Annotated in this window: 46 protein-coding genes and 1 tRNA gene (1 of these 47 cut by a window edge); 22 read left to right on the plus strand and 25 right to left on the minus strand. The window is 63.6% G+C overall.

Going from position 1 to position 57,232, the window contains the following annotated elements; genetic code table 11:
* Positions 1 to 83 precede the first annotated feature (83 nt).
* The 12 genes from ACUXVH_RS28595 to ACUXVH_RS28650 form a co-directional block, all read right to left on the minus strand.
* Entirely contained in the window at positions 84 to 359 is a 276-nt protein-coding gene (locus tag ACUXVH_RS28595; RefSeq protein ID WP_011061856.1) for a peptidylprolyl isomerase, read from the minus strand.
* Between the two features lie 51 nt (positions 360 to 410).
* Positions 411 to 2,951, minus strand: coding sequence for a PAS domain-containing hybrid sensor histidine kinase/response regulator (locus ACUXVH_RS28600; RefSeq protein WP_011061855.1), 2,541 nt, complete (start codon positions 2,949 to 2,951; stop codon positions 411 to 413).
* Between the two features lie 299 nt (positions 2,952 to 3,250).
* On the minus strand, positions 3,251 to 5,206 hold the full coding sequence (locus ACUXVH_RS28605; RefSeq protein WP_445496522.1) for an acetoacetate--CoA ligase: 1,956 nt from the start codon (positions 5,204 to 5,206) through the stop codon (positions 3,251 to 3,253).
* A gap of 127 nt (positions 5,207 to 5,333) precedes the next feature.
* A complete protein-coding gene (gene hbdH / locus ACUXVH_RS28610) occupies positions 5,334 to 6,107 on the minus strand; it encodes a 3-hydroxybutyrate dehydrogenase (protein WP_015636019.1) in 774 nt (257 codons plus the stop codon).
* 7 nt (positions 6,108 to 6,114) lie between these two features.
* Positions 6,115 to 7,506 (minus strand): GntP family permease, encoded by a 1,392-nt coding sequence (locus ACUXVH_RS28615; RefSeq protein WP_011061852.1) that lies wholly within the window; start codon positions 7,504 to 7,506, stop codon positions 6,115 to 6,117.
* A 284-nt stretch (positions 7,507 to 7,790) separates the two neighbouring features.
* Entirely contained in the window at positions 7,791 to 9,209 is a 1,419-nt protein-coding gene (locus ACUXVH_RS28620; RefSeq protein ID WP_065364301.1) for a sigma-54 interaction domain-containing protein, read from the minus strand.
* Between the two features lie 184 nt (positions 9,210 to 9,393).
* Positions 9,394 to 10,968 (minus strand): ABC transporter ATP-binding protein, encoded by a 1,575-nt coding sequence (locus ACUXVH_RS28625; protein WP_065364300.1) that lies wholly within the window; start codon positions 10,966 to 10,968, stop codon positions 9,394 to 9,396.
* Positions 10,969 to 10,982: 14 nt separating this feature from the next.
* On the minus strand, positions 10,983 to 12,005 hold the full coding sequence (locus tag ACUXVH_RS28630; protein ID WP_041118786.1) for an ABC transporter permease: 1,023 nt from the start codon (positions 12,003 to 12,005) through the stop codon (positions 10,983 to 10,985).
* Positions 12,005 to 13,069: a microcin C ABC transporter permease YejB gene (locus ACUXVH_RS28635; RefSeq protein ID WP_011061848.1), complete on the minus strand. Its 1,065-nt coding sequence runs from the start codon at positions 13,067 to 13,069 to the stop codon at positions 12,005 to 12,007. The genes ACUXVH_RS28630 and ACUXVH_RS28635 overlap by 1 nt, the downstream gene beginning before the upstream one ends.
* Positions 13,069 to 14,931 carry an extracellular solute-binding protein gene (locus ACUXVH_RS28640; RefSeq protein ID WP_065364299.1) on the minus strand — a complete coding sequence of 621 codons (1,863 nt, stop codon included), beginning with the start codon at positions 14,929 to 14,931 and terminating at the stop codon, positions 13,069 to 13,071. Before ACUXVH_RS28640 ends, ACUXVH_RS28635 begins: the two co-directional genes overlap by 1 nt.
* A 152-nt stretch (positions 14,932 to 15,083) precedes the next feature.
* Entirely contained in the window at positions 15,084 to 15,365 is a 282-nt protein-coding gene (locus tag ACUXVH_RS28645) for a peptidylprolyl isomerase (RefSeq protein ID WP_007924449.1), read from the minus strand.
* 214 nt (positions 15,366 to 15,579) lie between these two features.
* Entirely contained in the window at positions 15,580 to 16,671 is a 1,092-nt protein-coding gene (locus tag ACUXVH_RS28650; protein ID WP_065364298.1) for a 3-deoxy-7-phosphoheptulonate synthase, read from the minus strand.
* Between the two features lie 639 nt (positions 16,672 to 17,310).
* Here ACUXVH_RS28650 and ACUXVH_RS28655 point away from each other — a divergent pair.
* The gene (locus ACUXVH_RS28655) at positions 17,311 to 18,066 is read left to right on the plus strand and encodes a carbon-nitrogen hydrolase family protein (RefSeq protein ID WP_065364297.1); all 756 of its coding nucleotides are present in this window, start codon (positions 17,311 to 17,313) and stop codon (positions 18,064 to 18,066) included.
* Positions 18,066 to 18,527: a GNAT family N-acetyltransferase gene (locus ACUXVH_RS28660; protein ID WP_011061844.1), complete on the plus strand. Its 462-nt coding sequence runs from the start codon at positions 18,066 to 18,068 to the stop codon at positions 18,525 to 18,527. The genes ACUXVH_RS28655 and ACUXVH_RS28660 overlap by 1 nt, the downstream gene beginning before the upstream one ends.
* 22 nt (positions 18,528 to 18,549) lie before the next feature.
* Here ACUXVH_RS28660 and ACUXVH_RS28665 read toward each other — a convergent pair whose 3' ends face one another.
* Positions 18,550 to 18,780 carry a DNA-binding protein gene (locus ACUXVH_RS28665; RefSeq protein ID WP_011061843.1) on the minus strand — a complete coding sequence of 77 codons (231 nt, stop codon included), beginning with the start codon at positions 18,778 to 18,780 and terminating at the stop codon, positions 18,550 to 18,552.
* A gap of 82 nt (positions 18,781 to 18,862) precedes the next feature.
* Here ACUXVH_RS28665 and ACUXVH_RS28670 point away from each other — a divergent pair, with 82 nt between their 5' ends.
* The 5 genes from ACUXVH_RS28670 (at position 18,863) to ACUXVH_RS28690 (ending at position 22,573) form a co-directional block, all read left to right on the plus strand.
* Entirely contained in the window at positions 18,863 to 19,225 is a 363-nt protein-coding gene (locus ACUXVH_RS28670; RefSeq protein WP_011061842.1) for a helix-turn-helix domain-containing protein, read from the plus strand.
* A gap of 147 nt (positions 19,226 to 19,372) precedes the next feature.
* Complete coding sequence (gene gacA, locus ACUXVH_RS28675; protein ID WP_011061841.1) at positions 19,373 to 20,014, plus strand: response regulator transcription factor GacA; 642 nt, start codon at positions 19,373 to 19,375, stop codon at positions 20,012 to 20,014.
* A 1-nt stretch (position 20,015) separates the two neighbouring features.
* Positions 20,016 to 21,839 (plus strand): excinuclease ABC subunit UvrC, encoded by a 1,824-nt coding sequence (uvrC, locus tag ACUXVH_RS28680; protein ID WP_065364296.1) that lies wholly within the window; start codon positions 20,016 to 20,018, stop codon positions 21,837 to 21,839.
* A 32-nt stretch (positions 21,840 to 21,871) separates the two neighbouring features.
* Positions 21,872 to 22,432 carry a CDP-diacylglycerol--glycerol-3-phosphate 3-phosphatidyltransferase gene (gene pgsA, locus ACUXVH_RS28685; protein ID WP_011061839.1) on the plus strand — a complete coding sequence of 187 codons (561 nt, stop codon included), beginning with the start codon at positions 21,872 to 21,874 and terminating at the stop codon, positions 22,430 to 22,432.
* Positions 22,433 to 22,497: 65 nt separating this feature from the next.
* Positions 22,498 to 22,573: transfer RNA gene (locus tag ACUXVH_RS28690), tRNA-Gly, on the plus strand.
* Between the two features lie 209 nt (positions 22,574 to 22,782).
* Here ACUXVH_RS28690 and ACUXVH_RS28695 read toward each other — a convergent pair.
* Positions 22,783 to 23,688: a LysR substrate-binding domain-containing protein gene (locus ACUXVH_RS28695; protein WP_065364295.1), complete on the minus strand. Its 906-nt coding sequence runs from the start codon at positions 23,686 to 23,688 to the stop codon at positions 22,783 to 22,785.
* A 160-nt stretch (positions 23,689 to 23,848) separates the two neighbouring features.
* Between ACUXVH_RS28695 and ydiJ the strand changes: the two genes are divergently transcribed.
* Positions 23,849 to 26,917, plus strand: coding sequence for a D-2-hydroxyglutarate dehydrogenase YdiJ (gene ydiJ, locus ACUXVH_RS28700; RefSeq protein ID WP_065364294.1), 3,069 nt, complete (start codon positions 23,849 to 23,851; stop codon positions 26,915 to 26,917).
* Positions 26,918 to 27,020: 103 nt separating this feature from the next.
* Here the strand turns inward: ydiJ and ACUXVH_RS28705 are convergent, their stop codons facing one another.
* The 4 genes from ACUXVH_RS28705 to ACUXVH_RS28720 form a co-directional block, all read right to left on the minus strand.
* Entirely contained in the window at positions 27,021 to 28,631 is a 1,611-nt protein-coding gene (locus ACUXVH_RS28705; protein WP_065364293.1) for an amidohydrolase family protein, read from the minus strand.
* Between the two features lie 98 nt (positions 28,632 to 28,729).
* Entirely contained in the window at positions 28,730 to 29,959 is a 1,230-nt protein-coding gene (locus tag ACUXVH_RS28710) for an MFS transporter (protein WP_011061835.1), read from the minus strand.
* 47 nt (positions 29,960 to 30,006) lie between these two features.
* A complete protein-coding gene (locus ACUXVH_RS28715) occupies positions 30,007 to 30,816 on the minus strand; it encodes an amidohydrolase family protein (protein WP_255313410.1) in 810 nt (269 codons plus the stop codon).
* Between the two features lie 348 nt (positions 30,817 to 31,164).
* Positions 31,165 to 31,806, minus strand: coding sequence for a TetR/AcrR family transcriptional regulator (locus ACUXVH_RS28720; protein ID WP_011061833.1), 642 nt, complete (start codon positions 31,804 to 31,806; stop codon positions 31,165 to 31,167).
* Between the two features lie 126 nt (positions 31,807 to 31,932).
* Between ACUXVH_RS28720 and ACUXVH_RS28725 the strand changes: the two genes are divergently transcribed.
* The 13 genes from ACUXVH_RS28725 (at position 31,933) to ACUXVH_RS28785 (ending at position 45,368) form a co-directional block, all read left to right on the plus strand.
* Positions 31,933 to 33,969 (plus strand): NADH:flavin oxidoreductase, encoded by a 2,037-nt coding sequence (locus ACUXVH_RS28725; RefSeq protein WP_011061832.1) that lies wholly within the window; start codon positions 31,933 to 31,935, stop codon positions 33,967 to 33,969.
* Positions 33,970 to 34,102: 133 nt separating this feature from the next.
* A complete protein-coding gene (locus ACUXVH_RS28730) occupies positions 34,103 to 35,410 on the plus strand; it encodes a M24 family metallopeptidase (protein ID WP_011061831.1) in 1,308 nt (435 codons plus the stop codon).
* 57 nt (positions 35,411 to 35,467) lie between these two features.
* On the plus strand, positions 35,468 to 36,277 hold the full coding sequence (locus tag ACUXVH_RS28735; protein WP_011061830.1) for an amino acid ABC transporter ATP-binding protein: 810 nt from the start codon (positions 35,468 to 35,470) through the stop codon (positions 36,275 to 36,277).
* Positions 36,277 to 36,918, plus strand: a complete 642-nt coding sequence (locus ACUXVH_RS28740) for an amino acid ABC transporter permease (protein ID WP_065364292.1) — start codon at positions 36,277 to 36,279, stop codon at positions 36,916 to 36,918. The genes ACUXVH_RS28735 and ACUXVH_RS28740 overlap by 1 nt, the downstream gene beginning before the upstream one ends.
* Positions 36,915 to 37,577 carry an amino acid ABC transporter permease gene (locus tag ACUXVH_RS28745; protein ID WP_065364291.1) on the plus strand — a complete coding sequence of 221 codons (663 nt, stop codon included), beginning with the start codon at positions 36,915 to 36,917 and terminating at the stop codon, positions 37,575 to 37,577. The genes ACUXVH_RS28740 and ACUXVH_RS28745 overlap by 4 nt, the downstream gene beginning before the upstream one ends.
* Before the next feature lie 60 nt (positions 37,578 to 37,637).
* Positions 37,638 to 38,489 (plus strand): substrate-binding periplasmic protein, encoded by an 852-nt coding sequence (locus ACUXVH_RS28750; protein WP_065364290.1) that lies wholly within the window; start codon positions 37,638 to 37,640, stop codon positions 38,487 to 38,489.
* A 58-nt stretch (positions 38,490 to 38,547) separates the two neighbouring features.
* Positions 38,548 to 39,552 (plus strand): Ldh family oxidoreductase, encoded by a 1,005-nt coding sequence (locus ACUXVH_RS28755; protein ID WP_065364289.1) that lies wholly within the window; start codon positions 38,548 to 38,550, stop codon positions 39,550 to 39,552.
* Positions 39,553 to 39,784: 232 nt separating this feature from the next.
* Positions 39,785 to 40,846, plus strand: a complete 1,062-nt coding sequence (locus ACUXVH_RS28760) for a glycosyltransferase (protein ID WP_065364288.1) — start codon at positions 39,785 to 39,787, stop codon at positions 40,844 to 40,846.
* A gap of 53 nt (positions 40,847 to 40,899) precedes the next feature.
* On the plus strand, positions 40,900 to 41,922 hold the full coding sequence (locus tag ACUXVH_RS28765) for a hypothetical protein (RefSeq protein ID WP_065364287.1): 1,023 nt from the start codon (positions 40,900 to 40,902) through the stop codon (positions 41,920 to 41,922).
* Positions 41,919 to 42,653, plus strand: a complete 735-nt coding sequence (locus ACUXVH_RS28770) for a diiron oxygenase (protein WP_065364286.1) — start codon at positions 41,919 to 41,921, stop codon at positions 42,651 to 42,653. The genes ACUXVH_RS28765 and ACUXVH_RS28770 overlap by 4 nt, the downstream gene beginning before the upstream one ends.
* A complete protein-coding gene (locus tag ACUXVH_RS28775) occupies positions 42,650 to 43,741 on the plus strand; it encodes a hypothetical protein (RefSeq protein ID WP_065364285.1) in 1,092 nt (363 codons plus the stop codon). The genes ACUXVH_RS28770 and ACUXVH_RS28775 overlap by 4 nt, the downstream gene beginning before the upstream one ends.
* A gap of 51 nt (positions 43,742 to 43,792) precedes the next feature.
* The gene (locus tag ACUXVH_RS28780; protein WP_065364284.1) at positions 43,793 to 44,416 is read left to right on the plus strand and encodes a phosphatase PAP2 family protein; all 624 of its coding nucleotides are present in this window, start codon (positions 43,793 to 43,795) and stop codon (positions 44,414 to 44,416) included.
* The gene (locus ACUXVH_RS28785) at positions 44,403 to 45,368 is read left to right on the plus strand and encodes a fatty acid desaturase family protein (RefSeq protein ID WP_445496538.1); all 966 of its coding nucleotides are present in this window, start codon (positions 44,403 to 44,405) and stop codon (positions 45,366 to 45,368) included. The genes ACUXVH_RS28780 and ACUXVH_RS28785 overlap by 14 nt, the downstream gene beginning before the upstream one ends.
* A 55-nt stretch (positions 45,369 to 45,423) precedes the next feature.
* Here ACUXVH_RS28785 and ACUXVH_RS28790 read toward each other — a convergent pair whose 3' ends face one another.
* The 3 genes from ACUXVH_RS28790 to ACUXVH_RS28800 form a co-directional block, all read right to left on the minus strand.
* On the minus strand, positions 45,424 to 47,163 hold the full coding sequence (locus tag ACUXVH_RS28790; protein ID WP_065364282.1) for a dipeptidase: 1,740 nt from the start codon (positions 47,161 to 47,163) through the stop codon (positions 45,424 to 45,426).
* A gap of 200 nt (positions 47,164 to 47,363) precedes the next feature.
* A complete protein-coding gene (locus ACUXVH_RS28795) occupies positions 47,364 to 48,608 on the minus strand; it encodes a saccharopine dehydrogenase family protein (protein WP_065364281.1) in 1,245 nt (414 codons plus the stop codon).
* Positions 48,609 to 48,638: 30 nt separating this feature from the next.
* The gene (locus ACUXVH_RS28800; RefSeq protein WP_011061817.1) at positions 48,639 to 49,736 is read right to left on the minus strand and encodes a carboxynorspermidine decarboxylase; all 1,098 of its coding nucleotides are present in this window, start codon (positions 49,734 to 49,736) and stop codon (positions 48,639 to 48,641) included.
* Positions 49,737 to 49,978: 242 nt separating this feature from the next.
* On the opposite strand from ACUXVH_RS28800, the gene ACUXVH_RS28805 reads away from it, so the two are divergent.
* A complete protein-coding gene (locus ACUXVH_RS28805; protein ID WP_065364280.1) occupies positions 49,979 to 51,907 on the plus strand; it encodes a hybrid sensor histidine kinase/response regulator in 1,929 nt (642 codons plus the stop codon).
* Between the two features lie 29 nt (positions 51,908 to 51,936).
* On the opposite strand, the gene ACUXVH_RS28810 is transcribed toward ACUXVH_RS28805, so the two are convergent.
* The 4 genes from ACUXVH_RS28810 to ACUXVH_RS28825 form a co-directional block, all read right to left on the minus strand.
* On the minus strand, positions 51,937 to 53,376 hold the full coding sequence (locus ACUXVH_RS28810) for an amidase (RefSeq protein ID WP_065364279.1): 1,440 nt from the start codon (positions 53,374 to 53,376) through the stop codon (positions 51,937 to 51,939).
* 88 nt (positions 53,377 to 53,464) lie between these two features.
* The gene (locus tag ACUXVH_RS28815) at positions 53,465 to 54,637 is read right to left on the minus strand and encodes an amidohydrolase (RefSeq protein ID WP_065364731.1); all 1,173 of its coding nucleotides are present in this window, start codon (positions 54,635 to 54,637) and stop codon (positions 53,465 to 53,467) included.
* A gap of 50 nt (positions 54,638 to 54,687) precedes the next feature.
* The gene (locus tag ACUXVH_RS28820; RefSeq protein WP_255313411.1) at positions 54,688 to 55,992 is read right to left on the minus strand and encodes an MFS transporter; all 1,305 of its coding nucleotides are present in this window, start codon (positions 55,990 to 55,992) and stop codon (positions 54,688 to 54,690) included.
* A gap of 110 nt (positions 55,993 to 56,102) precedes the next feature.
* A protein-coding gene (locus tag ACUXVH_RS28825; protein WP_065364277.1) for a DUF1329 domain-containing protein crosses the window boundary here: on the minus strand, positions 56,103 to 57,232 show its 3' portion. The gene runs 232 nt beyond the window's last position; only the last 1,130 of its 1,362 coding nucleotides appear in the window; its start codon lies off the right edge, out of view; it ends in the stop codon at positions 56,103 to 56,105.

Here is a 57,232-nt window from a genome sequence, read left to right on the forward strand (position 1 = left end):
GCTTGCCGGCGAAGAGGCCATTGAACCGTGCGTTGACCTTGCGGGCGCCTTCGCTGGCAAGCCAGCTCCTGCAGGGCCCGGGGTCAGTCGCGGAAGAAGACTTGCACCAGGTGATAGCCGAACTTGCTCTTGATCGGGCCATGCACGGTGCGCAGGGGCTTCTTGAAAATGACCTGGTCGATGGCACCGACCATCTGCCCCGGGCGCACTTCCCCCAGGTCGCCGCCGCGCTTGCCGGATGGGCAGGTGGAGTATTTCTTCGCCAGTACGTCGAAGGCTTCACCCTTGGCGATGCGCTGCTTGAGCTGTTCAGCCTCTTCGGCGGTTTTCACCAGGATGTGGCGGGCTTGGGCTTTCATGGGCGGGTGACCTTGTAGCGGGAAATCGGCGGCCGCGGATTATGCCTGAATTCAGGACGCGCGGCCGATCATCTGACGAATCTTCTGGGCCATTTCCTCAATGGAAAACGGCTTGGCCATCAGGTCCATGCCCGGCTCCAGGAAGCCCTGGCGCTCGGCCGCCTTTTCCGCGTAGCCGGTCATGAACAGCACCTTGAGCCCGGGCCGCTGCTGGCGGGCGATCTCCGCCAGTTGCCGGCCGTTCATGCCCGGCAGGCCGACATCGGTCACCAGCAGATCGACGCGCATCGGCGATTCCAGCAAGGGCAGGGCGCTGCGCGCATCTTCGGCCTCGAAGGCGCGGTAGCCCAGTTCGGCGAGGACATTGAGCACCAGCATGCGCACTGCCGGGTCGTCTTCCACCACCACCACGGTTTCCCCGGCGATGGCCTGGGGCGCCTGGTTGAGGGTGGCGGGTTCGGCGCTGTCCAGTGGTGCGGCGAACAGCCTTGGCAGGTACAGGCGCACGCAGGTGCCCTGGTCCGGTTCGCTGCTGATGGTCACGTGGCCGCCGGACTGCTGGGCGAAGCCGTAGATCATCGACAGCCCCAGGCCCGTGCCCTGGCCGATGGGCTTGGTGGTGAAGAACGGATCGAAGGCCTTGGCCAGGATCCGCGGGCTCATGCCGGCGCCGTTGTCGCTGACGCCGAGCATCACGTAGTCGCCGGCCTTGACCGGTTCCAGGGTGCTGATGTCGCTGCCGTCGAGGTAGCTGTTGGCGGTTTCGATCAGCAGCCTGCCGCCGTCGGGCATGGCGTCGCGGGCGTTGATCACCAGGTTGAGCAGGGCATTTTCCAACTGGCTGGCGTCGGTGTTCACCGGCCACACACCGTCCGCCAATTGCATCTGCAGCTCGATGTGCTCGCCCTTGGTGTGGTTGAACAGCTCTTGCAGCGAGCGCACCAGCTGGTTGGGGTCCAGGGGCTGGCGGTCCAGGGACTGGCGCCGGGAGAACGCCAGCAGGCGGTGGGTCAGGGACGCCGCGCGTTTGGCCGAGGACATGGCCGCTTCGGTGAAGCGGCCGATCTCGGCGCCGCGGCCGTTGTCGATATAGCGCTGCATCAGGTCCAGGCTGCCGATGATGCCGGTGAGCATGTTGTTGAAGTCGTGGGCGATGCCGCCGGTGAGCTGGCCCACGGCTTCCATCTTCTGCGCGTGGCGCAGGGCATCTTCGGCGCGTTCGCGCTCGAACATTTCGTTCTGCAGGCGCTGGTTGGCAGTGGCCAGGGCCTCGGTCCGCTGGTTGACCCGTTCCTCCAGGGTTTCGTTGAGATTGCGCAGGGCTTCTTCGGTCTGCCGGCGCTCGGTTTCGTCGATGACAAAGATGTAGAAACCATTGATCGCGCCGTCGGCGCCGTAACGCGGCAGGTACTTCATCAGGGCATGGCGCGGCCGGCCGTCGCGGTGCGGCGAGTTGGCCTCGAAGCTGCACGGCTTGCCGGCCAGTGCGGCCTTGATGTTCTCGGCGCGAGTGGCGTAGATCTCGTCGCCCACGACTTCGCGGATGCTCTTGCCGTACAGTTCCTGCGGGGTCAGGCCGTACCAGTCCAGGTAGGCGCTGTTGTTCAGGCGAAAGCGTTCCTCGTGGTCGACATAGCCGATCAGCACGGGCATGGCATTGATGATCAGTTGCAGCTCGGTCTGGCTCTGGCGCAGCGCCTGTTCCATCTGCTTGCGTTCGGTGAGGTCCAGGGCCGCGCCGAGAAAACGCGTCGGCCGGCCATGGTGGTCCTTGTAGCAGCGGCCTCGGGCGAACACCCAGCGCAGCTGGCCGTCGGCCAGTTGCAGGCGGTACTCCTCGGCGTACTCGGTGCCGTGGGTGATGCAGTGCTTGATGCCCCGGGCCACCATGCCGCGGTCCTCCGGGTGCACGCCCTTGAGGTATTCGCTGATGGGCAGTTGCCGGGACTGCTGCGGATCGACGCTGTGCAACTGGGCGAAATGCGCGTCGGCGATGAAGCGGTCTTCGCCGATGTCCCAATCCCAGGTGCCCACCGCGTCGGTGGCCGCCAGGGCCAGTTGCAGGCGCTCTTCGGTCTCGTGCTGGGCGCGCAGGCTATCGTCGGAGCGCTGCTGCAGTTCCAGGGCGATGCGCCGGCGCTCGTTGGTCTCGATGGCGGTGACCAGGATTCCGGCGACGTCGCCGCGTTCGTTGCGGATCGGGCTGTAGGTCAGGTCCAGCCACAGGTCGTATTCGCTGCCGTTGGTGCGTTGCAGGCTGAAGCGCTGTTCGCTGAAGGTGCGCACCTGGCCGTTGAGCACGGCGCGGTAGATCGGGTCGGTGAAGTCCATCAGTTCCGGCCAGGTCAGGTGCGCCGGGTGGCCGAAGGCACTGGGGTGCTTGTTGCCCGCCAGCAGGGCGAAGCCGTCGTTGTAGATCTGCGTCAGCTCGGCGCCCCACAGCAGCAGCATCGGCATCGGCGAATGGATCACGATGTCCACGGCGGTGCGCAGGCTCTGGGGCCAGTGGCCGGATTCTCCGAGGGGAGTGGCCGACCAGTCCAGGCGGGCAATCAGGTTGGCGGCTTCGCTGCCGGAGTGGGGGCCATTCATGTCGAAGGTGTCCTGGGTGGTGCGGTATTACGCGGCGACGCCACAGGCTCGCGCACTCGAAAAGTCGCATGGACATGCGGTGCATATTCAAACGGATGGATTGTAGGCGTTTTCGGCGCGCACATTTTCACCCGCTTTTGCGGCGGATGACCAGTCTAGAGGGGCTGAACGGTTATCAGAGTGATGCGTTGGGGATGCGGTAGCCCGTAGGAGCCGGCTTGCCAGCGAAGTGGCCATTGCCGAGCGCGCCGACCTGGACGACGCCTTCGCCGGCAAGCCGGCTCCTGCAAAGGGCGGGGTCAGTGGCGCAACTCCTCGCGGTCGCGAAACTGTTCCAGGGCCTCGGGGTTGGCCAGGGCGTCGGTGTTCTTCACCGGCAGGCCGTGCACCACGTTGCGCACCGCCAGTTCGACGATCTTGCCGCTGATGGTGCGGGGAATGTCCGTGACCGCGAGGATCTTCGCCGGCACATGGCGCGGCGTGGTGTTGCTGCGAATCACCTGGCGAATGTGTTCCTGCAAGGCTTCATCGAGCTCCACGCCGTCTTGCAGGCGCACGAACAGCACCACCCGCACGTCCTGCTCCCAGCTCTGGCCGATGGCCAGGCTTTCCAGGACCTGCTCCAGCTTTTCCACCTGGCGGTAGATTTCCGCGGTGCCGATACGCACCCCGCCGGGGTTGAGCACGGCGTCTGAACGCCCATGGATCAGCCAGCCACCCTCGGCCAGTTGTTCGGCGTAGTCGCCCTGGGCCCAGACGCCGGGGAACAGGCTGAAGTACGAGGCCTTGAGCTTGCTCTGGTCCGGGTCGTGCCACAGGCCCACGGGAATGCTGGGGAAGTGCCGGGTGCACACCAGCTCGCCTTTCTCGCCGATCACCGGCTGGCCCTGGTCGTTCCACACTTCGATGGCCATGCCCAGGCCCTTGCCTTGCATCTCGCCGCGGCGCACCGGTTGTATCGGATTGCCGGCGACGAAGCAGGCGACGATATCGGTGCCGCCGGACATCGAGGCCAGGCACAGCTCGCTCTTGATCTCGCGGTACACGTAGTCGTAGCTCTGCGGCGACAGCGGCGAGCCGGTGCACAGCAGGGTCTTCAGGCTCTCCAGGCGGTGGCTCTGGCGCGGCCGGCTGCCGGCCTTTTCCAGAGCCGCCAGGTACTTGGGGCTGGTGCCGAAGACGCTGATGGCTTCGCGGTCGATCAGGTCCATCAGGTGCTCGTTGCCGGGATGGAACGGCGAGCCATCGTAGAGCACCAGGCTGGCCCCGGTGGCCAGGGCCGAGACCAGCCAGTTCCACATCATCCAGCCGCAGGTGGTGTAGTAGAACAGGCGCTCGCCGGGGCCCAGGTCAGCGTGCAGGCCGTGCTCCTTGAGGTGTTGCAGCAGCACCCCGCCGGTGCCGTGGACGATGCACTTGGGCACCCCGGTGGTGCCGCTGGAATAGAGGATGTACAGCGGATGGGCGAAGGGCACCGGGGTGAATTCGGGCTCGCCGCCGGGGCGGTAGAAGTCGTCCCACAGGCTGACGCTGGCGGGGGTGCGGTAGTCCTCGGCCCGGGCCTGCGAGCGGGCGTAGGGCACGATCAGCAACTGCTCCAGGGACGGCAGGCGCTCGAGGATCTGGTTGACCTTGGCCGTCTGGTCGATGTCCTTGCCGGCGTAGCGGTAGCCGGCGCAGGTGATCAGTACCTTGGGCTCGATCTGGCCGAAGCGGTCGACCACCCCCTGGGTGCCGAAATCCGGCGAGCAGCTGGACCACACGGCCCCGAGGCTGGTGCTGGCGAGCATGCCCACCAGGGACTGCCAGGTGTTGGGCATGCAAGCGGCAACCCGGTCACCGAGGCCGACTCCAGCGTCCCGCAGGCTGCGTTGCAGGCCGGCCACCTGGGCCGCCAGTTCGGCGTGGGTCAATTGTTCGCGCTGGCCGTTTTCGTTGATCGCCACCACCGCGACGCTGTCATCCCGACGCTTGAGCAGGTGCTCGGCGAAGTTCAGCGTGGCCCCTGGAAACCATTGGGCGCTGGGCATCTGCGGGCCTTCGCGGAGCACCGCTTCAGCCGGTTGGTGAAAGCTGACGTCGAAGACGTCGACGATGGCCTGCCAGAAGCTTTCTCGCTGGTCGATGCTCCACTGGTGCAGGGCGGGGTAGTCGTGAAGATTCAGGCCGTGGCGCTGATTGACGAAGCGGCGAAAGGCATCCATCCGCGTCTTGCCGATGCGCTCGGCGCTGGGTTGCCAGAGTAGGTCGGACATGCAAGGCCTCGTGTTCTTATTGTTGTTTTTTTGGGGGGGCTGTTCGCTGGCAAACCAGCTCCTACGCGGGCCAGCACAGCCGTGTAGGAGCCGGCTTGCCGGCGAAGACGTCAGCCAGAGACGCGCGTCATTGCGCCAACCACCCGCCATCGATGTTCCACGCCGCACCACGCACTTGGGCGCCGGCTTCGCTGCACAAAAATAGCACCAGTTCCCCCAGTTGCGACGGGGTGACGAACGCCAGGGACGGTTGCTTTTCCGCCAGCAGATCATGCTGGGCCTGTTGCGGATCGGTGCCGGCGGCGACTCGGTCGTCGATCTGCTTCTGTACCAGCGGGGTCAGCACCCAGCCCGGGCAGATAGCATTGCAGGTGACGTTGCTGGTGGCAGTTTCCAGGCCCACCACCTTGGTCAAACCGATCACCCCGTGTTTGGCCGCGACATAGGCGGCCTTGCCCACCGAACCTACCTGGCCGTGCACCGAGGCGATGTTGACGATGCGTCCCCAGCCCTTGGCACGCATTCCCGGCAGCCCCAGGCGGGTGCTGTGGAACACCGAGGACAGGTTGATGGCAATGATCGAATCCCAACGCTCCACGGGGAACTCCTCCACCGCCGCCACGTGCTGGATGCCGGCGTTGTTGACCAGGATGTCGACGCCGCCGAACTCCCGTTCGGCGTAGGCGAACATCTCGGCGATCTGCGCAGGGTCGCTGACATCCGCCGGGTGATGGCCGACCTGGCCGCCGAATTGTGCGACCTCGGCGATCGCCTTCGAGGCATCGCCAAAACCGTTGAGAATCAGCTTGGCCCCGGCCTTGGCCAGCACCAGGGCGATCCCCAGGCCGATGCCGCTGGTGGACCCGGTGACCAGGGCGGTCTTGCCAGAAAGAGTGGTCATGAATACCTCACACAATGCCGGTGGCGTAGAAAGTGGCGATGACGACGAAGACCGCCAGGGTCTTGATCAGGGTAATGCAGAAAATGTCCTTGTAGGCCTCGCGATGGGTCAGCCCGGTGACCGCCAGCAGGGTGATCACCGCGCCGTTGTGGGGCAGGGTGTCCATGCCGCCGCTGGCCATGGCGGCCACCCGGTGCAGCACTTCCAGGGGAATGTTGGCCGCGTGGGCGGCGCTGATGAAACTTTCGGACATGGCCGCCAGGGCGATGCTCATGCCGCCCGAGGCCGAGCCCGTGATGCCCGCCAGCAGGGTCACGGTAATGGCTTCGTTGACCAGCGGGTTGGGGATGCTTTTGAGCCAGTCGGCCAGCACCAGGAAGCCTGGCAGGGAAGCGATCACCGCACCGAAGCCGTATTCCGAGGCGGTGTTCATGGCCGCCAGCAGGGCGCCACTGACCGCGCTCTTGCTGCCCTCGGCGAGCTTGCTGCGAATCGCCGAGAAACCGAACACCAGCACCATCAGGATGCCCACCAGCAACGCCGCCTGCACCGCCCAGATGGCGGTCAGCTTGGCGATTTCGCTGGTTACCGGCGCCGCCATGCCCGGCAGGCTGAGGCTGTGGGTCTTGCCGTACCACTGGGGAATCCAGTGGGTGAACAGCAGGTTCATGATGCCCACCAGCAGCAACGGCGACAGCGCCAGCCAGGGGTTGGGCAGTTCCAGGTCTTCGGCGGTTTCCGGCTCGTTGCGCAGCTCGGTGCCGTAGCCTTCACCGGCCTTCTGCGCCTTGTTGCGCTGGCGCTGGAGGAACAGCATGCCGGCGCAGAACACAAAGATGGTGCCGATCACCCCCAGCCAGGGCGCGGCCCAGGCGGTGGTATTGAAGAAGGTGCTGGGGATGATGTTCTGGATCTGCGGGGTGCCGGGCAGGGCGTCCATGGTGAAGGAAAACGCCCCCAGGGCGATGGTCGCCGGGATCAGGCGCTTGGGGATGTTGCTCTGGCGGAACATCTCGGCGGCAAAGGGGTAGACCGCGAACACCACCACGAACAGCGAGACCCCGCCGTAGGTCAGCAGCGCGCAGACCAGTACGATCACCAGCATGGCCTGGCGGGTGCCCAGCAGGCGGATGGCGGCCGCGACGATGGAGCGGGAAAAGCCCGACAGCTCGATCAGCTTGCCGAACACCGCGCCCAGCAGGAACACCGGGAAATACAACTTGATGAAGCCGACCATCTTCTCCATGAACACGCCGGTGAAGGCGGGCGCCACGGCGGACGGGTCGGTGAGCAGCACCGCGCCGAGGGCGGCGATGGGGGCAAAGAGGATGACGCTGTAGCCACGGTAGGCAGCGAGCATCAGCAGCGCCAGGGCTGCCAAGGCAATGATCACACTCATGGTGTGTCTCTCCAGGATTGTTATTGTTGTCGGGTGTTGCGTGTGGAGAGCGTTATAGCGAGAACTGTGCCATCTAATTAAGCTATTGAAATATATAGATATTTTTATTTTTCTGGGGGCGAATTGACGTTGATTGTCTCTGTTTGGAGAATTTTTTGGGTTTACCGGCCTCTTCGCTGGCAAGCCAGCTCCTACAGAGATTGTGCAAGCCGACGTAGGAGCTGGCTTGCCAGCGAAAAGCGTGCAGTGCGCGGTAGGTTCTTCAAACTGAGATTCGTGTCTCTTTATTGAGACTCGACAATCCCCAGGGCCGCCATCTTCTTGTACAGCGTGGAGCGCCCCAGCCCCAGGCGCCGGGCCGCTTCGTCCACCTTGCCGGCACATTGGGCCAGGGTGGCGCCGATCAGTTGCCGGTCGAAACGCTCTCGGGCGGCGGCGAAGGTTTCCTGGTTTGGCGAATCGCCAGGCACCAGGGCTTCGTTACGCTGCACCGGGCTGAAGCTGCCAATCGCCGCACGAATATCCGAGGCGTTGAGTATCAGGTCGTCGCTGAGCAGCGCCGCTCGTTCCAGGACGTTGCGCAACTCGCGGATGTTCCCCGGCCAGGCATGTTGCGCCAGCAGGGCCAGGGCATCGCGGTCCAGTTCATGCTGGCTGCGCAGTTCTTCGAGAATCCCTTCGCTCAGGGCTGGCAGGTCGTCCAGGCGTTCGCGCAAGGCTGGCACCTGGATCGGCAGCACATTCAGCCGGTAGTACAGGTCGGCGCGAAACTCGCCGCGCTTGATCGCCGCCTCAAGGTCTGTGGAGGTGGCGGCGATGATTCGCACATCGCTGTGGATCACCTCGTTGGAGCCCACCGGCTCGAACTCTTTTTCCTGCAGCACCCGCAGCAGCTTGCTCTGCAGGGGCAGCGGCATGTCGCCGATTTCATCGAGGAACAGGCTGCCGCCCTGGGCGATCTGCAACTTGCCCGGGCGGCCCTTGCGGTCGGCGCCGGTAAAGGCACCGGGGGCGGTACCAAAGAATTCCGCCTCCAGCAGGGCCTCGGGAATGGCCGCGCTGTTGATGCTGACAAAGGGCTTGTGCGCTCGTGGCGAGGCGGCGTGGATGGCCTGGGCCAGCAGCTCCTTGCCGGTGCCGGTTTCGCCTTGCAGCAGGATCGGCGACTCGGCGCTGGCCCCGCGTCGGGCGCGGCGCTTGACCTCCAGGCTGGCGGCACTGGTGCCGATGAAGTGAGCGAAGTTGTATTTGGTCTGCCGGGCCCGCAGCAGGGAGCGGGTAGAGGCCAGTTCTTCCTGCATGCTCAGGTAGCGCTTGAGCATCGGCGACAGGCTGCGCAGTTCGTCGAACAGGGCAAAACCGATGGCGCCGATCACCGTGCCGGCGTCGTCGTGGATCGGCAGGCGCATCACCACCAGGGGTTCCTTGGGGGTGTCCTGCATGTCCAGCAGGATGGGGCGGCCGGTGCGCACCACCTCCCGCAGCAGGCTGCCGGGGATCACGCTTTCACAGGGCTTGCCGGTGGCGAAGGCCGCCGATTCCAGGCCGAAGCGCCGGGCGTAGCGCTCGTTCATCCAGACGATATTGGCGTCGCGATCGACGATCACCGTGCCTTCGCTGGATTGCTCGATGATCTCGAACAGCGAGCGGATCGCCAGTTGGCGCACGCGCTGGTAGTCCTTGAGGCTTTCGCTGTCGTTCATGGCGGCATCCTGGAAATGGGCGCCAGGGATTATGCCCGATTTGTAGGAGCCGGCTTGCCGGCGAATGGGGCCTTGGGCGGAGTGGTGATCTTGCGGGCGTCTTCGCTGGCAAGCCAGCTCCTACGGTGGCGGTGAATGTGTTCGCCCGTGTAGGAGCCGGCTTGCCGGTGAAGGGGCCCTTGGGTCAGCCAGGATGGGCGGCGGCCAGCAGTTCCCGGGTGTAGGGGTGCTGGGGGTTTTCGAACACCTCGTGGCTGGCGCCGCGCTCCACGACCTGGCCGTCCTTGATCACGATCATGTCGTGGGCCAGGGCTCGCACCACCGCCAGGTCATGGCTGATGAACAGGTAGGTCAGGCCGTACTTTTCCTGCAGCTGACGCAGCAGGGCCACCACTTGCTTCTGCACGGTGCGGTCCAGGGCCGAGGTGGGTTCGTCCAGCAAAATCAGCGCCGGCTTCAGCACCAGGGCCCGGGCAATGGCGATGCGCTGGCGCTGGCCGCCGGAGAACTCGTGGGGGTAGCGGTGGCGGCTGTCGGGGTCGAGGCCGACCTCCTCCAGGGCGCGGATGACCTGTTCGTCGCACTGGCGGGCATCGTACTGGCTGTGCACTTCCAGGCCTTCGCTGATGATCTGCGCCACCGACATGCGTGGGCTGAGGCTGCCGAAGGGGTCCTGGAATACCACCTGCATCTGTTTGCGCCAGGGCCGTAGCTGTTTCTGGTTGAGGCCGTCCAGGGCCTGGCCCTGGAAGCGGATGCCACCTTCGGAATCCAGCAGGCGCAGGATCGCCTGGCCCAGGGTGGACTTGCCCGAACCGGACTCGCCGACGATCCCCAGGGTCTTGCCTTGCTGCACGCTGAGGCTGATGCCGTCCACTGCCCGCAGGTACTCCTTGCGCCGGAACAGGCCGCCGCCGATCTGGAATTCGACGCGCAGGTGGTCCACCTCCAGCACGGTTTCCCGGCTGTCGCGGCACAGCGGTTCGCCCTCGGGCTCGGCATGCAGCAGTTCACAGCTGTATGGATGTTGCGGGGCGTTGAACAGGGTGTCGCAGTCGGCCTGCTCGACGATTTCCCCGGCTTTCATCACGCACACCCGCTGGGCAATGCGCCGCACCAGGTTGAGGTCGTGGCTGATCAGCAGCAGGGACATGCCCAGGCGCTGTTGCAGGGATTTGAGCAGCAGCAGGATCTTGCGCTGCACGGTCACGTCCAGGGCGGTGGTGGGTTCGTCGGCAATCAGCAGTTCCGGTTCGCAGGCCAGGGCCATGGCGATCATCACCCGCTGGCGCTGGCCGCCGGAAAGTTGATGCGGGTAGGCCTTGAGCCGTTCCCGGGGCTTCTGGATGCCCACCAGCTCCAGCAGTTCGAGGATCCGCGCCTGGGCCTCCTTGCCCCCCAGGCCGCGATGCAGCAGCAGGGTTTCGCCGATCTGTTTTTCCACGCTGTGCAGCGGGTTGAGGGAGGTCATGGGCTCTTGGAAGATCATGGCGATGCGGTTGCCCCGCAGCTGTTGCAGGGTCGCCGGGCTGGCACCGATCAGTTCCTGGCCGCGATAGCGCACGCTGCCGGTGGCGCTGCAGCCGGTCTGCGGCAGCAGTTGCAGGATCGAATGGGCGGTCACCGACTTGCCCGAGCCGGATTCCCCCACCAGGGCCAGGCATTCGCCGGGGCGGATATCCAGGCTCAGGTCGCGGACCACGGTCTGCGCGCCGAAGGCGACATTGAGCTGGCGGATTTCGATCAGGTTTTCAGTCATTTCTACAGTCCGCTTCAAGATCGAGGATCAAAGGCATCGCGCAACGCCTCGCCGATGAACACCAGCAGCGAGAGGATCAGCGCCAGGGTGAAAAACGCCGTCAGCCCGAGCCACGGAGCCTGCAGGTTCTGCTTGCCCTGGCCGATCAATTCGCCCAGGGAGGCGCTGCCGGCGGGCATGCCGAAGCCGAGGAAGTCCAGGGCGGTGAGGGTCGAGATGGCCCCGGTGAGAATGAACGGCAGGTAGCTCAGGGTGGCGTTCATGGCGTTGGGCAGGATGTGCCGCAGGATCACCTTGCGGTCGCTCAGGCCCAGGGCCCGGGCAGCCTTGACGTACTCCAGGTTGCGCCCGCGCAGGAACTCGGCGCGCACCACGTCCACCAGGGCCAGCCAGGAAAACAGCGCCATGATCCCCAGCAGCCACCAGAAGTTCGGCTCGACAAAGCCCGAGAGGATGATCAGCAGGTAGAGCACCGGCAACCCGGACCAGACCTCCAGCAAACGCTGGCCCAGGAGGTCGACCCAGCCGCCGTAGTAGCCCTGCAGGGCGCCGGCGGCGATGCCGATCAGGGCGCTGATGGCGGTCAGGGCCAGGGCGAACAGGATTGACACCCGGGCGCCGTAGATCACCCGTGCCAGCACATCCCGGGCCTGGTCGTCAGTGCCCAGCCAGTTGACCTTGCTCGGCGGGCTGGGGGCCGGCTGGGTCAGGTCGTAGTTGGGGGTGTCTTCGCTGAAGGGCACCGGCGGGAACAGCAGCCAGCCACCGTCCTTGCGGATAAGTTGCTGCACGTAGTCGCTGCGGTAGTCGGCCTGGAACGGCAACTGGCCGCCGAATTCCTGCTCGGTGTAGCGCTTGAGCACCGGGAAATACAGCGAGCCCTGGTAGCTGACCACCAGCGGCTTGTCGTTGGCGATCAGCTCGCCGCCCAGGGTCAGGATGAACAGGCCGATGAACAGCCACAGCGACCACCAGCCGCGGCGGTTTTTCTTGAAACGGTCGAAGCGCCGGCGCGCCAGAGGAGAAAGCGTGAGCATCAGGCGTTCCTCGCGGCGAAGTCGATGCGCGGGTCGACCAGGGTGTAGCACAGGTCGCCGATGAGTTTTATCAAGAGGCCGAACAGGGTGAAGATGAACAGCGAGCCGAACACCACCGGGTAGTCCCTGGACACCGCGGCCTCATAGCTCATGCGCCCCAGGCCGTCGAGGGAGAAGATCACCTCGATCAGCAGGGAGCCGGCGAAGAACACGCTGATAAAGGCCTGGGGAATGCCCGAGACCACCAGCAGCATGGCGTTGCGGAACACATGCCCATACAGCACCCGGCGCTCGCTCAAACCCTTGGCCCGGGCGGTGACCACGTACTGGCGGGTGATCTCGTTGAGGAAGGAGTTCTTGGTGAGGATGGTCAGGGTGGCGAAGCCGCCGATCACCAGGGAGCTGACCGGCAGTACCAGGTGCCAGAAGTAGTCGGCGACCTTGCCCAGGGTGCTCAACTGCTCGAAGTTGTCCGAGACCAGGCCGCGCACCGGGAACCAGTTCAGCGAGGTGCCGCCGGCGAACAGCACGATCAGGAACATGGCGAACAGGAAGGCCGGCATGGCGTAGCCGATGATGATCGCGGTGCTGCTCCAGATGTCGAAATGGCTGCCGTGGTGCACCGCCTTGCGGATCCCCAGGGGGATCGACACCAGGTAGGTGATCAGGGTCGCCCAGAGCCCCAGGGAAATGGTCACCGGCATCTTTTCCAGGATCAGGTCGGTGACCGTGGCGCCGCGAAAGAAGCTCTTGCCGAAGTCCAGCTGGGCGTAGTTCTTGAGCATCAGCCACAGGCGTTCATGGGCCGGCTTGTCGAAGCCGTACTGTTTCTCGATGTCCTGGATCAGCTTGGGGTCCAGGCCGCGGCTGGCCCGGGAGCCGCTGCTGCTCATGGCATCGGCGGAGCCGCCGACAGCGGCGCCGCCACCAATGCCCTGCAGGCGGGCGATGGCCTGTTCCACCGGGCCGCCGGGGGCGGCCTGGACGATGACGAAGTTCACCAGGAGGATGATCAATAGCGTCGGGATGATCAGCAGCAGGCGCCGCAGAATGTAGGCCAGCATCAGTGGCGCCCTCCGGGTTTGCCACGGCGGATCAGCTCGGCGGCCATTTGTTCGTCGGTCAGCGCGCTGCTGCTGACTTCCCACCAGCTTTCGATGGCTTCATCGTTGCTCGCCGGCACCTTGGGGATGCCGAAGCGGTTCCACCACACCGTGGAGGTGCCGGGCGGGTAGTAGTTGGCAATCCAGTAGTAGTTCCACTGCAGCACCCGGTCCAGGGCATGGGCGTAGCGCAGCATCTCCGGCTGGCTGGTGGCCTTCACCAGGCCGTTGACCAGGCTGTCCACGGCCGGGTTCTTGAGCACCATGTAGTTGTTGGAACCGGGGTCGTTGGCCGCGGCGGAGCCGAAGTAGTTGTACAGCTCCATGCCCGGCGAGGTGGTCACCGGGTAGCCGGTGACGATCATGTCGTAGTCCCGGGCCATCAGGCGGTTGACGTACTGGGCGGAGTCGATGCGGCGAATGTTCAGGCTGATGCCGATCTGCGCCAGGTTGCGCTTGTAGGGCAGCAGCAGGCGTTCGATGGAGCCCTGGGTGATCAGGAAAGTGAAGCTCAGGGGCTCGCCCTGGGCGTTCACCAGCTTGTCGCCCTCGGGCTTCCAGCCGGCCTGTTCCAGCAGGGCCAGGGCTTGCAGTTGCTTGTCGCGGATCACGCCGCTGCCGTCGGTTTTCGGCGCCTCGAAAACCTGGGTGAAGACCTCGTCGGGGATCTGCCCGCGCAGCGGTTCGAGGATCTTCAGTTCCTCGGCATCCGGCAGGCTGCGGGCCGCCAGGGCGGTGTTGGAGAAGAAACTCTGCTGGCGGATGTAGAGGTTGCGCATCATCTGCCGGTTGCTCCATTCGAAATCCCAGAGCATGGCCAGGGCCTGGCGTACCCGGCGGTCCTGGAACACCGGCCGGTCGAGGTTGAACACATAGCCCTGGGCCGGTTGCGGCGCCGATTGCGCCAGGTGGGCCTTTTGCAGGCGGCCGTCGTTCAGCGCCGGGCTGTCGTAGCCGATGGAATAGCCGGTGGCGGAAAACTCGCGGTTGTAGTCGTAGGCGCCGCCACGCAGCACCTGGCGGGCGACGTCGATATCGCCGAAATACTCGACGCTGAAATGATCGAAGTTGTACAGGCCGCGGCTCACCGGCAGGTCCTTGCCCCACCAGTCGGGGTTGCGGGCGAAGGTGATGCTGTTGCCCGAGTCGACCTTGGCCACGCGGTAGGGGCCGCTGCCCAGGGGCGCTTCATAGCCGCCGCCATTGGCGAAGTCGCGACTCTTCCACCAGTGTTCGGGGAACACCGGCAGGGTCGCGATATCCAGGGGCAGGGTGCGGTTTTCGTTGCTTTTGAAGTCGAAGCGCACCACTCGTGGTGATTCCACGGTGACGCCTTTGACGTCGTCGAACTGGGTGCGGTAGCGCATGCTGCCCTGGGTCATCAGCAGGTCGTAGCTGTAGCGCACGTCTTCGGCGGTGATCGGCGTGTTGTCGGCAAAGCGCGCCTTGGGGTTGAGGTAGAAGCGCAGCCACAGGCCGTCTTCGGCACGCTCCATCTTTTCGGCCACCAGGCCGTAGACGGTGTAGGGCTCGTCCAGGGAGCGCTGGGCCAGGGGCGAATAGACCAGGCCGTCGAGCTGGGAGACACCGATGCCCTTGTCGATATAGGGCAGTACGTGGTCGAAACGGCCGATTTCGATGGCCGAGCGGCGCAACGTCCCGCCTTTGGGGGCCTGGGGGTTGACGTAGTCGAAGTGGCTGAAACCCTGGGGGTACTTGGCCGGTTCGCCATAGACGGTCATGGCGTGTTGCGGTGCGGCTTGGGCACCCGCGGCGCCCAACAGCAGGGCGGTGAAAAGCACGGTGGGGGAAAGCAGTCGCATTGTCAGCCTTAGGAGCCGGGTGATCGATGACCACGATTTGTACGCTAGCGGCGCGTGACTGGCCAGCCGCATCCGCTTTGGGCAGAGCCTGGCGCCCATGCGCAACGGCCCACCAAAAGGCGGGCCGTTGAGCAGACGCAGGCGCTTGGGGATCAGTCCTGGCGGCTGGTGACTTCCAGCAGGTGGTAGCCGAACTGGGTTTTCACCGGGCCTTGCACCACGTTTACTGGAGCGCTGAACACCACGGTGTCGAATTCCTTGACCATCTGGCCTGGGCCGAAGGAGCCCAGGTTGCCGCCGTCACGGCTGGAAGGGCAGGTGGAGTTCTTTTTCGCGACTTCGGCAAAGTCGGCGCCGGCTTCGATTTCGGCTTTGAGTTCGTTGCACTTGGCTTCGCTGGCAACCAGGATGTGACGGGCAGTGGCTTTGGCCATGGATGTTGCTCCTTTCAAGAAAGTTGAGAGCCTACCGGATTCAGGTGGCTATTTCTTCTCAAAGTTCCTTCAAGGCATTGCCGCCTGGCGCCTGCGGGGGATGAGTGGTGAGGGTCCTGTAGGGGCCGGCTTGCCGGCGAAGAGGTCCTTGGAGGAGACGCTGCTCTTGAGGACGCCTTCGCTGGCAAGCCAGCTCCTGCGGGGGCGGTGCTGCTCAGGCGGGGACGGCTGCGGCCTTGTCTGCGTGTCGCAGTTGTTGCGCGCCATTGCGCAGCAATTGTTCGGTGGCGTCCCAGCCCAGGCAGCCGTCGGTCACCGAAACGCCGTAGCGCAGGTTCGCGCTCAGGGGCTGGCAGCCTTCGAACAGGTGGCTTTCCAGCATCACCCCCATCAGCGAGGTATCGCCCTGCAAGCGCTGCTCCAGTACCTCGTTGAACACCGCCGGCTGACGCAGCGGATCCTTGCCGCTGTTGGCATGGCTGCAATCGACCATGATCCGCGCCGGGATCTTCAGCTTCTGCAGGTCCTGCTGGACCTGGGCCACGCTCTGGCGGTCGTAGTTGGGCCCGCGATGGCCACCGCGCAGCACCAGATGGGTGTCGGGGTTGCCTGGGGTCTGGATGACCGCCGGGTGGCCCTGGCTGTCGACGCCGAAGTGGCGGTGCGGGTGGGCCGCCGAGCGCATGGCGTCACAGGCGATAGCGACACTGCCGTCGGTGCCGTTCTTGAAACCCACGGGCATGTCCAGGCCGCTGGCCATCTCGCGGTGGATCTGCGATTCGGTGGTGCGCGCACCAATGGCGACCCAGCTCAGCAGGTCATCGAAGTAGCCGGCGGCCATGGGCTGCAACAGTTCGGTGGCAACCGGCAGGCCCAGGCGCAGCATCTCGCGCATCAGTTCACGGGACAGGTGCAGGCCGCCGGCCATGTCGTCGCTGCCATCCAGGCGGGGGTCGTAGGCCAGGCCTTTCCAGCCGACGGTGGTACGGGGCTTTTCCACGTAGGCGCGCATCACCAGCAGCATCTGGTCGCGCACTTCATCGGCCAGGCGGGCCAGGTTGGCGGCGTATTCCAGGGCCGATTGCGGGTCGTGGATGGAGCAGGGGCCGACGACTACCAGCAGGCGTGGGTCGCGACCTTCGAGGATGGCGCGCACCGCCTGGCGGTGAGCGGCGACTTGTTGGTTCAAGGCCAGGGACAGCGGCAGTTGCTGCTTGAGTTCCAGGGAGCTGGGCAGGCGCTGGGTCAGGGTTTCATTGGCGCTGACGTGGGCGGACAGGGGCAGGGCGGATACGGACGAGTTCATGTGCGGTCTTCCTGGGCGGGCGGCGGGTTATGTCCCGCGCGCGGCCCTACTGGGGTGTTCGACAATTGGCCGTACTGGCCATAAGTGTGCAATTGCCACCGGTAGGTGACCGATCGGAGGCGGCAGGCTGTCCCGAGCGGAGGCTGCTAAATCGCCAGGCGCAAAACATGTCGTAGCGGTAATAGGTGGAGTAGTTCATGGAGCAATCCTCAGTAAGTTCGGTGTGTCGCTGAAAGTCGTGGTTGAAAATGCAGTGCCGGAAAAAACAAAACCCCCGGTCGGGAGGCCGACCGGGGGTTGAGATTTCTCTGGTAGGCGACCCGTTGAAGTGGGCGCCGGTTGGGTATCAGGCGCGCCAGTGGCTAAACCAATACCCAAAATAAAAGCTGGCCGGAGCCCGAGTGCCGTTGACCCAGGCAGCCGCGACCGAGCGCAGTGCGCTGGCAGTGTGGCGATGCAGGGAAGGGGTCTTGGACAACATGGGTTTCTCCGTAAAGTGGGGGCGAGCTTACTAGAGGCTGGTGCCGGGATTCAATCAGTAATTTCTATCGGCGCAGCACGCGGCGGCTATGGATTAAGCCTGCAGGGGATTTATGCCACACTCGCTGCTCCCGCCTGTTCGCCCTCCAAGGAATGTTCATGTCCGTACTGACCCTCGCTGCTGCCCAAACGGTGTCCATCGCGGGCGATCTACCGGCCAACCTGGCCCGGCATCAGCAGTTGATGCAATTGGCAGCGGCGCAGGGCGTGCAGTTGCTGGTGTTTCCCGAGCTGTCGCTGACTGGCTACGAACCGCAACTGGCGGCCGAACTGGCGCTAATGCCGGATGCACCGCAATTGCGGCCGCTGCGGGATCTGGCCCGGGAGCTGGAACTGACGGCGGTGGTGGGGATGCCGATTCGCCTGTCTGTTGACGGGCCGGTGCTGATTGGCGCTCTGGTGCTGGGCGGCGACGGTTCGCTGGCGGTCTACACCAAGCAGCACCTGCATGCAGGAGAAGAGCGCGCTTTTGTCGCAGGCCGGGGCGGCGCACCTTTGCCTATCGGTGGCGAAACCGTGGCTTTGGCGGTCTGCGCGGACTTCTGCCACGCCAGCCATGTGCAGGCGGCGGCCGATGCCGGCGCCGGGATCTATGCTGCCGGGGTCTTGATCAGCGAAGGTGGCTACGCTGCCGATAGCGCGCAGCTCCAGGGATACGCCCAGGAACACGGGATGCTGGTGCTGATGGCCAACCACGGCGGCCCCAGCGGTGGTTGGGCCTGCGCCGGACGCAGCGCGGCCTGGGATGCCCGGGGCCGGTTGCTGGGCGCCGTCGAGGGTGTGGGCGAGGCTTTGTTGATTGTCCGGGGTGGTACTGGGCAATGGCAGGCGCAAGTGCTGGAGGTGAGCCATTGATGGACGGCTTTTCATTACGCCCGGCGGTTGATTCGGACCTGGCGTTCGCCCGCGACCTGACCCGTTCCACCATGCTCGGCTATTACATTCGCAACGACTTGCTGTGGCAGGACGAAGCCTTCGATGTGGCCTGGGCCGGCCGCAGGAACCTGCTGATCTGCCAGGGTGCCCGGGTGCTGGGGTTTGTCAGCCTGAGCCGGGATGCGCAGGCGCTGTATGTCCGCGAATTGCATGTGCTGGAGGCTTTCCGGGGGCAGGGCGCCGGTGCCTGGACGCTGGAGCAGGTGCTGGAGCTGGCTCGCCAGGAGCGCCGAGGGTTGTTGCGCCTGACCGTGTTCAAGGGCAATCCCGCACAGCGGTTGTATGAGCGGATGGGGTTGCGGGTGGTGGGAGAGGATGATTGCTTCTGGCGCATGGAGCGCTTGTCTGATTCGCTTGCCGGAAGGCTTGGCGACGCCTGAGCGCAACGCCCTTCCGCAGGCTTTACTGTGCGTTGGGATCTATCGCGGGCGCATCCTCGAGGATGATGCCGTCCTTCATTCCCAGTAGCACCGCGACCTTGTGCGCTTCCCCTCGTTTGCCTTTCTTGCGGCCTGCCAGCACCTGATAGGTAGTGGCCGGGTCAACCCCGTGTTCACGAGCAAATTGTTGAACCGATTTACCTTGATGTTCCAGCCAGGCCTTGGCTTGTGCGGCAGTGCGGATACCGGGCATAGTTCAAAACCGTTCAAATTTGTTCAATGCTTGAAGAGTATGACACCCCCTTGGGGTGTATCAGATGGGATCATACATCCAAATGAGTGGAATCGGTTCGCGGTTGAGGCAGGAGCGAGAACGCCTGGGACTGTCGCAGAAAGTTTTTGGTGAAATAGGCGGGGTTGAAGCCAACGCCCAGGGTAAATATGAAAGTGGTGATCGTGCACCCAAGGCGGATTATCTGTCCCGGGTGGCGGCAAAAGGGGTGGATGTGCTGTATGTGCTGACCGGCAGCCGGATCCCGATCCAGAGCGGCGGGCTGAGTCAGACCGAGGAAAAGGTCCTGGATTGCTATCGGGCGCTGTTCAAGGAGGATCAGGATGCTATCTGCCGCCTGACCAGTACCCTGGCCGAGCTTTCGGCAAGCCAGGGCGAGAGGCGCAAGGCCCAGGTACGAGAGTGAGGGGCGCTGGCCTCTTTCGATGTGCACGGGGGTAGGACCGTTATTGCGCCCGGATGTTTTTTATATAGCGCTTGTGATTAGGTTTGTACGCCGCTTTTTTGCTAAGGTGTCGGGCAACCTGTAAAGACCATATCGCGAGGTGTCTGCTTGATAAGGGTGCTAGTAGTCGATGACCATGATCTCGTTCGTACGGGCATTACACGAATGTTGGCTGACATCGATGGCCTGCAAGTAGTCGGGCAGGCGGAGTCAGGGGAAGAATCCCTGCTCAAGGCGCGGGAGCTGAAGCCCGATGTGGTCCTGATGGACGTCAAGATGCCAGGCATCGGCGGCCTCGAAGCCACGCGCAAACTGCTGCGCAGTCATCCGGACATCAAGGTCGTGGCGGTCACCGTCTGCGAGGAAGATCCCTTTCCTACCCGCTTGCTGCAAGCGGGCGCGGCGGGCTATCTGACCAAGGGCGCCGGTCTGAACGAAATGGTCCAGGCCATCCGCCTGGTATTTGCCGGCCAGCGCTATATCAGCCCGCAGATCGCTCAGCAATTGGTGTTCAAGTCATTCCAGCCTTCCAGTGATTCACCGTTCGACGCCCTGTCGGAACGGGAGATCCAGATTGCGCTGATGATTGTCGGCTGCCAGAAGGTGCAGATCATCTCCGACAAGCTGTGCCTGTCGCCGAAAACCGTGAATACCTACCGCTATCGCATTTTCGAGAAGCTCTCGATCAGCAGCGATGTTGAGTTGACGCTATTGGCGGTTCGTCACGGCATGGTTGATGCCAGCCTCTGAAATGACCGAACAGTTTGATCCCAGTGCCTTTCTTTCTACCTGCAGTGGCCGCCCCGGTGTGTATCGCATGTTCGACAGCGATGCACGCCTGCTTTACGTCGGTAAAGCCAAGAACCTGAAGAACCGGCTCTCCAGCTATTTCCGCAAGACCGGCCAGGCGCCGAAGACCGCCGCCCTGGTGGCGCGCATCGCGCAGATCGAAACCACCATCACCGCCAATGAAACCGAAGCGCTGCTGCTGGAGCAGACGCTGATCAAGGAGTGGCGGCCGCCGTACAACATTCTCCTGCGCGACGATAAGTCCTACCCCTACGTGTTTCTTTCGGACGGCGACTTTCCGCGTTTCAGCATCCATCGCGGGGCGAAGAAGCAGAAGGGCAAGTATTTCGGCCCTTATCCCAGCGCCGGCGCCATTCGCGAAAGCCTCAGCCTGTTGCAGAAGACCTTCATGGTCCGCCAGTGCGAGGACAGCTACTACAAGAACCGTACGCGGCCCTGCCTGCAGTACCAGATCAAACGCTGCAAGGCGCCCTGCGTCGGCCTGGTGGAGCCTGAGATCTATGCCGAAGACGTGCGCCACTCGGTGATGTTCCTGGAAGGGCGCAGCAATGCCCTGACCGACGAACTCTCCACCGCCATGGAAGCCGCCGCCAGCACCCTGGATTTCGAAAAGGCCGCCGAACTGCGGGACCAGATCTCCCTGCTGCGTCGGGTCCAGGACCAGCAGAGCATGGAAGGTGGCACGGGCGATGTGGATGTGGTGGCGGCCTTCGTCAACCCTGGTGGCGCCTGTGTGCACCTGATCAGCGTGCGCGGCGGCCGGGTACTGGGCAGCAAGAACTTCTTTCCCCAGGTGGGTATCGAGGAGGACGTGGCCGAAGTCATGTCGGCGTTCCTCGGCCAGTATTTTGTCAGCAGCCCGGAACGCGACCTGCCTTCCGAGTTGATCGTCAACGTGGTCCATGAGGACTTCCCGACCCTGATCGCCGCCATCGACGAGCTGCGCGGGCGCGAGTTGACCATCAGCCACCGGGTACGCGGTACCCGCGCCCGCTGGCAGCAACTGGCGGTAACCAACGCCGAGCAGGCCCTGAGCGCACGCCTGGCCAACCGCCAGCACGTGGCCGCACGTTTCGAAGCCCTGGCCGAGGTGCTGAACCTGGACGAGCCGCCGCAGCGCCTGGAGTGCTACGACATCAGCCATTCCAGCGGCGAGGCGACTGTAGCCTCCTGCGTGGTATTCGGGCCGGAAGGGCCGCTGAAGTCCGACTACCGGCGCTACAACATCGAAGGCGTGACCGCCGGCGACGACTACGCCGCCATGCACCAGGCCCTGACCCGGCGCTTCAGCAAGCTCAAGGACGGCGAGGGCAAGCTGCCGGACATCCTTCTGGTGGACGGCGGCAAGGGCCAGCTGTCCATGGCTCGGGATGTGCTCAATGAGCTGGCGGTGCCGGACCTGATCCTGCTCGGCGTGGCCAAGGGCGCGACCCGCAAGGCCGGTTTCGAAACCCTGTACCTGAACGACGCAGCCCACGAATTCACCCTCAAGGGTGACTCGCCGGCGCTGCACCTGATCCAGCAAATCCGCGATGAGGCTCACCGCTTCGCGATCACCGGTCACCGCGCACGGCGTGGCAAGACCCGGCGTACCTCGACCCTGGAAGGGGTGGCGGGCGTCGGGCCGAAGCGTCGGCGGGACCTTCTCAAACATTTTGGTGGATTGCAGGAACTGTCCCGTGCAAGCATCGACGAGATTGCCAAAGCACCGGGAATCAGTAAAAAGCTCGCAGAGTTGATTTATGCAAACCTGCACAGCGAGTAGAATGCCCAATCACCTCGTAGCCAGTTGTGCCGATGAATATCCCTAATCTGATCACCGTTCTACGCGTCCTGCTCATCCCGATTTTCATTTTGCTGTTCTATTTGCCCTATAGCTGGAGCTACATGGCCGCCAGTTCAGTGTTTGCCTTCGCGGCCGCCACCGACTGGCTGGACGGCTACCTGGCGCGGCGCCTGCAGCAGAGCACACCGTTCGGTGCGTTCCTCGACCCGGTGGCCGACAAGCTGATGGTGGCGGTGGCCCTGGTGCTGCTGGTGCAGGAGCATCACAACCTGTGGCTGACCTTGCCCGCCGCGGTGATCATCGGTCGTGAAATCGTCATCTCGGCGCTGCGCGAGTGGATGGCCGAGCTCGGCGCCCGCGCGCAGGTGGCGGTGTCGAACATGGGCAAGTGGAAAACGGCGGCGCAAATGCTGGCGCTGGTGATTTTGCTGGCCAATCCCTCGGACTTCAGTTTCTGGGTGCTGGTAGGTTACGCCTTGCTGTTGGCGGCAGCGGGCCTGACCCTGTGGTCCATGCTGCAGTATCTGCGAGCCGCCTGGCCGCACCTGAAAACTGATAACGAGAAAAAATAAGTTTTTTTGAATCAAAGGCTTGACGCGCATTCGGATTTCTATAGAATGCGCAACACCAAGACGTTGCGGGAATAGCTCAGTTGGTAGAGCACGACCTTGCCAAGGTCGGGGTCGCGAGTTCGAGTCTCGTTTCCCGCTCCAAACATAGCGCTGCAGAGTTCCACGAATTCTGCAGCGATCGAAAAAAGGACCTTCGGGTCCTTTTTTCGTTTCTGCGGGCTTCACTGAAATCCAGCACCATCCAGCGCCTTCAAATCCAGGAATTGAGTCCTTCTCAAAAGGCTTGAATCCGGGCAGCGCTGAATCGGTTCGTTGCTGGAGCGGTGATGAACATCCGGCCCCTGGCCTGTTCAGTCGCTTACGATGGCGCTCTCGGATAACAGCCAGGCGCTGAATGTTTCAAGCGCCGGATAATGCTGATAGCGCGCCGCGCAGGTCAGATAGTAATTGCGACCGCTTTCCATAGGGCCAAACAGTTTTACCAGTGCCCCGGATTTGATTTCGTCTTGCACCAGAATATCGGGAACCAGCCCAATGCCGACGCCAGCGGATACCGCCTGTATAAGGTGGGCCGTGAGCTCAAAGCTTGGGCCTGTCCGCATTTTCTGGTGGTCCAGTTTGTTGAGGTCAAACCAATCGGACCAGCTATTGGGTCGAGAAACGACATTCAACAACAAATGATTGGTGACATCGTTGAGCGACATCTCAAGGCTGTCCGGCAGCGCTTTGGGGCTGGCGACAACCACCAGTTTTTCTTGTAGCAAAAGGTGCGATACGTAGCCCGGCCAGTCGCCTTTTCCCGCGTAGATGATGGCCTGCATGTCGCTCACGCTGGATGGGTTGTCGGCGTGAATGATCCTCGAGTGGACGTGCACCAGGCTCCTGGGATGACGCGCATAAAATTCATGCATTTTGGGCAGCAGCCATTTTGAACCGAAGGTCGGCAGTACCGCGAGGTTCAATGGGCCTTCTTCCTCCTTGAAGGCAATTGTCTGCAGGGTAGCGCTTCGAATTCGGCCCAGTGCGGCAGTGAGTTCATGCTGGTAAAGCGCGCCGGCAGCGGTGAGTTCGATTCTTCTTCCCTCACGTTTGAACAGCGAGACCTCAAGCTGTGATTCCAGAGCCTGCACTTGCCGGCTGACAGCGCTTTGAGTCAGGGCAAGTTCGTCTGCCGCTTTGGTAAAGCTGCAATGTCGGGCTGCTGCCTCGAAAGCGATCAGCAGGGACATCGAGGGGGTCAGTCTTCGTGGGTTCATTCATAAAGCTCATGGAAAAGCTGCAGGTTTTACGTTTGTGTGAATTGTCTTGTCCCCACAAAATCGGTGGAAAGGCCTTTGTCCTGAGCCAGGCCTCGGGCTAGGAAGCATACATAACGAGAATGCTCAGATTAGCCGTATCGCCGCTAGGAATTCCACCATGATTGCCAGGTTGCCTCCCCACGAAACTAAAAACGAACCCTGTGAGTTGTTCCTGGCTCGCCTTGAGAAAGAAGGATTCCAGGGTGAAATTGCTCGCGATCATGCTGTGAGGACAGTGCTGGCAACCGACAACTCGATCTATCAGCGTCTGCCTCAAGCCGCGGTGTTTCCCAGAAATGTGCAAGATGTCGAGCTCTTGGCCCGCCTTGCGGCGCTGGCGTCGTTCAGTTCGGTGGTACTCACGCCGCGTGGCGGCGGAACCGGAACCAATGGCCAATCGTTGACGAGCGGCGTTGTGGTGGATCTGTCGCGTCATATGCACGGCATCCTTGAGATCAACGTCGAGGAGCGCTGGGTGCGTGTGCAAAGCGGTGTGGTCAAGGACCAGCTCAATGCGGCGTTGAAACCGCACGGACTGTTTTTTGCACCGGAGTTGTCGACGTCGAATCGGGCCACGATCGGCGGGATGATAAATACCGACGCAAGCGGTCAGGGAAGCTGTACCTACGGAAAAACCCGTGACCACGTCCTGGCGCTTTCTACCATTCTGATAGGTGGGGAGCGGCTCGATAGTGCGGTCCTGGAGCGAGATTGCTGGCAGGCGCAAGCGCATCGCGACGACAAGGTTGGGGCAATTTATCGATGTGCTTCGCAGATCGCCCATGATTACGCCGAACTCATCGAGCATACCTTTCCCAAGTTGAACCGTTGCTTGACGGGATATGACCTGGCGCATCTGCGTGAGCCGAATGACCGATTCAATCTGAACAGTGTCCTGTGTGGGTCCGAAGGCTCACTGGGTTTCATTGTTGAAGCCACGCTGAATGTGTTGCCCATTCCCAAGTACTCGATCCTTGTCAACGTACGTTACGCGGGCTTCATGGATGCATTGCGCGATGCCAAGGCGTTGATGCAGCTCGAGCCATTGTCCATCGAGACGGTCGACTCCAAGGTCCTCGGGCTGGCCATGAACGACATCGTCTGGCACGGAGTCGCCGAGTACTTTCCCCAAGAACCCGATGTGCCAACCCTGGGAATCAACCTGGTGGAGTTCAGCGGCGACGATGAGGAAGTGGTTCAGCTGCGTGTTCATGAGTTTGTCCGGCACCTTCAGCAGGACACCAGTGTGGTGCGATTGGGGCACACCCTTGCCATCGGTGCAGAGGCATTGAAGCGGGTTTACGCGATGCGCAAGCGTGCGGTGGGGCTGCTGGGGAATGTCAAAGGTTCCGCCAGGCCCCAGCCGTTCGTTGAAGATACTGCGGTTCCTCCCGAGAACCTGGCTGATTTCATTGCGCAATTTCGGGCGCTTTTGGATAGCCATGGTTTGGAATATGGCATGTTCGGCCACGTTGACGCCGGGGTCCTGCATGTGCGGCCGATTCTGGATATGAAAGACCCCGCCCAGGCGGCCTTGATCCAGACCATTTCCGATGCCGTCGCCGAGCTGACGCAAAAGCACGGTGGCTTGCTCTGGGGGGAGCATGGCAAAGGGTTGAGGTCGCAATATGTGCCGGACTACTTCGGCGAACTCTATCCGGCGCTGCAGGAACTCAAGTCGGCTTTTGACCCGTACAACCAACTCAACCCGGGAAAAATCGCCACGCCACACACGCTACCTGACGCTCGGTTGACTCGAGTTGATGAGGTCACGTTGCGTGGCGAGCTGGATCGTACGATTGATGAGCGGGTGTGGTTGCATTACGACGCCGCGGTCCATTGCAACGGCAACGGCGCCTGCTACAACTTCGACCCCGATGACGCCATGTGCCCTTCCTGGAAGGGCACTCGAAATAGAATTCACTCGCCCAAGGGGCGCGCTTCTCTGATCCGGGAGTGGCTGCGCTTGCAGGGGCAGCAAGGTGTCGATGTGTTGGTTTCACAAGGGGCTCGCCCTTTAGCGGCCACGGTGATCAGCTTCGCCAGGCGTGCTGCCAATACGGTTGCGCACAAGATGGGCCAGAAAGACTTTTCCCATGAGGTCTACGAGGCGATGGCAGGGTGCCTCGCCTGCAAGTCCTGTGCGGGTCAGTGCCCGGTGAAAGTCAACGTGCCCGACTTTCGCTCACGATTCCTCGAGCTTTACCACAGCCGATATCTGCGCCCATTGAAGGATTACCTCATCGGTTCTCTGGAGTACACGATTCCCTACTTGGCCCGTGTGCCGCGCTTGTACAACGGGATCATCGGTTCTGGGATGGTGGGGGCGTTTCTTCGGCGCGTTGCCGGTATGGTCGACAGCCCGCTGCTGAGCTTGCTGAATTTTGATGACGTTTGCCGCCGCTGGAAGGTGCGCGTGGCGTCGCCAGTGCTTCTTGAAGGGCTGGACGAGGCGCAGCGTAAACGCAGCGTTATTCTCGTGCTGGACGCCTTCACCCGTTATTTCGAGACACCGCTGCTCGCGGACTGGATCGAGTTGATTTCCAGGCTCGGGTTTGAGGTGTACATCGCGCCGTTCGCGGCCAATGGCAAGCCGCTGCAGGTTCAGGGCTTTCTAAAGGCATTCGAACAAGCCGCGCATTTCAACGCCCGATCGCTTCGCGAACTGCATCAATATCAGATTCCGTTGGTGGGGCTTGATCCCGCGATGACCTTGGTTTACCGCCAGGAGTACGTCAAGACCCTGGGTGAGGACCAGGCCCCAGCGGTTCTGCTGCCGCAGGAATGGCTTGTGGAGGTGCTTGTGCAATCAGCGGTGAGCGCCGACGAAGGTACTTACTACTTCCTGCCGCACTGCACCGAGAAGACCAACGAGCCGGGCAGTGTGGGCCTGTGGCAGACGATCTATGCGCGAGTCGGCTTGAGGTTGCAGGTGCAAGCCAGTGGGTGTTGTGGAATGTCCGGAACCTACGGGCACGAAACACAAAATGCCGAGACGTCCGAGGTTATTTACCGACAGTCCTGGGGGCCATTGGTGGCCCGTCTTAATGGGGCAGGGCGCCTGCTGGCGGATGGGTACTCGTGTCGAAGCCAGGTCAAGCGCAAGGACGGGCAGCTTGTCCTGCACCCGCTCCAGGCGTTGCTGAGGTTCCTGCGCGACACCGCCACCCCATCTTCAGGATGCTGATTGGCGCGAGCCTGAGGCGGCTTGGCCGCCTCGCGTTTCTTAAGGTATTGATTGGAGGCCATCGGCCCAGCGAAAACCGATGTGCGCAGATCGTCGAGCGGTATCAGAACCCATAGAGCTTTGCAGGGTTATCAACCAAAATCTGCTTGATGAGCGCGTCATCGTTTTCAACCCAGTTAAACAGCATCTCCAGCAGACTGGCATCGTTGGGCATGGGTACCGGTATACAAGGATGTGGCCAGTCGCTCGCCCACAGTAAGCGGTTTGGATTCGCTTCGATCAACGCCCGAGCGTAGGGCGTTACGTCGTCGTAAGGGAAGTCCTTCGATGCTGTAAAGCGATAAGCCCCTGAAAGCTTGACCCACACACGACCTTCTTTTAGCAGCCGCAGCAGGTCGGTGAATCCTGGATGTCCCAGCCCGCAACTGGTGGGCATGTGCCCCATGTGGTCGATGACGACTGCGACGGGCAGGCTGGCCACGGTCTCGTACAAGTCGGCGAACTCAGTGATATCGATCAGTAGCTGTAGGTGCCAGCCAAGTGGCGCGACTTTTTCTGCCAGCGCTGCAACATCCGATACCTCAACACCGCTTTTGAAGATCAGGTTGACGCGCACGCCGCGCACCCCGAGGCGATGCATTGCCCACAAGGTTTCTGTATCGGTATCGGCATCGATCACCACAACGCCGCGGAATGCGCTGCCCGCTTCTTTCAGTGCCGCGAGCGTTGTGCTGTTGTCCGCCCCATAGACGCTGGGTTGGACGATGACCCCGCGACTTAGCCCCAGGGTTTTTTGGACGCGCTGAAATGCCTCCAGTGGAGCGGGCGGCGGCGTGTAGGAGCGGTGAGGAGAGAAGGGTTGGCCATTATCGTCACCAAAAACGTGGAAGTGGCAGTCGCACGCGCCGTCAGGCAAGGTGCGTAGCAATGTACGAGGTTCTGGGTCCGGGCCTGCGCATTGCGGTGCGTAGGTCTCTCCCAGCGAACTCATCCGAGTAATTTCCCAGCCTTGCAATCCTCGCAATCCGTTGCGTTCGGCGGAGTTGATGATTTGTTGCCAGGTGACTCGTCTGGCAAGGTCGGGATCGCCGAGCCTGATCGCTTCGAAGATCGCCTGATGCTCAGCCAGTAGCGTCTCGCCAAGGTCGCTGGAGCGAACCAGGTGGTTCTCCAGTAACGCCGCTTCGTAGACGTGGCTGCACAGAAAAATGATGAAGTTGCGAAAGTATTCATTGCCTGTGGCATCGGCAATTGCGCGCTTGAACTGCAGGCTGTGTTCCACCATGTCCTGACGGTTTTGGATACTGGCGCGCAGGGTGTCCAGTGCCGCTTCAATCTTGTTCAACTGACTGAGTGACCGGCGTCTGGCGGCCATGGCGGCCGCGGCGACTTCGAGGTCCAGGCGCAGCTCATACAGTTGACGCAGCTTGGTGCTATCGGTGAGCTCCTCTTGAGTAATCCGGAAGCTGCTTTGGTTGGCTTCGGTTGCAACAAATACCCCAAGCCCCTGGCGACTGACGACGAGGCCGGCCGAATTGAGCCGAGCGACAGCTTCACGCACTACATTTCGGCTAACGGCAAAAGCCTCTGCCAACCGGCTTTCCGTGGGGATGCGATCACCTGGGCGGAGTCGACCTTCACGTATTTCGCTTTCCAGGTGACGAAAAATTTCAACCGAGAAGTGATCGCGTCGGCCAATTGCTTTTATAGTCATTTTACTCAGTCATCAAATGTCAGTTTCAAAAGCTTGAAACGTCAAACGCCCACGTAACGAACATTGCGTGGGCGTTACTCTAACAAATGATGGCTGGCTCAGTGTAATTGCTTGCCCTTGGTTTCCGGGAGGAAGAAGGTCACCACCAGGACAAGGCAGTAGGCTCCTCCCGCGAAGATCGCGATGGCGGTGCCGAGGCTGTATTTGGCGCTTATAAAGCCTACGAGTCCGGGAAACAGAGCGCCTACCGCTCGCCCAAAGTTATAGGAGAATGCCTGGCCATTGGCCCTCACTGCTGAAGGATAAAGCTCAGTCAAAAAGGCGCCCATGCCGCTGTAGATACCTGAAGCTGCGAAGCCCAGTGGAAAGCCGAGAAACAGCATTTGAGTGTTGGTCAAGTTCAGTTGCATGTAGCAGACCACACTGATGGCCGACAGAACGGCGAAGATGATGAAGTTGGGGCGGCGCCCCAGGCGGTCAGACAGGAAGGCGCCGCAGACATAGCCAAAGAATGAACCGATGATGACCACCATCAGATAGCTACCGGTGCCAAAGACCGACAGGCCCTTTTCCAGTTTCAGATAGGCTGGCAACCACGTGGTGATTGCGTAGTAGCCACCTTGAACGCCCATGCAGAGCAGGGCGGATAGCAGCGTGGTGCGCAGGAGCGAGGGTGAGAAAATGTGCCAGAAAGGAACCGAGTTGCCTGTTTCGCTCTGGTGCTTTTTAGTCCGCAGGAATACCTCGGGCTCTGGTACATATTTACGAATGTAGAGGACCAGAAGTGCCGGAACGATGCCGATCCAAAACAGCGACCGCCAGGCAATATCTTCGGGAAGCAAGCTGAAGGACAGTGTGTAGAGCAGTGCGGCGGCGCCCCAGCCAATGGCCCATCCGCTTTGCACGATACCCACGGCTTTGCCGCGATGTTGCGCTCGAACCATTTCGCCGATCAGTACCGATCCCACGGCCCACTCACCTCCGAACCCGAGCCCCTGCAGTGCCCGAAGGACAAATAACTGTTCGAAGTTTTGCGCAAAGCCGATCAATACGGTGCAGATCGAGAACCACAGAATACTGATCTGCAGCAACCGCACACGACCGTATCGGTCTGCCAGAATGCCCGCTCCCCATCCGCCAATGGACGAGAAAAGTAAGGTCACGGTACTCAGTAGCCCCACTGAACCCTTGTCAATGTGCCAAAGGGTCATCAGCGAGGCGATGACAAAGGTGAACACCATGAAATCCAGGGCGTCCAAGGCCCAGCCACCAAATGCGGAATAGAAGGTGCGTTTTTCAACGGTATTAAGTTCGCTAAACCAACTCATTATTATTCTCCGGGCAGCACCGCAGTTCTGCTTGGTTATTGTTTTTGTTATTTGAAGTCGTACAGGGCGCCAGGGTTATCAACCAGAATGCTCTGTCGTTGGCGTTCGCTGGGCGCCCATGAAAGCAAGCGATCCAGCAATGAACTTGTGTCGGGCGTACTTTCGAGTGCTACGTGAGGCCAGTCGCTGCCCCACACCATTCGTTCCGGGGCAACGGCCAGCAAGGCATGGGCGAGCGCATCTGTATCGGCATAGTCCGGACGCTGATCACTCAGGCGGTAAGCGCCCGACAACTTGACCCACCAACCGTGCTCCGCCACGTTCCTCAGCAGCAACTCAAACCCCGGTTCCTTAATGCCCAGATGGGCCGGGAAGTGCCCGAAGTGATCAATCACGACAGCGCAAGGCAACTTGGCCATCCGAGCCTCAATCTCACTTAGAAGCCGAACATCAATCAGAAACTGCATATGCCAGCCAAGGTCGGCAATTCGATGGGCCAGGTGCTCCATCAAGTCCAGATTCACTCCGCCTCGAAACAGAACGTTGATGCGAACACCACGCACACCCAAGGCATGCATATGCGCCAGTTCGTCGTCGCCAACGTGTTCGTCTACTACCGCGACCCCTCTCAGTTGGTCCTGATGACGGTGCAACACTTCGAGCATGTACCGGTTATCGGTGCCATAGACGCTCGGCTGCACCAAAACCCCTCGCTGCATTCCCATCGCCCGCAACACCTCCAGATACAGCGCCTCAGGTGCCGGAGGCGGGGTGTAGCTACGGTCGGGTACCAGTGGATAGCGCTCAAGATCGCCGGAGATTACGTGTGCATGGGTGTCGCATGCCCCGGCCGGCATTACGAAGCTCGGGGCCCGGACCTCTGCTCCAGGGGGCGCGCACAAAGGCGGCGAGTCGGTGGCGGGTCGCAAGTGAGACATGGATTTCATCCCCTCGACAGCCTTTCGCGCGTCATCACGGTTGAAAAGCGGCACTTGTTAGTTGTTGGTTGTTGGTTGTCCTACAAGTGCAGGCATGTTGAGTTTTTGCCTCTGCCTTGTCAATGCGTGCAGGCGTGGTTTTTTACACGGGGGTGGGGGGCGTCATCGGGATGCCTGGTCGAGATTGCTCAGCCCCCGGCCGAACCGGCCCAGGCTGAACGAGGTATTGAGCAACGCCGGCGGGCCAAGCGGCGGCCCGCCTCGGTTCTAAAGCTCGGCCGCTGAAAAACCGTTGCGCTGGAAGAACCGGTCCAGCTCCCGGGGCAGGGGCTCCACGCCGGTGAAGATCTTCAAGTACTCGGGGATGTAGCGCATGCGCTGCGCCATCGGTTCCTGGGTGTTCATGCTGATGTAGCCGATCTGGGTCAGGTAGATCGAGCGCGCGCGGGTGACGGCGGCGTCATGGGCGAAACCGAAACGGTCGAACATCTGTGCCAGGGCCTGCACCCGCTGTGCATCGGCCTGGCGGATCTCGTGCGCCACTTCGGGGGATTGCAGGGCCCAGCTGCGCATGGCGAACTCGAACTGTGAATCGAACAATTCGCTGTTCAGCCAGCAGTCGAAGACGTTGAGAATCGCCTCGGTGATGGATTCGGCATAGGCCTCGGACTGTGACACCAGGCTCAAGGTGTTCTTGTTCTTCCACAGATTAACCAAGGCTTCGAGCAGGGCTTCGCGGTCCTGGAAATACCAGTAGAAACTGGTGCGCGACAGGTTGAGTTTCTTCGCCAGCGGCATCACCCGCACCGCATCCACTCCCGATTCCTTGAGGCTCTCATAGGCCGCGTTGAGCCAGCTTTCCAGAGAGCCGCGGCCGGCAGCTTCCACATTGTTGCTGGTTGCTTTCATGGGGCATTTTTTCCTTGTCCGTTTAACCTTGACGGGGCGAATGTACACCACTGTCAGTGTCATTGACACTGGTGTACATTGAGGTCTATCGTCTGCCTTGCCTGATGACCAGTATGCGAGACCGATATGAATAACGATCCGCTTCTTCAGCCCTATCGCCTCAAGCACCTGACACTTCGCAACCGCATTATCACCACCTCCCACGAGCCGGCGTACCCCGAAGAGGGCATGCCGAAGAAATTGTACCGGGCCTACCACGTCGAGCGCGCCAAGGCCGGCGTGGCCATGACCATGACTGCAGGCTCGGCGGCGATCTCCCGCGATAGCCCACCGGTGTTCAACAACATCCTGGCGTACAAGGACGAAGTGGTCGGCTGGATGAAAGACCTCACCGACGAATGCCACGAGCATGGCGCGGCGGTGATGATCCAGCTCACCCACCTGGGGCGCCGCACCCGCTGGGACAAGGGCGATTGGCTGCCGGTGGTGTCCCCTTCGCACAATCAGGAGCCGGCACACCGAGCCTTTCCCAAGAAGCTGGAAATCTGGGATATCGAACGCATCATCCGCGATTACGCCGACGCCGCCGAACGCATGCAGGCCGCCGGCCTGGATGGTATCGAACTGCAGGCCTACGGCCACCTGATGGACCAGTTCTGGTCGCCATTGACCAACGAGCTGGAGGGCGCCTACGGCGGTTCATTGCACAACCGCCTGCGGTTTACCTTCGAGGTGCTGAGTGCGATTCGCCAGCGGGTGGGCCCGGAGTTTATCGTCGGCATCCGCTACACCGGCGATGAGGTGCTGGCCGGCGGCCTTGAGAAAGAGGAGGGGCTGCACATCTCGCAGCTGTTGAAAGACAGCGGCATGGTCGATTTTCTCAACGTGATTCGCGGCAATATCGCCACCGATGCCGGGTTGACCGACATCATCCCGATCCAGGGCATGCGCAATGCACCGCACCTGGACTTTGCCGGGGAGATTCGTGCCCTGACCGGTTTCCCCACCTTCCATGCGGCGAAGATCCCCGATGTCGCCACCGCCCGCCACGCGATTGCCTCGGGCCTGGTGGACATGGTGGGCATGACCCGTGCGCACATGACTGACCCGCACATCGTGCGCAAGATCATCGAGAACCGTGAAGATGAAATCCGCCCCTGTGTCGGCGCCAATTATTGCCTGGACCGGATCTACAACGCCGGCGCCGCCTACTGCATTCACAATGCCGCCACTGGCCGCGAAACCAGCATGCCCCACGAGGTGCCGAAGGCCGCGCACCCGCGCAAGGTCCTGATCATCGGCGCCGGCCCCGGTGGCCTGGAGGCGGCGCGGGTCGCCGGCGAGCGCGGGCATGAAGTGCTGGTGCTGGAGGTGGCCGACCAGCCCGGCGGGCAGGTGCGCCTGACCGCGCAGTCCGAGCGGCGCAAGGAGATGATCAGCATCATCGATTGGCGCATGGCGCAGTGCGAGCGCCTGGGGGTGAAGTTTCGTTTCAACACCTGGGCCGATGCGGCGATGGTCCTCGATGAAAACCCCGACGTGGTGATCGTCGCCACCGGCGGCTTGCCCCATACCGAAGTCCTGCACAGCGGCAACCAGTGGCTGGTGTCGAGCTGGGACATCATCTCCGGCGACGTGAAGCCTGGGCGCAATGTGCTGGTGTACGACGATGCCGGCGATCACGCAGGTTTGCAGGCTGCCGAGTTCATCGCCCGCAGCGGCGCCAGGACCGAGATCATGACCCCCGACCGCTCGTTCGCGCCGGAGGTGATGGGCATGAACCTGGTGCCTTACATGCGCTCGCTGCAGCAGTTGGACACCACCTTTACCGTCACTTACCGGCTCAAGGCCGTGGAGCGCCAGGGCGAGCAGTTGCTGGCGACCATCGGCACCGACTACAGCGACCTGGAGAAAACCCGACTGGTGGACCAGATCGTGGTCAACCACGGCACCCGGCCCCTGGACGAGCTGTATTTCGAACTGCAGCCCATGGCCACCAACGAAGGCGCCGTGGAGTACAAGGACCTGATTGCCGGCACCGCGCAAAACCTGGTGACCAACCCTCAGGGGCGTTTCCAGTTGTTCCGGATCGGCGATGCGGTGTCATCGCGCAATACCCACGCGGCCATTTACGACGCACTGCGCCTGGTCAAGGACCTCTAGCCACTGCTTGCGCCCTGTTTTGCACAATAAGAAAGACAGCCGTCATCCGTTTCCCTAGCGTCAAGTCACTGCCCCGAACGTTGGTCTGACTGGTTTTGATAAACCTCAAACTCTTCCCAGCGGAGGTTGTTGCATGCACACGGATACCGATTTCACCGAGCTGCTCAATGTCGTTCCCCCAAGCCCTCTGCACTATCGCAGTGATGCCAGCGTCACCGGCCATGCCCTGGCCCCGGTGGACCACGGCCTGCTGGCGGCCTATGCCGCGATCGACCGGCCGGCGCTGCGCCAGTACCGCCTGGAGCGCATTCGCCAGCAACTGCGCAAGCAGGATTACGCCGGCGTGCTGCTGGCCGACCCGATCAATATCCGCTACGCCACCGATACCAATAACCTCGGCCTGTGGGTGATGCATTCCCCTAGCCGTTACGTATTCGTGGCCACCGATGGCCCGGTGGTGCTGTTCGAGTTCGACAGCAGCCGGCACAACAGTGAGCACATCGAGACCATCGATGAAATTCGCCCGGCGATCCCCTGGCTGTATTTCCTGGCCGGCCCACGGGTCGAGGAGAAGGCCGAACGCTGGGCCCTGGAGGTGGCCGACCTGCTGACCCGGCATGGCGCCGGCAATCGTCGCCTGGCAGTGGACCGCTGCGACCCCTGGGGCGCGGAAAAGCTCAAGGCCAGGGGCATCCAGCTGTTCGATGCCCAGCCGCTGATGGAGCAGGCGCGGCTGATCAAGTCGGTGCAGGAGATTGCCAGCCACCGGGTGTCGATGGATGTGTGCGACCTGGCGATTGCCCGCATGCGCGCCAGCCTGGTGCCGGGCATCACCGAAAACCAGCTGTGGAGCATCATGCACGGGACCAACGTGGCCCAGGGCGGGGAGTGGGCCGAGAGCCGCCTGCTGAACTCCGGGCCGCGCACCAACCCCTGGTTCCAGGACGCCTCGGACAAGCTCATCGCGGCCGGGGAGATGGTCTGTTTCGACACCGACATGGTGGGCCCGGGCGGTTATCTCTCGGACATCTCCCGCAGCTTCATCTGCCCCGGCAAGGCGCCGACGGCGGCCCAGCGCGACCTGCTGGACATCGCCTCGCAGCAAATCAGTTTCAATCTCGACCTGCTGCGCCCGGGGCTGTCGTTTCGCGAGTTCGCCGAGGGCTGCTGGCCGGTGCCCAGGCAGTTCGAGCACAACCGCTACATGATGATGCTGCACGGTGTGGGCCTGGTCGATGAGTACCCCAGCGTGGCCTACGCGGTGGACTTTGCCGAGTGGGGCTATGACGGCCACTTCGAGGAAAACATGGTGCTCTCGGTGGAGAGCTACATCGGCGAGCGGGGCGGCCATGAAGGCGTGAAGCTCGAAGAGCAGGTGCTGATTACCGCTGCTGGAGCGGTCAAGCTTTCCCGTACCCCGTTAGTCGACGGCGATCGATAACAGTGGTTGTTGCCTGATTCTTGCAGGCACGGCGTCTACCCTGTCCGGAGAAAAACAATGAGCAGCATGACCGTGATCGAAAACGCCAGCCCCCTGGCACCGCCCCCGGTACCCAGCGCCGAACCTTTCCTGCGACTGGAGGCGATCCATAAGCAATTCGGGCCTTACCCCGTATTGCACGACGTGTGTTTCGAGATGGCCAAGGGTGAGGTGGTGGCGATCATCGGCCCCAGCGGCTCGGGTAAAAGCACCTTGCTGCGTTGCATCAACCAACTGGAGCCCGCGACCCGGGGGCGGGTCAGCATGGGCGGGGTGGCTATCGAAGCCGGGCGCCCGCTGCCCCGGAGCGAGCTGCTCAATCTGCGCCGGCGCATCGGCATGGTGTTCCAGTCGTTCAACCTGTTTCCGCACCTTACGGTGCTGCGCAACGTCAGCCTGGCGCAGGTCCGCACCCTCGGCCGCAGCGCCGAGGAAGCTGACGCCCGCTCTTTGCAGTTGCTGGACCGGGTGGGGCTCGCGGACAAGGCCAACGCCTATCCGGCGCGCTGCTCCGGCGGCCAGCAGCAACGCATCGCCATCGCCCGGGCCCTGGCGCTGGATCCGGAGCTGATGCTGTTCGATGAGCCGACCTCGGCCCTGGACCCCGAACTGGGCCTGGAAGTGCTGGCGGTGATGAAGGAGCTGGCGCGCGAGGGCATGTCGATGCTGGTGGTGACCCACGAGATGCACTTTGCCGAGACGGTGTCCGACCGGGTGGTGGTGATGGCCGAAGGGCGGATCATCGAGCAGGGGCCCAGCGCCCAGGTTATGCGCGAGCCGCAGCACGCGCGGGTGGCGCAGTTTCTCCAGGCCGTGAGGAATCGCTGATGGCGGATATTCTGCTGGTCCTGTTGCGCGGCGTGCCCTGGACCCTGAGCGTGACCCTGGGCGCTTTCTGCATCGGCGTGGTGCTGGGCTTTCCACTCTGTGCCCTGCGTCTGTCGAACCTGAAGCTGTGTCGCTGGCTGGCGGCGATGCTGGTGCTGACCCTGCGTTCGATACCGCCCATCGTCTGGCTGTTCTTCATCTTCTTCGGCATCGGAGGCGGCTACATCGCCTTGTCGCCGTTCGCTGCCGCGGTGCTGGGCCTGGGGCTGATCACCGCGGCGCATATGTCGGAGGTGTATCGCGGTGCCTTTGCGGCGATCCCCCAGGGGCAGTACGAGGCGGCGCAGGTGCTCAATCTGTCGGCGCCCCAGCGCTTTTTCGATGTGATGCTGCCGCAACTGGTGCGCATCGCCATTCCCACCTCGGCCACCTATGCCATTGGCTTGCTCAAGGACTCGGCCGTGGCCTCGACCATCGGTGTCGGTGACGTCAGCTTCCAGGCGTACCAGATGTCCCAGCAAACCTTTCAAGGGCTGGAGGTGTACAGCGTGGCGGCGCTGGTCTACCTGATTCTCAGCGTACCGGTGGCGCTGTTCTCGCGCTGGCTGTCGGCCACCCTGAAGCAGAGGGTTGCCCGATGAACGAGAACCTGACGATGTGGCTGGCCTGGTTTCCCGAGCTGTGGAAGGGTTTTGTGCTGTCAATTCAGGTCACCGCCGCCAGCCTGGCACTGGGGGTGGTCCTTGGGTTGTTGCTGGCGCTGGGTGTGTCGGCGCCCCGCCGGGCAGTGCGCTACCCCTCGTTGCTGATTGTCGAGCTGGGGCGTGGCGCGCCGGCGTTGATCCTGTTGCAGTACTTCTATTTCGGCCTGCCTTCGGCAGGCCTGACCCTAAGTTCTTTCTGGGCGGCAGCCCTGGCGCTGGCCTACTGCACTGCGGCCTACACCAGCGAGATCATCCGTGGCGGCATCGAGGCGGTGGCCCAGGGGCAGAACGAGGCGGCCGAGGTGATCGGCCTGAACCGCTTCGATGCACTGCGTTTCATCATCTTGCCCCAGGCGTTGCGGGTGGCTCTGCCGTCGTTGCTGGGGTTCTCGATCATGATGTTCCAGGCCGCGTCGTTGTGTTTCACCATCGCGCTCCCGGAAATCGTCAGCCGCGCCTCGGCCATCGGTTCATCCACCTTCGAGTACATGCCGGTGCTGACCCTGGCCGGCCTGATGTATGCCGCTGTGTGTGCGCCCGCGACCCTGGGTGTGGCGGCGCTGGAGAAAAAACTGGCCCCCAGCCAGCACGCATGACCTGCTCGAGCCGTCTTTCGGCTGCCATTCTCTTAATGCAACCCATGCACAGGTGAAGCCATGATCCGTTCATTCAAACGCATTGTTCGTTGGGCGTTCCTTTGTTCCTCCCTGGCGGGAGGTTCGGTGCTGCTCGGTGCCCCCCAGGCTCTGGCCGACTGCAAGCCGGCCCACTCGTTTGAAACCCTGACTCCGGGGGTGTTGAGCGTCGCGGCCTGGGTCTTCCCGCCGTACTCGATCCCCGGGCCGGGCAACCAGTTGAGCGGGGTCGATGGTGAAATCATCAAGCGCATCGCTGCCAGGGAGTGCCTGGATATCAAGCTGACAGTGGTGGACCCGGCGGCGGTGGTCCAGTCGGTGATCGCACGGCGGGCCGACGTCGGCATCGGCGACTGGTACCGTACCGCCGAGCGCAGCAAGGTCCTGGGTCTGACCGCGCCGCTGTACCTGGACGTGATGGGGATCATTTCCAGCGAGGGCTATTCGAAAATCTCCGAGCTCGAAGGCCAGCGCATCGGCACGGTGCAGGGTTACCTGTGGGTCGACGACTTGAAAAAGGCCTTTGGCGACAATCTGGTGCTCTACCCCAACCCGGTGGCCATGGCCCAGGACCTGGCGGCCAAGCGGATTGCGCTGGGCATCGACAGCTTTGCGGTGGGTGTGGCTTCGCAGCAGAAGGGAGCCTACCGGGGCATGAGCATCAAGGTTTCGGAGCCCGACCCGCGGGTTAAGGCTACCCTGGAGCCGGGGCAGACCAGTTTTCCCCACACCAAGGCCAATACGGCGCTGAGTGTGGCGCTCAATGAAAACATCCAGGCCTTGCATGCTTCTGGCGAAATTGCCGAGATACTCGGCTCGTTCGGCCTGGATAAACAAGCCGCCAACGTGGGGGCGCCACGCCTGGTGGAATGACCCGCAGCCCCGGGCCCGGTGGCCAGGGCGGTTGTGCAGCAGCGTCAGGGAGCAATCGATGCAAGAGAGTGCAGCGTTCAAGTGTCTGTCGCTGGCAGAGGCCAGGGATTTTGCCCAGCGCTGCTGCCTGCAGGCGGGCAGCAGCCAGGAAGTGGCCCAGGCTCTGGCCGAGGCCACGGTATCGGCCCAGGGTCATGGCCTGGCCAGTGTGGGTTTCGAGCATCTGGCCGATTACCTGCACGGGTTTGCCAGCGGGCGCATAGCGGGCTTGGCCAAGCCACTGATCACCCAGCTGGCCCCGGCGATGATCCGTTGCGATGCGCGCGCGGGCATTGCGCAACTGGGGTTCGATCAGGCCTTTGGTGCTGTGTGTGACAGCACCCGGCAGTTGGGAATCAGCCTGTTTGCCCTGCACAACGGGTTTACCTGTGGCGAGCTGGGCTACTACACCCGGCGCCTGGCCGCAGAAGGCCTGGTGGCATTGGCGTTCTGCAACGGCCCGGCGCTGTTGACCGTGGCCGGCCAGCGCCAGCCGATCTATTCCACCAACCCCCTGGCCTTCGCCGCTCCCTGCGGCGACGGGCGCCTGCTGCTGATCGACCAGGCCAGCAGCGCCACGGCCTTCGTCAACCTCCTCAAGGCGGCCGAGGCCGGGGAGCCCATCCCCGAAGGCTGGGCAGTGGATGCCCAGGGCGCAGCCACCCTGAGTGCCCGGGAGGCCATGCACGGTGCCTTGCTGGCGTTCGGCGGCAGTCGCGGGGCCAACATCGCCTTGCTGGTCGAAGTGCTCGCCGGCGGTGTCGCCGGGGGCAACTGGTCGCTGGATGCGCCCGATTTTCGAAGCGGCGCACAATCGCCGGGTTCGGGCCTGCTGGTGATCGCCATCGCCCCGCACCTGCTCGACGAGCAGTTCGAGGCTCGACTGGCGCGGCAGATGCAGCGCCTGGCCACCCTGGGGGTTCACCCTCCGGGGCAGGCCAAGCAGCAGGCCTGGGCCCGGGCGCAAATAGAAGGAATCAGCTTGCCCATGGCGCTGTATCAGCAGCTGGCGGCGCGCGTCTAGGGGGGAGCGAGTTCTGCCGTCAGAGCCCCAATCGTTGCAGCGATGCCAGGGAGCGGCTTACCTGGCGGATGACATGGGTGGCCAGAAGCGATTGCGCGGGGCATCACAACCGGCGCAGCCGGTGTTTGAATAATCCCCGGAATAATGCTGTGATTGCGCCCGTCACGCCCCCCGGCGGCCCTGCTTTTTTCAGAGACACTGCGAAATGGATAGCCAAGAAACGACAGCCAGGATGTCGCAGTTGCCTCCCGGCGATGACCTGTCCACGCGCCTGCAAGGGATTGCTGCCCAGACCGCACTGGTGTTGGAAACCAACAATCTGCGCGGCGGCAAGAATGCAGGCGAGGCCTTGAGCAGCCTCCAGCGGCTGATTGCCCGGCTGGCCCTGCAAAGTCTGGCGCCCCAGGCTTTTGCCCAGTGGATCATCACCCATGACGGCCTCGACCTTGAGGCACGCCAGGCGCTGTGCAGCCTGGCCGGCTGTGCGTTGGAGTTCATCGAGATCGATGCCGGCACCGGTTACTACGATGCCAAGAATGTCGGTTTCGATGGCGTCGACCAGGCGCGCTGCCAGTACGTGGTATTCGCCGATGCCGACTGCCTGCCCGATGCCCGTTGGCTGGAAGAGTTGCTGCTGCCCTTTGTGCAACCCGAGGCGCCCGTGGCGGTGGCCGGGCGCACCAGCTACGCGCCGAGCGTCGCCGGCAGTGCGCTGACCGCCATCGACTTCATGTATTTCCCCAGCCCCTTGCGCCACGGCGCCACGCGTAACTTCTACGCCAACAACGTGGCTTTTCGCTGTGCCACCTTCGAGCAGTATCGCTACGAGCCCCTGGATGGCATCTATCGTGCCCATTGCCAGGTCATGGGCCTGCGCCTGCAAGCGGCGGGGGTGGCGGTGGCCTATGCGCCGGCGGCACACACCGAGCACCGGCTGCCCGACAGCCAGGGCGAGGTGTTCAAGCTGCGCTGGCTCAGGGGCGGCGACAGCGTCGGCCTGACCCCGTACCTGGTGCGCGCCTACATGCCGGGCTGGCTGCAATGGCTCGGGCGCAGTGGGCCGCTGGGGCCTTTGTGCGTGATGGTCGGGCGCCTGGGCTACAGCCTGCGAGCCCTCAACCACCAGGACCTGCCGCCCCTGCACGGAGCCCGGCGCCTGGGGGCCATGGCCATGGTCACTGCCATCTCGTTGCTCGACACTGCCGGCGCCGTGGTGCGTGGCTGCGGGCTGTCCATCGGCCGCTCCAGTGCCCGGCACAGTGAAGCGTTGTCCTACCACCGCAACCTGGATTGATCCGCGTCGCGCCGTATCGTCGCACGCCGTTCGCGTGCCCAGAGGAAGTCCCCATGCAGAACCCTTCTCTTGCCTCATTCGGCCGTTCCCTGGCGTGCCTGGCCTTGCTGGCACTCGGTGCCCAGGCCCAGGCCGCTCCCGGCGAGTTCGTCGGTCGCGGGGTGTACCACTTCGCTTCGGACAGTGGCTGCGCCACGTTCGCCTCCAGCAACCTCGACTGCAACCGCATCGCCCTGGACGTGAGTGATGCGCGGGCCAGTGTCGACCGGCAAACCCATGCCATCGTCATCGACGCCGACAGCAACCACGACAGCAAGACCGTGATCGGCGACATTCTGCTGCACGGCAGCGGCATCGCCAGCGACGGCCAGCGTGTGCCCCTGAGCCTGCAGGTGCTGCTGCGCCGTTCGGGCAAGGTGTGGAAATCCGATACCTATGTGCACGCACCGGTGCGTGGCAAGTTCCGTGACATCAGCCTCGATCCCTATCAGATCAGCGTCCGTGAAGGCACCCGTGAGCGCGTGCTGTTCAGCCCCGAACAGGCGCGCAACGTATTGGCCCAGCCGTCGATCGCGGCGCGCCTGGCCAGTTATTTCGTGGTGGTGCGCCCCAGCGATGCGCAGCACCCGACAGCGGGCGACATCACCATCGGCCTGGGCGTCGGCCGAGTGTCGAAGTCGCTGATGCGTGCCAGCTTCAGTACCAGGCAGCCGGGCAGCGAAGCGCTGGAGCAGGTGCTGCAGCAGGGCACCTGGAACCTCGACCTGCAGGCCCTGAGCGGGCAGATCCCGCTGTGGGTGGTACAGCGCCAGCTGTTTGTCTTTGCGCTGGAGGACAGCCCGTTGCTCAGGGAGGTGCGTCAGCGGGGCTTGAACAAGGGCGACAGCCTGGAGCTGGGCGCGGTCAACGGCCAGGGTTACCTGCGCTACAACGGCCAGGAGGAGAGCTTTCCCGGCGCTGCGGCCAGCGGCACGGCCTTCATGCGTGACAGCTTTATCGGCCTGATCCTGGCCTGGCAGCGCCATTCGCACGGGGCCAGGACGGCCACTGCCAGCGCCGCGCAGCCCGTGCAATGAATGCGGGGCAAGCGGTTGCCGGCGAGGCCAGCTTCGACTGCCTGAGCATGCCCCGGCCCCAGGGCCTGGGGGCGCTGCAGGCGCGGCTGGTGGACTGTATCAAGCGCGCCGCCTTGTTGCGCCTGCACCGCAGCCCGCGAGGCGAACGCCTGCTGTTGCGCATGTACCTGGCTGGTGAAGACGCCACCGAGCGTGCGTTGCTCGATGAGTTGTTGCCGCAGTCGCCACCCTGGCTCGAACGGCAGGTAGCACAGCACCTGGCCGATGAGCAGCGCCACGTGACCCTGTTTGCCGAGGCCCTGCGCGAGCGGGGCGACGACGCTCAAGCCCGCCTGGAGCCGGACTGGCTGAGCCGGCGCAAGATCCAGCGCTGGCAGCGCCTGGCCCGTCGTTATGCGGGGCTTTTCGAACAGGGCCTGCTGGTGCCGGCCTATGCCACCGGGCTGTGTGCCGAGCAGATGGCCGAGCGGGTATTGACCCGCCATTGTGCGGTGCTGGATGCCGGGCATGGCTTGTATCCGCTGCTGGCGCGGGTGCTGGCCGACGAGAAAGCCCACGTGCGCCTGTGCGAGAACACCCTGCGGCGCATCGTGGCGCCCCATGAGGCGGGCCATCTGGCGCGCCTGCTCAAGGACATTCGCCGCGTCGATGCGAGCTTTGGCGTGACCGGTGCCCTGGCGATGTATGGTGCCGGCTGGCTGCTCGGTGGTCGGGGCCGAGTGGGGCGATGAGTGCACGGATTCTTTACCTGGCGACCGCCGATGCCCGCGGGCACCTGATGCGTGCCCAACTGCTGGTACATGCCTTGCGTGCGGCCGGGGCCGAGGTCGAGGTGCTGACCACCTCGCAGCAGGGGCAGGACTTCCTGCAGCGCTTCGGCATTGCGGCGCAGATTCTCTCGCTGCATTACGCGGTGCAGTTCGACAGCCAGCAGAACATGCTGCGCCAGGCCACCAACCGCAATGTCGCCCACTACCTGTTCCGCCCCGGGCGCATGCTGCGGGACATCCTCCAACTGCGGCGCCGGCTGCGCGGCGTGGACCTGGTGATCAACGATTCCTTCCACCCGGCGCTGCTCTACATGGGCATGCTCCCGGGCTGGCGGCGCCAGGTGGTGCACGTGTACGGGGCCAGTCTCAAGGTGGCGCTGCTGAACAACTTTGCCGGCATGTGGCCGCGCCAGTTCGGGCGCCTGTTCGGCTGGATTGTCGGGCGCCAGATCGATACGGCGCGGGCGCGCATCGAGCACGATTTCGCCTATGAAGTCGACGATACCCAGGCCCCGGCACTGTATCGCCTGCCGACCCCGGTGGCCCTGGCCGAAGCCTTGCCGGAACAGGCCGTCGTGGGCGCCGCGGTGTACCTCAACCCGCATTTTCGTGAGCCCGACCTGGCCGATGCCTTGAGCCGTGGCCTGGAGGATGCCGGCCTGGACGCTCACCGCGTGGGCGAGGGTTATGCCGGGCGCAGTGGCTGGCTGCAGGTCGATCCGCTCTGGGCCAGCCGCGCTGCCCGGGCGCAACTCCTGGTCTCGGCACCGGGCATGGCGGCGCTGTCCATCGCCCGGGTCTACCAGCGGCCGATCATCCTGGTGGTGAGCGACCAGCCGGAACAGACCCGCAACGCCGCCCGGGCCCGGCAATTGCAGTTGCTGCACCGGGTGGTGACCTGGCGCGGCGACCCTGCCGATTTTCGCCGTCAGGTGGCCGAGGCGGCGCGGCAGTTGAGCGCGGCGGCGCCAGCGCCCGACGTGATCTTGGGCAACCAGCGGGCCCAGGCACGGATCGATGCCTGGGCCAGCCGCTTGCTCGGCTTGTGAGGGCGTGGCCTTGAGTCGTCACCGCTCCATGCGCGCACCGGGCCAGCAGCCATGACCGGCACCTTGCAGCGCCTGATAGCCGCCGCCAACCTTCGGCAGGCCCTGGCTGCGGTGTTCGCCCTGCTGTTGGGGCTGGGCGCGTTCATTGGTCTGCAGCGTCTGGTGACGCCGCGCTACAACTGGGTCACGCCATTGGATGAGCTGATCCCCTTTATCGCCCAGTCCTGGTTCGTCTATGTGCTGTTCTTTCCCTTTGTGCTGCTGGCGGCGGCCTATGCCAGCCAGGAGGGCTTCAGGGCCCTGCGCAACGCCACCGGCATGGCCTTCACCGTTGGGCTGCTGTGCTTCTGGCTGTTCCCCGAATATGTGCCGAGGCCGGATATCGCCGCCCTCGACAATGGCTTCCTGCAACAGCGGCTGGGCCGGATGTGGCAGCTGGACCTGGCCTGCAACGGTTTTCCCAGCCTGCATGTGGCCGTGACCTGCCTGGCCTGTCGCGCGCTCTGGCGCCGCCCTTGCAAAGAGCTGAGCGCTGTCATCGGCCTGCTGATCTGCCTCTCGACCCTGACCCTCAAGCAGCACACGCTGATCGATGTGGCGGGCGGCCTGTTCCTGGCCCTGGCCTGTGCCCTGGCCACCCAACGACAAGGAAACCCTGCCCGTGTCCCAGCCTGAACCCCGTGCCGGAGAGAATCGGGCCCTGCGTGCCTTTGCCCCCGCTGCGGGGCTGTTCCTGCTCAAGCCCTGGACCGGTGGCCTGGCGCTGCTGGCCGACTGGGGGCTGATCGCCGCCGCGTTCGCCTGCGCTGCGCTCTGGCCGCACCCCGTCACCTACCTGCTGGCCGCGCTGCTGATCGCCCGCAGCCAGTTGGCGCTGGCGGTGCTGATGCACGAGAGCGCCCACGGCCTGCTGCTGCGCGGGCAGAAAGCCAATGATCGGCTGGGCCAGTGGCTGGCCGCCGGCCCGCTGTTCCTGTCCCTCTGCACCTACCGCGCCGGCCACCTCAAGCATCACCTGCATCCGATGGAGCATGACGACCCGGTGGTGGCGGTCTTCGGCCTGGGGGATTACCCCTTGCCCCGGGGCAAGCTGGCCCTGCGCCTGCTGGCGGACCTGTGCGGGGTGGGCTACTTCATCAGTGCCTTGAGGTTCGCCCGGGGTGACTACCGCGCGATCATGCCCCGGGTCGACAAGTCGCCGCGCCAGGCCCTGGAGGAAGTGCTGTCCATGCTGGTCAGCAACGGCCTGCTGTTCGGCCTGCTGGCCTGGAGCGGCCACCCCTGGCTGTACCTGGGGTTGTGGCTGTTGCCGGCGATTACCCTGCTGCCCTTGCTGGGCCGGGTACGAGCCATCATGGAGCATGCCGGCCTGCCGGTTGCCGCCGACCAGAGCCGCAACGCCCGCAGCATCGTGCGGCCCAGCGTGCAGACCTTCCTGTTCGGCCCCCACGCCATCCACTACCACATCGAGCATCACCTCTATGTGCGTGTGCCGTTCTACCACCTGGGCGGCCTGCACCGGCAACTGGCCACGGCGCAGTTGCTGCCCGAGGGCAACCTCTACCAGGGGTATGGCGGGGTACTGCGAGATGTCAGCGACCCCGACTGGAGGTCATCGGCGCGCTGAGGCGTGGAGGAGGGGGAGCACGGGCCCGCCATGGGTGGCGGGCCCGTGAGGGCGGTCAGAGCTTGGGCAACTGGCCGATGCGGCCGACCATCTCGGTGACGATCTGCAGGTCCAGGAGGAACTGCTCCACGGTCTTGAACTCGTTGTCGGTGTGGCCGGTGTACTTGACCTCGGGCCGCGCCAGGCCGAACTGCACGCCGTTGGGCAACTCGTGCACCGAGGTGGCGCCGGCGGAGGTGCCGAACTTGTGCGCCATGCCCAGGTTCTCGCTGGCCACCGCCAGCAGTACCTTGACCCATTCACCCTCGGGGTTGCGGTACATAGGTTCGGCGATCTTGGTGTCGATGTTCACCGCTACCTGGGTCTTCTTGCTCCAGGCCGCCAGCTTGTCGGTGATTTCGCCCTTCAGCACTTGCGGGGTCTTGCCCTTGGGCACCCGCAGGTTGACCGCCAGCTTGAAGGTCTTGTCATCCACGCTGACCTGGGTCAGGGAGGTGGTCAGCGGCCCCATGAATTCGTCGGAGAAGCCGATGCCCAGCTTGTTGCCCAGGTAGTCCAGGCCCCAGTTGTCGGCGGCGTAGCGGGCACCATCGGTGAAGGCGTTGTGCTTGAAAGCGATCTTGCCGTCCTGGCTGTTGATGAAGTCCAGCATCCGCGCCACCGGGTTGACCCCGGACTCGGGCTCGGAGGAGTGGGCCGAGACGCCGGTGACCGTCAGTTGCACATCCTTGCCCACCACCTTGGCCGCGACCTGGAAGTTGCCGCCGTGCTGCTTGGCATATTCGGCGCCGGCCTTTTGCAGGCTGGCGGCCAGTTCCGCGGGCTGCTCGGTGACCAGGGTGGCTACCGAGGTCGAGGGGATCTGGTTGGTGGCCAGGCCACCGGTGAGGTGGGTGATCTCCGCCCCTTTGCCCTCGGCGGCGCGCCGGGCGAAGCTGGCCATGACCGTGCCGTAACCTTTCTCGGCGATCACCACCGGGTAGCCGCCGTCCAGCGCCAGGTTGTAGTTGGGCGTCGGGTTGTGTTCGAAGTAGTAGGGAATGGCGTCGCCGCTGGTTTCCTCGGTGGTGTCCACCAGCAGCTTGAAGTTCCGCGCCAGGGGCAGCTTCTCTTCCTTGATGATCTTCATCGCGTAGAGCGCTACCACGATGCCGTTCTTGTCGTCTTCGGTGCCGCGGCCGTACATGCGGTCGCCGATCAGGGTGACCTTGAACGGGTCGAGGCGGGTGCCGTCTTCGAGCACCCAGTTTTCCGGGGTCACCGGCACCACGTCGGCGTGGGCGTGGATGCCGACGACTTCATCGCCGCTGCCTTCCAGGGAGATCTCGTAGACCCGGTTGTCGATGTTGCGAAAGTTCAGGTTGAAGGCCTTGGCCAGGTCCTGGATCTTGGCGGCGATCTTGAGGAACTCGGGGTTCTTGTACTGCGGCACGCCGTCGATGTTGAAGGTGGGGATGGCCACCAGCTCGCGCAGGGTTTCGGTGGCGGCCTTGCCGTACTTGATCCGGGCGTAGAGGCCCAGCAGGCGGTGGATCTCGTTCTGCTGTTCGGCGTTCAGGGTCTTGTTGGCCAGGAAGGCCTCGATGGTCGGGGCGAGCTGGTCGCTCTTGGCCAGCGGGCTCTTGGCCAGGGTGCCGAGGAACTGGCGGAAATCCGTGACCGTGGCGTCATTGAAGGTCTTGAGGATGGCCGCGCTTTGTTGCGGGGTAATGTTGGCCTGGGCGATCGAGGTGTAGGACGACAGGCTGGCGAGCATCAGGGTGGCCGCAGCCAGGTGCTTGAGAGAAAAATCCATTGCGGAGGGCATTCCTTTGCAGGGGGTAAGGATTATCTGAGCTGTTAGTCAGAAACCTTGCCAAGCTAACACTGCGAAGGAGCAGGGCGGGAGCCCCTGAAGTGGGATCTGTCGCACAGAAACGCAAAAGCGACGCACAAACGAAACATTCATCCAGGCAGGAGGCGCCTGCATCGGCGCCTCCTGTCGTGGCTAGTGCATCAAGCCTTGGCGTCCCATGGGCGGTCGCCCTGTTCGTCCTTGATGCGGGTCGGCAGGCCCATCAGGTCCAGCGCCTTGAGGAACGGCTTGGCCGGCAGTTCCTCGACGTTGGCCATGCGCTGTACGTCCCACTCGCCACGGGCCACCAGCAGGGCGGCGGCTACGGGCGGTACGCCGGCGGTGTAGGAAATGCCCTGGCTGTCGGTCTCGGCGTAGGCTTCTTCGTGGTCGGCCACGTTGTAGATGAAGACTTCGCGCGGCTGGCCATTCTTGCTGCCCTTGACCAGGTCACCGATGCAGGTCTTGCCGGTGTAGCCCGGGGCCAGGGAGGCCGGGTCAGGCAGCACGGCCTTGACCACTTTGAGCGGCACCACTTCCAGGCCTTCGGCGGTCTTCACCGGTTGCTCGGAGAGCAGGCCCAGGTTGCGCAGCACGGTGAACACATTGATGTAGTGCTCGCCGAAGCTCATCCAGAACCGCACGTTGGGCACGTCGAGGTTCTTCGACAGCGAGTGCACTTCATCGTGGCCGGTCAGGTACAGGTTTTGCGAACCGACCACAGGCAGGTCGTCGGTACGCTTGACTTCGAACATGGTGTTGCTGGTCCACTGGCTGTCCTGCCAGCTCCACACCTGCCCGGTGAATTCGCGGAAGTTGATTTCCGGGTCGAAATTGGTGGCGAAATATTTGCCGTGGGAACCGGCATTGACGTCGAGAATGTCGATCGAGTCGATGCGGTCGAAATGTTCCTGCTGGGCCAGGGCCGCATAGGCGTTGACCACGCCCGGGTCGAAGCCGACGCCGAGGATCGCGGTGATGTTCTTCTGCTGGCACTCTTCGAGATGCTTCCACTCGTAGTTGCCGTACCAGGGCGGGGTCTCGCAGATCTTGCCCGGTTCTTCGTGGATCGCGGTGTCCAGGTAGGCCACACCGGAATCGATGCAGGCACGCAGCACCGACATGTTGAGGAAGGCGGAACCGACGTTGATGACGATCTGCGACTCGGTCTCGCGGATCAGCGCCTTGGTTGCCTCGATGTCCAGCGCGTTGAGCGCATAGGCTTTTATTTCAGCGGGCTGTTTGAGGCTGCCCTTGGCCTTGACGCTGTCGATGATGGCCTGGCATTTGGAGATGTTGCGCGACGCGATAGCAATACGACCGAGTTCGTCGTTGTGCTGCGCGCACTTGTGGGCCACCACCTTGGCGACACCTCCTGCACCAATGATAAGAACATTCTTCTTCAATTTATTTACTTCTCCTCGTGACCTGTCCGCTCAGGAAAGGCTGGACAGGTAGTCTTCGAAACCAAACTCGCGTACCACCTCGATGCTGCCATCGAGTTGTTTCACGACAATGGACGGCATTTTCAGACCGTTGAACCAGTTTTTCTTGACCATGGTGTAACCCGCCGCATCAATGAACGACAGTCGATCGCCGATGGCCAGCGGACGATCAAATTGGTATTCGCCGAAGATATCCCCGGCCAGGCAGGACTTGCCGCACACCATGTAGGTATGTTCGCCCGCGCTTGGTGACAGCTTGGCGTTCAGGCGATAGATCAGCAGGTCGAGCATGTGGGCTTCGATGGAGCTGTCCACCACGGCCAGGTGCTTGCCGTTGTACAGGGTGTCGAGCACGGTCACTTCCAGGGAGGCGCTCTGGGTGATCGCCGCTTCGCCCGGCTCCAGGTAGACCTGCACGCCGTACTTCTGGGAGAAGGCCTTGAGGCGCGCGCAGAAGGCGTCCAGGGCGTAGTCCTCGCCGGTGAAGTGGATGCCGCCGCCGAGGCTGACCCACTCGACCTTGTGCAGCAGGTGGCCGAAGCGTTCCTCGATGGTGGTCAGCATCTGGTCGAACAGGCCGAAGTCGCCGTTCTCGCAGTTGTTGTGGAACATGAAGCCGGAGATCTGCTCGATGACCTGCTCGATCTTGGCTGGGTCCCACTCGCCCAGGCGGCTGAACGGGCGCGCCGGGTCGGCCAGCAGGTAGTCCGAACTGCTGACCTGGGGGTTGACCCGCAGGCCGCGCACCTTGCCCGCGCTGGCGTCGGCAAAGCGCTGCAGCTGGCTGATGGAGTTGAAGATGATCTTGTCGCAGTTGGCGAGCATCTCCTCGATCTCGTCGTCGGCCCAGGCCACGCTGTAGGCGTGGGTCTCGCCTTCGAACTTCTGCCGGCCGAGTTTGAGCTCGTAGAGCGACGAGGAGGTGGTGCCGTCCATGTACTGCTGCATCAGGTCGAACACCGACCAGGTGGCGAAGCACTTGAGGGCCAGCAGGGCCTTGGCGCCGGACTGCTCGCGCACGTAGGCGATCTTCTGCATGTTGCTCAAAAGCTTCTGCTTGTCGATGAGGTAGTACGGCGTCTTGATCATTTCAGGGTCTCCGGCAGGGCCAGCCAAAAAGGTACGCATTGTGCCCGCAGTGCCACTAGATCGAAAGCTCGGAAATATATTTTCCACGGTCAACCGTCTGTCCCTTGCGTTGTCGAGCCAGGCATGCGATTCCACACAGACAGCTGCAGGCGGTGCACACTGGCCCGAGCCCCGGTCGATGAATGCTGCGGCGCTGCAACGTTTCGCCGATTCGATGAAAAAAATACCCGACGGAAACTGCCATGCCTGATCTGCCCGAGCCGTACCGCCCTCTCACTGACGATCGCTTCCGCCTGCTGGTCGATGCGGTGGTGGACTACGCGATCTACATGCTCGACGCCCAGGGCCGGGTCGCCAGTTGGAACAGCGGTGCCCAGCGCTTCAAGGGCTACCGGGAGGAGGAAGTGCTGGGCCGGCACTTTTCCTGCTTCTATACCCCCGAGGATCGCCAGGCCGGTTTGCCCCAGAGGGCGCTGGACAGTGCCGCGCAGTGCGGGCGTTTCGAAGGCGAGGGCTGGCGCCTGCGCAAGGATGGCACGCGGTTCTGGTGCCATGTGGTGATCGACCCGATCCGCGACAGCGCCGGCGGGCTGATCGGCTTTGCCAAGGTCACCCGGGACATGACCGAGCAGCGGGCCGCCGAGCAGACCCTGAAACAGAGCGAACAGCAGTTCCGCCTGCTGGTGCAGAGTGTGACCGACTACGCGATCTACATGCTCGATGCCCAGGGCCGGGTCAGCAGCTGGAACCTGGGGGCGCAACGGATCAAGGGCTATGCCCCAGAGGAAGTCATCGGCCAGCACTTTTCACTGTTCTATACCGCCGAGGACCGGGCCAGCGACGAGCCGCGCAAGGCCCTGGAAGCCGCCGCCCGCGAAGGCCGTTTCGAGAAGCAGGGCTGGCGCCTGCGCAAGGACGGTACGCGGTTCCTGGCCCATGTGATTGTCGACCCGATCCGCGCCGACTCCGGGGCCATCATCGGTTTCGCCAAGATCACCCGCGACATCACCGAGGTGGTCCAGGCGCAGAAGGAACTGGAGGTCGCCCGCGAAGCGCTGTTCCAGTCGCAGAAGCTCCAGGCCATCGGCCAGCTCAGCGGCGGCATCGCCCATGACTTCAACAACCTGCTGACGGTGATCCGCGGCAACCTGGAGCTGCTGCACAAACGGGTCGGCGATGACCCCAGGCTGCGGCGCCTGCTGGACAACGCGCTGCAGGGCACCGAGCGCGGCGTGACCCTGACCCAGCGCATGCTGGCCTTCGCCCGGCGCCAGGAGTTGAAATCCCAGGCCCTGGACCTGGGCCAACTGGTGGCCAGCCTCAGCGGCCTGTTGTGCAGTTCGGTGGGGCCCAGGATTGCCCTGCGGGTGGAGATGGCGCCGGACCTGCCGGCGGTGCAGGCTGATCTCAACCAGCTGGAACTGGCACTGCTGAACCTGGTGAGCAATGCCCGGGATGCCATGCCCGAGGGCGGTTCGATCCTGATCGAGTCGCAATTGCGCGGGGCCACGGGCAACCTGGCCCGGGGGCAGTACGTCTGCCTGGCGGTGGTCGACGATGGCCAGGGCATGGACGAACAGACCCTGGCCTGCGCCGCCGATCCGTTCTTCACCACCAAGGGCCTGGGCAAGGGCACCGGCCTGGGCCTGTCGATGGTCCACGGCCTGGCCGAGCAACTGGGCGGGCGCCTGGTGCTCCAGAGCCGCCTGGGCCAGGGCACCCGCGCCGAGCTGTGGCTGCCCCTGGCGAGCGCGGCCAAGGGGTCGCCGGGCAGTGAGGCCATGCCGGCCCCGGGCCCGGACCACCCGCCGCTGTGCGTGCTGCTGGTGGATGACGACAGCCTGGTCCTGGACAGCACCACGCTGCTGCTGGAGGACCTGGGCCATCGAGTCATCCGCGCCGCCAGCGGGGCCCAGGCGCTGCAGTGTCTTGAGCAGCACCGGGACATCCAGCTGATGATCAGCGACATGGCCATGCCACACATGGATGGCCGCCAGTTGGCCGAAGCGGTGCGGCGCCTGCACCCGCAGTTGCCGATCATCCTGGCCAGCGGTTATGCCCAGCGCCAGGACGGCCCGGTGCCGGAGCTGCCACGGATCTTCAAGCCCTTCAGCCAGGCGCAGTTGAGGGACGCCCTGGCCCAGGTCCTGGCGCAGTCTGCGGCGGGCTGACTGCGGCGCACGGCAAGAGGGTGCAAACCCTACACCGGCGACACCTGCTGGGCCATGGCCGCGCCGGTCATGGGGGCCTGTGGAAAGGGCGCGGGAAATGCACGCTCGTAAGCCCGGCATACCCGCAGCACCTGATCGTCGGCAAATCGCGCGCCAACCACCTGCAGGCCGATGGGCAATCCCGCCTCCGAGAACCCGCAGGGCAATGAGGCAGCAGGTTGCTGGGTCAGGTTGAAGGGGTAGCTGAAAGGCGACCACTTCATCCAGTCATCGATTGCACTGCCGGGCGGGGTGTCGTGGCCCGCCTCGAACGCGGTGATCGGCAGCATCGGACAGACCAGCAGGTCGTAGCGGCTGTGAAACATGTTCATGTGGGCCATCAAGGCCGCCCGGGCTTCCTGGGCCGCGGTGAAGTCGGCGAGGGTGGTGTGGCGGCATTCTTCGGTAAAGCGCAACAGGCCCGGATCGAGCATGGCTTTCTGGGCCGTGCTCAGTTGCCGGGCCAGCGTCTGTGCGCCGGCGTAGATCACGCTCTTGAACAGTTGCAGGGGGTCGTCGAATCCCGGGTCGACCGCTTCGACGATCGCCCCCAGTTGTTCCAGCCGCGCCACGGCCTGCGCCACCTGGCGAGCGACCTGCGGATCAACCTGCACATAGCCGAAGTCTGCACTGTAGGCGATGCGCAGGCCGTTGAGGTGGGTGCTGTCGGGCAGCCACGGGGTGTGTCGCGGGGCTCCCATCAGCGCGTCCCGCGGGTCGGGCCGGGCGATGGCCTGCAGGAGCAGTACGGCATCCTCCACGGTGCGGGTCATGGGGCCCAGGTGAGACACCAGGGTCGTCGCGCTGGCCGGGTACTGGGGGATGTAGCCAAAGGTGGGCTTGAAGCCGAAAGTGCCGGTAAAGCTGGCGGGGATGCGGATCGAGCCTCCGGCATCGCTGCCCTGATGCAGCACGCCCAGATTGAGCGCCGCGGCCACCGCTGCGCCGCCGGAGGAGCCGCCACTGGTCATGCGGGTGTCCCAGGGGTTGCGGGTGATGCCGTAGAGCGGGCTGTCGGTCACGCCTTTCCAGCCGAACTCCGGGCTGGTGGTCTTGCCCAGCACCACGGCGCCGGCCTCCCGCATGAAAGTGGTGACGGGCGCGTCGACGTCCCAGGGGCCTTGCGCGCCAATCGTCAGTGATGCCTTGCGCGATGGCATGCCCCGGGTCGGGGTCAGTTCCTTGATCGATGTGGGCAGGCCGTCGAGGGCGCCGCAGGGCTGGCCCTTCATCCAGCGCTTTTCAGCTTCGCGTGCGGTGTTCAGCGCGCCTTCGGGATCGGTGTAGCAAAAGGCATTGACCCGCGGGTTGAAGCGCTCGATGCGGGCCAGTGCGTCCTGGGTGACCTCCACGGGAGACAGCTGCTTGTCACGGTAATGACCGAGCAGCTCGATGGCGCTCATGTCGGCGATGGCGGTAGCGTTTGGCATGGCAGTGTCCTGATAGGCGGGTGCAGGGCTGGCCTGCACAAGACAGTGTGTGGGCGCCCAGTTCGGGGCACCCCGAGAACCAAGCGCCTCAGCGCAAGTAGCCTTCGACCAGTTCCACCCAGCACGCTGCGCCCAGGGGAATCAATTGATCGTTGAAGTCGTAGTGATCGTTGTGCACCGAGCAGCCGTTGAACTCCCCGGTGCCGTTGCCCAGGCCGAAATAGCAGCCGGGCACTTCGTCCAGCATCCAGGCAAAATCCTCGCTGCCCATGGCCCTGAATGACACTTGCTCCACCACGTTCTCGTCGCCCAGGGCCTTGCGCGCGGCGTCGAGCATCTGTCGCGTCTCGGCGACGGTGTTCACCAGGACCGGGGCCAGCAACTGATAGTCGATCTCGGCGGTGACCCCGAATGCTGCGGCCTGGCCCTCGACGATGGTGCGGATCCGCTGCTCGACCTGTTGGCGGATCGCCGGGTCAACCGTGCGCACGCTGAGCTCCAGCATGGCCGATTCGGGAATGATGTTGGTGGCGGTTCCGGCGTGTACCTTGCCGATGCTGATCACCACCGCATCGTTGGCGCTGATGTTGCGCGAGACCACGGTTTGCAGGGCACTGATGATGCCGGCCAGGGCCGGGATCGGATCGACGGCGCGCTCCGGCACGGCGCCGTGTCCGCCTTTGCCGGTCAGGGTAATGCCGACCCGCTCGGACGAGGCCATGACCCCGCCGCTCTTGATGATCGCGTAGCCCACGGGAAACCCCGGCATGTTGTGGAAGGCGTACACCGCATCGCAGGGGAAGCGCCGGAACAGCCCGTCGGCCATCATGCTCCTGGCGCCGGTCAGGCCTTCTTCATCCGGTTGGAAGATCAGGTTCAGCGTGCCGTCGAACTCGCCGTGCAGGGCCAGTTGTTCGGCCGCCGCCAGCAGGGTGGCGGTGTGGCCGTCATGACCACAGGCGTGCATCACCCCGGCGCGTTGGCTGGCCCAGGGCAAGCCGTTGCGCTCGATGATCGGCAGGGCATCCATGTCCGCCCGCAGGCCCAGGGTCCTGGAGCCCGAGCCGCGACGCAGGACGCCGACCACGCCATGGCCGCCCACCCCGGTGTGGACTTCATAACCCCAGCCTTCGAGCAGGCCGGTGACCAGGGCTGCGGTGTCCAGGGTGTCTTCACCCAGCTCCGGATGGGCGTGGATGTTGCGCCTGATCTTCAGGAAGCGCTCGGTGCTGGCTTGCAGTCGGTCTTGCAGAGAGGTCATGTTCACAACGGATTCCTTGTTCCAGGTAGAGGGGCAGTTGCAGGTCGGATTCAGGGACGGCCGGGATATTCCGGGTAGAAACGCAGGGCCACGCCACTGAGCACGATGGCGCTGCACAGATACCAGGCAGGTACCAGCGGGCTTGCGGTCACGGCGATCAGCCAGGTCACGATCAGCGGCGAGAACCCCCCGAACAGGGTGACCCCGAAGCTGTAGACGATCGACAGCCCGGTGACTCGCTCGTCACGGGCGAAGGCTTCCATCAGCAGCGCCAGGCCGGCGCCGCCGCTGATGGCCATCGGCAGGATCAGCATCGACACCGCCACCAGGCAGAGCAGGGTGCTTTGCAGGCCCAGCAGCATGAAGGCCGGGTAGGTCAGGATGATCTGCAGCCCGCACAGCCAGTACAGCAAGGGCTTGCGCCGTGGCATGCGGTCAGCCCATCGCGAGGCCAGCGGGGGAACGACCGTCAGCAGGACGCAAGCGAAGGCCACCAGCGAAAAGGCGAAGCTGCTGGAGTAGTGCAAGGTCCGGGTGAGGTAGGTCGGCATGTAGAACACCACCATGTAGGAGGTGACCGTCGAACTGGCCATGAGCAGTATGCCCAGCCCCAGGGTGCGCGCGTGCTTGCGCAACAGGTCGCGAAACGGCGTCGGGTTCTCCGGGTTCTGGTGGGTTTCATCCAGGTGCTTGCGGATGTACCAGCCCACCGGGCCTATCAGCAGGCCGATGATGAACGGAACGCGCCAGCCCCAGCTGTGCAGCGCCTGCTCCGACAGAACGCTGGTCAGCAGCAGCCCGGAAAGCGCCCCGAGCAGGGCGGCAGCGCCCTGGCTCGCGCCTTGCCAGCAGACCATGAAGCAGCGGTTGTCGGTGCGTCCGGACTCCATCAGGAAAGCCGACGCGGCGCCAACCTCACCGCCCGCGGAAAAACCCTGCAGCATCCGCCCCAGCACCAGCATGATGGTGGCGAAGATCCCGATGCTGGAGTAGGTGGGGGTAAAGGCAATGATGCCCGTGCCCACAGTCATCAAGGCAATGGTCAGCGACAGCGCCTGCTTGCGGCCGTAGCGGTCGGCCACCCGGCCAATCAGTACCGCCCCTAGCGGGCGGACGACAAAACCCAGGGCGAAGGTCACCAGCGACATCATCAGCGATGCCAATGGTGAGTCGGAGGGGAAGAACAGCTGGCCGATGATCACCGCGAAAAAGCTGTAGACGGTGAAGTCGTACATCTCCAGCGCATTGCCCAGGGAGGAGGCGACGACCACCCGGCGCATGTTGCCGCGGGGTGTCGCCGGCGCTGCGCACGGCGCGTATTGAAGCGGTAGCGAAGGAGCGGGGGTGCTTTTCATGGCATTTTCCAAAGAGTGGCGGTTGGCGCAAGGTCTGTGTCCACCGCCAGTACGAGGTCCTGGCGCCCCCTCGGCGAAGGCGCTGTTGTTCGAGCCGTCGTGACCCGAGTTCAGCGCACCCCACTCTGGCGCAAGGCGTTGGGCGTGAACTCGGCCTCCAGCGCCTTGACGCCGAACTGATAGTTGCTCTTCTCTTCGTTCTTCAGGCCCAGCACCAGGTAGCGGCCGCTGACCATGTCATTCAGGGTCTCGGCGGTGTACCAGGGCACCTGGCTGTTGTAGTAGGAAAGCTGGTGGGCTTCGGCAACCCGCCACAGGGTATTGCGCCCGTCGTAGTGATCGATGACCGCGGCCTGCCAGGAGTCCTCGTCGATGTAGAAATCGCGCTTGGCATACACATGGCGCTGGCCGGGTTTCAAGGTCGCGACCACGTGCCACACACGGTGCAGTTCATAGCGCGCCAGGTCCTGGTTGATGTGCCCGGCCTTGGTGATCTCGGCGTACTTGAGCGTGGGCGAATCGAGCTTGTAACTGTTGTAGGGGATGTACAGTTCCTGCTTGCCCACCAGTTGCCAGTCATAGCGATCCGGCGCGCCGTTGAACATGTCGTAGTTGTCCACCACGCGCTGGCCGTCGGTACTGGCGGCCGGCCCGTCGTAGGCCACCTGCGGGGCCCGCCGCACACGGCGCTGGCCGGCGTTGTAGATCCAGGCCTGGCGCGGTTCCTTGACCTGATCGAGGGTCTCGTGAACCAGTTCCACGTTGCCGGCCAGGCGCGCGGGCGCGACCACGGTCTGCTTGTTGTAGAACAGCACGTTGCTCGGCTTGGCCGGATCGTAGTCGGCGAGGCTCTCGCGCAACACGTACTGGTGGGCAAAGGTCACGGGTGTGCCGTTGCCCTGGACATCCGGCACGATCTGCACCATCTGGCGCTTCACGCTGTCACCGCGATAACGGGTGATGTGGTTCCAGATCACCTCCAGCCCATTCTTGGGAATCGGAAACGGATAGGCCTTGGTGAAGTGCTCCAGGCCGTTACCGCCGGCAACCAGGGTGGTGTTCAGGGCGTTCTTGCGGGCTGCCTCGACGATGCTCGGCGGTACGTTGGCGCTGCGGTGAGTGGGGTAGACGTTCATCCGGTAATCGGGGTAGCGCTTGAACATCGCGACCTGGCCCGGGGACAGGCGGCTTTTGTACTGCTCGACGTTCTGCGAGGTAATGCTGAACAACGCATGTTCGC

The sequence above is a fragment of the Pseudomonas sp. 8(2025) genome (genome assembly GCF_052665325.1).

What these genes read in the sequence shown, in the direction of transcription:
- ACUXVH_RS28740 (WP_065364292.1), top strand. Translation starts at nt 36,277, where the DNA reads ATGGCGGATATTCTGCTGGTCCTGTTGCGCGGCGTGCCCTGGACCCTG.
- ACUXVH_RS28650 (WP_065364298.1), bottom strand. Translation starts at nt 16,671, where the DNA reads ATGAACTCGTCCGTATCCGCCCTGCCCCTGTCCGCCCACGTCAGCGCC.
- ACUXVH_RS28655 (WP_065364297.1), top strand. Translation starts at nt 17,311, where the DNA reads ATGTCCGTACTGACCCTCGCTGCTGCCCAAACGGTGTCCATCGCGGGC.
- ACUXVH_RS28770 (WP_065364286.1), top strand. Translation starts at nt 41,919, where the DNA reads ATGAATGCGGGGCAAGCGGTTGCCGGCGAGGCCAGCTTCGACTGCCTG.
- ACUXVH_RS28720 (WP_011061833.1), bottom strand. Translation starts at nt 31,806, where the DNA reads ATGAAAGCAACCAGCAACAATGTGGAAGCTGCCGGCCGCGGCTCTCTG.
- ACUXVH_RS28790 (WP_065364282.1), bottom strand. Translation starts at nt 47,163, where the DNA reads ATGGATTTTTCTCTCAAGCACCTGGCTGCGGCCACCCTGATGCTCGCC.
- ACUXVH_RS28615 (WP_011061852.1), bottom strand. Translation starts at nt 7,506, where the DNA reads ATGAGTGTGATCATTGCCTTGGCAGCCCTGGCGCTGCTGATGCTCGCT.
- ACUXVH_RS28750 (WP_065364290.1), top strand. Translation starts at nt 37,638, where the DNA reads ATGATCCGTTCATTCAAACGCATTGTTCGTTGGGCGTTCCTTTGTTCC.
- ACUXVH_RS28775 (WP_065364285.1), top strand. Translation starts at nt 42,650, where the DNA reads ATGAGTGCACGGATTCTTTACCTGGCGACCGCCGATGCCCGCGGGCAC.
- ACUXVH_RS28620 (WP_065364301.1), bottom strand. Translation starts at nt 9,209, where the DNA reads ATGAACGACAGCGAAAGCCTCAAGGACTACCAGCGCGTGCGCCAACTG.
- ACUXVH_RS28810 (WP_065364279.1), bottom strand. Translation starts at nt 53,376, where the DNA reads ATGCCAAACGCTACCGCCATCGCCGACATGAGCGCCATCGAGCTGCTC.
- ACUXVH_RS28630 (WP_041118786.1), bottom strand. Translation starts at nt 12,005, where the DNA reads ATGCTCACGCTTTCTCCTCTGGCGCGCCGGCGCTTCGACCGTTTCAAG.
- ACUXVH_RS28715 (WP_255313410.1), bottom strand. Translation starts at nt 30,816, where the DNA reads ATGCCGGCCGGGGCATGCGACACCCATGCACACGTAATCTCCGGCGAT.
- ACUXVH_RS28735 (WP_011061830.1), top strand. Translation starts at nt 35,468, where the DNA reads ATGAGCAGCATGACCGTGATCGAAAACGCCAGCCCCCTGGCACCGCCC.
- ACUXVH_RS28730 (WP_011061831.1), top strand. Translation starts at nt 34,103, where the DNA reads ATGCACACGGATACCGATTTCACCGAGCTGCTCAATGTCGTTCCCCCA.
- ACUXVH_RS28820 (WP_255313411.1), bottom strand. Translation starts at nt 55,992, where the DNA reads ATGAAAAGCACCCCCGCTCCTTCGCTACCGCTTCAATACGCGCCGTGC.
- ACUXVH_RS28805 (WP_065364280.1), top strand. Translation starts at nt 49,979, where the DNA reads ATGCCTGATCTGCCCGAGCCGTACCGCCCTCTCACTGACGATCGCTTC.
- ACUXVH_RS28815 (WP_065364731.1), bottom strand. Translation starts at nt 54,637, where the DNA reads ATGACCTCTCTGCAAGACCGACTGCAAGCCAGCACCGAGCGCTTCCTG.
- ACUXVH_RS28765 (WP_065364287.1), top strand. Translation starts at nt 40,900, where the DNA reads ATGCAGAACCCTTCTCTTGCCTCATTCGGCCGTTCCCTGGCGTGCCTG.
- ACUXVH_RS28780 (WP_065364284.1), top strand. Translation starts at nt 43,793, where the DNA reads ATGACCGGCACCTTGCAGCGCCTGATAGCCGCCGCCAACCTTCGGCAG.
- ACUXVH_RS28600 (WP_011061855.1), bottom strand. Translation starts at nt 2,951, where the DNA reads ATGAATGGCCCCCACTCCGGCAGCGAAGCCGCCAACCTGATTGCCCGC.
- ACUXVH_RS28665 (WP_011061843.1), bottom strand. Translation starts at nt 18,780, where the DNA reads ATGCCCGGTATCCGCACTGCCGCACAAGCCAAGGCCTGGCTGGAACAT.
- uvrC (WP_065364296.1), top strand. Translation starts at nt 20,016, where the DNA reads ATGACCGAACAGTTTGATCCCAGTGCCTTTCTTTCTACCTGCAGTGGC.
- ACUXVH_RS28660 (WP_011061844.1), top strand. Translation starts at nt 18,066, where the DNA reads ATGGACGGCTTTTCATTACGCCCGGCGGTTGATTCGGACCTGGCGTTC.
- ACUXVH_RS28745 (WP_065364291.1), top strand. Translation starts at nt 36,915, where the DNA reads ATGAACGAGAACCTGACGATGTGGCTGGCCTGGTTTCCCGAGCTGTGG.
- hbdH (WP_015636019.1), bottom strand. Translation starts at nt 6,107, where the DNA reads ATGACCACTCTTTCTGGCAAGACCGCCCTGGTCACCGGGTCCACCAGC.
- ACUXVH_RS28760 (WP_065364288.1), top strand. Translation starts at nt 39,785, where the DNA reads ATGTCGCAGTTGCCTCCCGGCGATGACCTGTCCACGCGCCTGCAAGGG.
- ACUXVH_RS28710 (WP_011061835.1), bottom strand. Translation starts at nt 29,959, where the DNA reads ATGAGTTGGTTTAGCGAACTTAATACCGTTGAAAAACGCACCTTCTAT.
- ACUXVH_RS28625 (WP_065364300.1), bottom strand. Translation starts at nt 10,968, where the DNA reads ATGACTGAAAACCTGATCGAAATCCGCCAGCTCAATGTCGCCTTCGGC.
- pgsA (WP_011061839.1), top strand. Translation starts at nt 21,872, where the DNA reads ATGAATATCCCTAATCTGATCACCGTTCTACGCGTCCTGCTCATCCCG.
- ACUXVH_RS28645 (WP_007924449.1), bottom strand. Translation starts at nt 15,365, where the DNA reads ATGGCCAAAGCCACTGCCCGTCACATCCTGGTTGCCAGCGAAGCCAAG.
- ACUXVH_RS28705 (WP_065364293.1), bottom strand. Translation starts at nt 28,631, where the DNA reads ATGACTATAAAAGCAATTGGCCGACGCGATCACTTCTCGGTTGAAATT.
- ACUXVH_RS28695 (WP_065364295.1), bottom strand. Translation starts at nt 23,688, where the DNA reads ATGAACCCACGAAGACTGACCCCCTCGATGTCCCTGCTGATCGCTTTC.
- ACUXVH_RS28725 (WP_011061832.1), top strand. Translation starts at nt 31,933, where the DNA reads ATGAATAACGATCCGCTTCTTCAGCCCTATCGCCTCAAGCACCTGACA.
- ACUXVH_RS28605 (WP_445496522.1), bottom strand. Translation starts at nt 5,206, where the DNA reads ATGTCCGACCTACTCTGGCAACCCAGCGCCGAGCGCATCGGCAAGACG.
- ACUXVH_RS28755 (WP_065364289.1), top strand. Translation starts at nt 38,548, where the DNA reads ATGCAAGAGAGTGCAGCGTTCAAGTGTCTGTCGCTGGCAGAGGCCAGG.
- ACUXVH_RS28670 (WP_011061842.1), top strand. Translation starts at nt 18,863, where the DNA reads ATGAGTGGAATCGGTTCGCGGTTGAGGCAGGAGCGAGAACGCCTGGGA.
- ACUXVH_RS28800 (WP_011061817.1), bottom strand. Translation starts at nt 49,736, where the DNA reads ATGATCAAGACGCCGTACTACCTCATCGACAAGCAGAAGCTTTTGAGC.
- ydiJ (WP_065364294.1), top strand. Translation starts at nt 23,849, where the DNA reads ATGATTGCCAGGTTGCCTCCCCACGAAACTAAAAACGAACCCTGTGAG.
- ACUXVH_RS28595 (WP_011061856.1), bottom strand. Translation starts at nt 359, where the DNA reads ATGAAAGCCCAAGCCCGCCACATCCTGGTGAAAACCGCCGAAGAGGCT.
- ACUXVH_RS28635 (WP_011061848.1), bottom strand. Translation starts at nt 13,069, where the DNA reads ATGCTGGCCTACATTCTGCGGCGCCTGCTGCTGATCATCCCGACGCTA.
- ACUXVH_RS28640 (WP_065364299.1), bottom strand. Translation starts at nt 14,931, where the DNA reads ATGCGACTGCTTTCCCCCACCGTGCTTTTCACCGCCCTGCTGTTGGGC.